This window comes from Microbacterium sp. Root553 (assembly GCF_001426995.1).
Taxonomy (GTDB): Bacteria; Actinomycetota; Actinomycetes; order Actinomycetales; family Microbacteriaceae; genus Microbacterium.
In genome coordinates, this window is record NZ_LMFY01000001.1 from 1 (window position 1) to 56,561 (window position 56,561).

The window sequence follows — 56,561 nt, forward strand, 5'->3', positions numbered from 1 at the left end:
CCCGCCGGAACACCGCCCCCGCCCCCAACAACACCCGGATCCGATCCGCATCACCCAACCCCGCCAGCACACCATCAGACAACACCGTGTCAAGGTCGACGATGACCCGATCCAAAAGCTCCGTCGTGCTCTCCATACCCGCAACTCAACCCGCAACCACCGACATTCGAGACCCTGAACCACCCACAAATACCCCAGACCAGAGGCGTATTCCAATCTCCCGGAATGACACGGCGAGAGCGCTGGACCGCCGCGCGAGCAGCGGAGGAGATCGTCAGAACGGCACGGCCCGAGAACGGAGAAGAAGAGCGAGAGAAGACACACGACACACGACACACGACACACGACGAGCACGGGAAAAAAGGCCCAAGACACGACACGTGACGAGCACGGGAGAAGAGACCCAAGACACGACACGTGAGGAGCACGGGAGAAGAGACCCAAGACACGACACGTGAGGAGCACGGGAGAAGAGACCCGAAAGCCCAGAACAGCTGACGGAACGCTCGCGGCAAGGCCCGAACCCGAGAACCCCCTAAAGACCCGCACCCCCTACAGACCCGCACCCCTACAGCCCCGCACCCCCTGCATACCCGCGACCCCTACAGACCCGCACCCCCTACAGACCCGCACCCCCTACATACCCGCGTGATCGAAGGCGATCGTCGGCACGTCCACGACATGAGACCCGCCGTCGGCCACGATCACCGCCCCCGTGACGTACGACGACTCCCCCGATCCGAGAAAGCGCACCACCGACGCGATCTCCGCTGGCCGCGCGGGTCGACGCAGCGGCACGTCGGCCGTTACCGCGGCGTATGCCTCTTCGCGTGACCCGAGACCGGAATGGGTCGCGAACTCGTCCATCTCGTCGTCGGCCATCGGCGTCTGCACCCACCCGGGGCAGATCGCGTTCACCCGCACCCCCTGGCGTCCGTAGTCACGCGCCAGGGTTCGGGTCAGACCGATGAGCGCGTGCTTCCCCACCGTGTAGCCGGCGACCGAGGGCCCCGCGAACAACCCTGCCAGCGACGAGACGATGACGATCTGCCCCTTCGCCTCGATCAGCGCCGGCAGCGCCTCTCTCGCCATGATGAACGCGGTCGTGAGGTTGGCGCGGATGGCGGCCTCCCAACTGTCGTCATCGGTGTCCGCCACGGGCGAGAATCCGTGTCCTCCCGCGTTGGCGACGAGGACGTCGAGACGCCCGAAGGTGGCGAGCACCTCGGCGACGGCGGCTCGAGCTGAGGCCGTGTCGGCGGCATCCGCGACGATCGGATGCGCTCCCACCGCCGCCTCCACCGCACGCAGGGGTTCGACGCGGCGCCCCACGACGACGACATGCGCGCCCTCGGCCGCGTACCGCTCCGCGATCGCCGCACCGATACCGGTGCCGCCTCCTGTGATGACCACTACCCGCCCAGCGACGCCGGATCCGACTGCAGGTCCCATTTCTGCTCCTGTTCTCCGCGCTCCCACGCGATTCCTCTTCTGCGTTCTCGCGCGACTCGCTTTCCGTTGCGACGCGCTCATCCGGTCGATGCAGGTCAGGCCGGAAAGCCCGACCTGGCTGAGTACCCGAAGTCGCTCACGATCGTCGTGCCGTTGATCGCACGGCTGAGCGGCGACACCAGGTAGACCGCGTGCGAGGCCACCTCGTCGGCCGTCTGCACCGGAAAGGACGGAGCAGCGAACGTCTCGTCTCCCAGGTCGCCCCGACTCATCGGCGTGTCCACGATCGATGGCGCGACCATGTTCACCCGGATGCCGTCGTCCGCCAGGTCGACCGACAACGCCCGACCGAACTGCACGAGCGCCGCCTTCGATGCGCAGTACGGCACCATGCCCTCGGAGGCGACGAAGGCCGAATCGCTCGCGATCAGGACGACGGATGCGGCGACGGCGCCGCGCAGCGCAGGAAGCGCCGACGACACCACGAGGAACGCTCCCGAGACGTTGACCGCGAACACCGCGTTCCATTCGGCCAGCGAGAGCTCGTCGATCGGCGAGCCCACGGGGCCGGAGACGCCCGCGCAGCACACGACCGCGTCGAGTGTGCCGAGCACATCCACCGCCTTGTCGACCGCCGCCACCACCTGGATCTCATCCGTGACATCTGCGACGAGCACGACGGCGTCGGCGCATCCGCCTGCCACCTCGGCGAGCGCTGCGCCGTCGCGATCGAGCAGCGCGACGCGCACGCCCTCTGCGGCGAGCGCCAGCGCGGTCGCGCGCCCGATGCCGCTCGCCGCTCCCGTGATCAGAGCCGTCGTGCCGTTCAGCCGCAGATCCATGGTCTCTCCGTGGCTCCGCCGCCGCGCCGGTGGCGCTGTGAGGACGACGGTGCCTTCACCCGTCATCCTGCTCTCGGTCCGACGCTCCGAGAATGCGACGACGTGCGCTGTGCGCGCTGGCACCATCGTCCTTCGCTCAGCGTCAACCGCCGCGAGGATCACGCGAGCAGAATCGCACTGTCGGCGACGTCTGTCGTCGTCGAGTCCGTCCACACGGGCGTCACCGAACAAAGGAGCCGACGTGGCAGACCCGACATCTGCGTCCACGACGCAGCAGCACCACACCTCTCTCCGACCCGGCGCTCTGGGCGTCGCCGGGATCGTCTTCCTCGTCCTGGCGGCCGTCGCTCCGCTGACCGGCATCGTGGTGGTCGCCTCCCTCGCGATCGCGCTCGGCAACGGCGGCGGCACGCCGATGTCGTTCTTCCTCGTGGCCGTGATCCTGCTGCTGTTCGCCGTGGGATATGCGCAGATGTCGAAGCAGCTCGTCAATGCCGGAGGGTTCTACGCCTTCGTCGTGAAGGGGCTCGGGCGCACGGGTGGGCTGATCGCCGGTCTCATCGCGACGCTCGGCTACAACTTCTTCGTCGTCGGCACGATCGGCACCAGCGGCTTCTTCATGCAGAACATCATCCGCGATCTCACGGGCCTCGACGTGAACTGGCTGGTCTGGGGCCTGCTGTCGATCGTCGTGTGCTTCGTGCTGGCCAGGGTCGGCGTGGACTTCAGCTCGAAAATCCTGGGTGTCTGTCTGGTGCTCGAGGTGCTGATGCTGGTCGTCTTCGACGTGTCGGTGCTCGTGCAGACGGGATACGACCTCGCGGCCTTCAGCCCTGAGGCCGTGTTCTCGGGCTCGTTGCCGATCGGTCTGCTGCTGGCAGCCACGGGCTTCCTCGGTTTCGAGGCGACGGCGCTGTTCAGCGAGGAGGCGAAGCAACCCCTGCGGACGATCCCGCGGGCGACGTACACGTCGATCATCGCGATCGGCGTGATCCTGGGGGTCACCACGTGGGCCGTGGTCAGCGCGACCGGCGTCGCGCAGGCACAGGCCACCGCGCTGGAGCACCTGCCCACCGGCGACCTGATCTTCATGCTGTCGCAGCAGTACCTCGGCGGCCCGCTCACCACGGTGATGATGGTCCTGCTGCTGGTCAGTCTGTTCGCCGCCATGCTCGCGTTCCACAACTCCGCCACGCGCTACCTCTACTCCCTCGGACGCTCGCGGATCCTGCCACGCGCCCTCGCCCGCACGCGCGCCAACGGCGCTCCGCAGCTGGCCGGCATCGTGCAGGCCTCGTTCGCCGCGCTCGTCGCGATCATCTTCGCCATCGCCGGAGCAGACCCGATCCTCACCCTGGTGCCGGCGATGCTGGGCTTCGGAACACTGAGCGTGCTGATCCTGCAGGGGCTCGCGGCGATCTCGATCGTCGTGTACTTCCGGCGCAAGGGCGACCCCCGCTGGTGGAGCACGTTCATCGCTCCCGGGATCGGGTTCCTCGGAATCGCCGCGATCTCGGTGCTCGCGATCGTGAACTTCAACATCGTCGCCGGATCCGACGAGCTCGCGATTCGCCTCATGCCGCTGCTCCTCGTCCTCGCGCTGATCGGCGGCATCGTCTACGGCGCCTATCTGAAGCGATCGAAGCCGGCCGTCTACGAGGGACTCGCCTCGGACCTCGAGCGCTTCAGCGACCGCTGACCCGCCCAGCCCTCCCACACCACCTCCAAGGAGCGACATGACCACTCTGAACCCCGCAGACACCTCCACCTGGCTGCCCCTCGAGGGCCTCGCCCCCGGCTTCGACGCCAACAAGGCACCCCACTCCACGGCCCTCAGCGGCCAGGAGATCACCGTGGTCGATGCTCGTGGAACTCGGATCTCGCACCGGTTCGCCGACACCACGGTGACCTGGGACTACCGCCCGGGTGCAGACGACACCACTCAGGCCGCCACCGACACCGACGACTACGAGGCCTTCGAGGTCGACGAGGACCTCTACTTCGTGCAGTTCCATCACAACTATCTGCCGAACGAGGCGATCTCCCTGGTGGTCGACCTCCGTCACGGCCGCGCGCTCGCGATCATCTCGGTGATCCTGCCTGCGCCGGAGCAGGGCCGCACCCGTGTACAGCACGTCTTCGCTCCCTCCGTGATCGAAGGGGCCACCGTGACCGGCGTCGAGCCCGCCCCCACCACGACGCTGATCGGCCGCAGGGTCGAGTGGGTGTACAGCGAGGAGCACGCGTACGAGCACGTCTACCTCTCGGAGCGCTGGTACTCGTGGCAGTGCCTCGCCGGCCCCGAGCGCGGGCTCGCCGACACCGACGAGAACAGCGTGTGGGAGGTGCGCCCCGGCATCTACGTCTTCGCGTGGCGCGAGAAGGTCATCCCGTGTGCATCCGTGACGATCGCCGACCATCGTGACGTCACCGCGATCCGCTCCCACGGCGTGCTCTTCGGCCTCGACGAGTCGGGCGAGGTGCCCACGCACTTCACCTTCGGCGCTCACGGCCGTCTGCTCTCCACGACCCATCACGCGGCCGGTCTCGAGCCCGCGGACTTCGGGGCCCTCTGACATGGTGGCGGCCGCTGCCGACCTGATCGTCACGGGATCCGTGATCCGCACGGCGGATCGTCGGCATCCGGTCGTCGAATCGTTTGCGGTGCGCGACGGACGGATCCTGGCCGTCGGCACCAGGGCCGAGATCGATGCACATCGCGGGGCGCGGACGCGGATGCTGGACGTCGGGGATGCCGCGGTGTACCCCGGCTTCGTCGACGTGCACAACCATCACGCGATGGCCGGTCGCACCGAGCTCTTCGAGCTCTCGCTGCCGCCGTCGCTGACCCTCGACGAGATCCTCGATCGCGTGCGGGAGAAGGCCGAGCCCCTTCCCCCGGACGCCTGGATCATCGGCGGCGTCGTCGCCACGACGCTGCTGTCCACCCTCGCGACCACCGCGAGCCGGCAGCGACTCGACGAGGCGGCGGGCGGACGCCCCGTCGTCATCGTCGAGGACTCACGTCACAACCGGTGGGCGAACACGCGCGCGCTCGAGCTGGCGGGGATCACGGCCGCCAGCATCCCCTCCGCGGGGGTCACCGTGCTCGATCCCGACGACGGGACACCGACCGGAGTGCTGCGGGAGGGGGCCGGCATCCCGGTGCAGGAAGCCTACGACCGCAGCGGAGGCCTGACCCCCGAGCAGCATGTCGCCGCCTCCCGACGCGGAGTCGAGATCCTGAACTCGTTCGGCATCACGACGTTCCAGGATGCCGGGGTGTCGACCGACATCCTCGGAGCCCTCGCCGCACTCGACCGCGCGCAGGAGCTGCACGCGTGGGTCGTGTCGTCCCTGCTGGTCAACGACGAGATCTTCGGCGTCGATCCGATCGGCGAGCCGCTGATCGCCCGCGGCGAGGAGTTCCGCACTCCCCACCACCGCCCCGACTTCGTGAAGATCTTCCTCGACGGGGTCCCGCCGGCGCGCACCGCGTCGTTCCTCGAGCCGTACGTGGCGGATGCGGTGCACGGCGCACACTTCCACGGCGAGACGACGATGACCTTCGACGAGCTGCACACGTGGCTGCGTTCGGTGGCCGAGCGAGGACTCGGCGCCAAGGTGCACTGCACCGGCGACGGCTCGGCTCGGCTCGTGCTCGACGTCGCCGAGAGGATCCGCGCCGACGGCTTCACGACTCCGATCCAGATCGCCCACGGCCAGTTCCTCGCGGTCGACGACATCCCTCGCCTGCACGCGCTCGAGGTGTCGGCCGACATCTCACCGTTCATCTGGTTCCCCGGCGTGATCCCGCAGGCGCTGGCCGAGGTGCTCGGCGAGCGCGCCGAGCACTCGCAGCCCAACCGGGCCCTGCTCGACGCCGGAGCTCTCGTCGCCGGCGGATCCGATTGGCCGGTCAGCGAGTCGCCGAACACCCTCGAGGGTCTGCAGGGGCTCGTCACACGCGCCGACCCGCTCGGACGCGCACCGGGAGTGCTCTGGCCCGAGCAGGCGATCACGGCGGAGGAGGCGCTGGAGGTCTTCACCCTCAACGCCGCGACCGCGATGGGTCTCGGCGCCGAGACGGGGTCCCTGACGCCGGGGAAGTCTGCGGATTTCGTCGTGCTCGACCGTGACGCGATCGCCGGCCCCGCCGACGAGATCGTGCACACCGCGGTGGTCTCGACCTGGTTCGAGGGGCGCGAGGTGTACACGGGGAGCTGACGACCTCCGGCACCCCGATGTCCCCTCGTGGGACGATGGGTGGCATGCCCGACCGACGCAGTGTCATCGTGACGCGGTGGAATACCGCGAATGCTCGAGACCGTGCGGATTTCGTGGCGCTGCTGACGGACTACCACCTGCAGACGGAGGCGGAGAAGGGCACCCCGGTCGGGTCCGCCGATGCACTCCCCGAGAAGTACCGTCTCGAGCTGAAGGACCCGCAGACGGCGTTCGGTGAGGACGACGTCCTGATCGCGCGCCACGAGGGGCACGCTGCCGGCTGCCTGGTGATCACGGCCCGGTCCCCTCAGCGGCTCGAGATCAAGCGGCTGTGGACGGATCCGAGCCACCGCGGACGGCACATCGCCACCTCCCTCCTCGACGAAGCGCATCTCCATGCGGTCCGCGTCGATGCGGAGGCGATTCAGCTCTCGGTCTGGGAGTGGCGCGCAGACGCGATCGCCCTGTACCGCAAGTCCGGCTTCGTCGAGACCTCCTCATGGGAAGACCGGGACCGCCTGATCTGCATGGTCCGCACCGTCTAGAGCACCACCACCTCCGCACATCTCAGACGACCGCGTGGCGACGAGCAGCCGCCCCGGCGTCAGCTGCCGAGGAGGAACGCCGCTCCCCGCTCGCCGATCATCGCCGCGGGGGCATTCGTGTTGCCGGTCGGCACCGTCGGCATCACCGAGGCGTCGATCACGCTCAGCGCCTCGATCCCGCGCACCCGCAGCGTCGGATCGACCACCGCCTCGGCATCCGCACCCATCCGGCAGGTGCCGACCTGGTGGTGATAGGTGATCGCGGTGCGACGCACCCAGTCCTCGACTTCGGAGTCGGACACATCGGGGCCCGGATAGGCCTCGGTCGCGCCCCAGTGCTCCGCGAGAGCGGGCTGCGCGCCGATGCGGCGGCACTGACGCACCGATGCGGCGAGCGCCGCGACGTCGCGGTCGTCTTCGAGCGCGGCGAGATCGATCAGGGGCGGGTCGGTCACGTCGGGTCCGGAGAGAGTGAGCGCGCCCCGGCTGTGCGGGGTGACGAGACCCGCCATGAGGGTGAACCCGTCATCGCCCCGCGGGTCGAGGTCTCCCCACATCGGCACCGAGAAATGGATCGGCTGTGTGTCGGGCTGTTCGAGGTCGTCGCGGCTGCGCCAGAAGAGATGCGACTGCGTGACCGAGATCCCGGTTCGCGGCGGACCCACCGGACGCCGGGTCGTGAAGATCACCGGCGACAGCAGATGGTCGTGCAGGTTCTTTCCCACCGAGGGCGAATCGACCACGACCGGGATGCCGAGAGCCGTCAGCTCGTCGGCGGGGCCGATGCCCGAGCGCAGCAGGATGACCGGCGAGCCGATCGCGCCGGCCGACAGCACGATCTCGTCTGCGAAGAGGTCCTCGGAATCCGATCCGGAATCCGACCCGGCGTCGGATGCCGCGTCGAGGCGCACCCCGACCGCGCGACCGCCGTCGACGATCACCGAGTGCACCTCGCGGCCGGTGACGATGGTGAGCCGATCGGCGATCGGCTGCGCATACGTCATCCACGTGTTCACGCGTCGCCCGTCTCGGATCGTGATCTGCTGCTGCGAGACGCCGTCGAGCGTGCCCCCGTTGTAGTTCGGGTTGCGCGGCAGCCCCTCCTCGACGGCGGCGTCGATGATCGATGCCTGGATCGGAGACAGCGCGTAGTCGTCGGTCACCGGCAGCAGGTCGTTCTCGATCGCGTCGTACACGGGTTCGACGACGTTCCAGCCCCACCCCGTCGCGCCCGCGCGCTCCCAGGAGTCGTAGTCGGATGCGGCTCCGCGCACCCAGATCATCGCGTTCAGCGCATGCGATCCGCCGGTGACCTTGCCTCGGGGCAGATGCAGCCGTCGGCCGTCGGCGTGCTCCTGCGGAACGGTGAAGAAATCCCAGTCGTCGGCGGAGTGCCACAGCTCCCCCGCCCGCGACGGATCGTGGATGGCGGGGTTCGAGTCGTAGCCGCCGGCCTCGATCAGCGTCACCTCGACACCGGCATCGGCGAGCCGCCGCGCGACGATGGCGCCCGAGGTGCCCGCGCCGACGACGATCGCGGTCTTCATGCCTGAGCCTTCCGCCCAGGACCCGACACGACCTGAGACACGGCGACCGACTTGAGTCCCTCGACTCCGAACTCCAGTCCGTAGCCCGAGCTCTTCACCCCGCCGAAGGGCACCATCGGATGCAGGCCCCCGTGCGAGTTGATCCAGACGGTGCCGGACTGCATGCGGGTCGCCGCCTCACGCGCGGCGTCCGGGTCGCTCGACCACACGGACGCGCCGAGACCGACCTCGACCGCGTTGGCGAGGGCGAAGGCCTCATCGACGTCGCTGTACCGGATCACCGGCAGCGCGGGGCCGAACTGCTCCTCCTGCACGAGGGCGGCGTCGTTGTCGATGTCGGCGATGATCGTCGGGCGGTAGAACAGCTCACCGAGCTCGGGAGCCGCTTCGCCGCCGGTCACGACGCGCGCACTGCGGCTCTTCGCCTCCTCGACCAGTCGCGACACGATGTCGAACTGCGCCCGGTTCTGCAGGGGCCCCAGCACGTTGTTCTCATCGAGCCCGTTGCCGATCGGCACGGAGGCGGCGATGCCGGCGAGAGCGTCCACCACCTCGTCGTAGACCGAGTCGTGCACGTAGAGGCGCTTCAGCGCCGCACACGTCTGGCCCGTGTTGATGAAGGCGCCCCAGAAGAGGTCCTCGGCGATGGCCGCCACGTCCGTCCCCGGCAGCACGATCCCCGCATCGTTGCCGCCGAGTTCGAGGGTCAGGCGGGCGAGGTTCCCGGCCGAGCTCTCGATGATCCGACGACCGGTGGCGGTCGATCCGGTGAACATGATCTTGTCGATGTCGGGGTGTGACGCCAGCCGGGCGCCGACCTCGCGATCGCCCGAGACGCCGATGAGCACGTCGGCCGGAAGCACGTCGTTCATCACCGCCAGCAGCGCGAGCACGCTCAGCGGCGTGTACTCGCTGGGCTTCGCGACCACGGTGTTGCCCATGCGCAGCGACGGCCCGATCTGCCAGATCGTGATCATCAGCGGCCAGTTCCACGGCCCGATCGCCCCCACGACGCCGACCGCCTTGTAGACGAGCTCGGCGTGAAGTGTCTCGTCGTCGACGAGCACCTGCGGGTCGAGCACGGTCGCCGCGTTCGTGCGCAGCCAGGCCGAGCAGGCGCCCAGCTCGAAACGGGCGTTCGGGCCGTTCAGCGGCTTTCCCTGCTCGCGGGAGAGCAGATACGCGAGGGCCTCCGCGTGGGCGTCGATCGCGTCCGCCGCGGCGACGAGCACCGCGCTGCGCTCGTCGTGGCCGAGGGCCTCCCACCCCGGCTGAGCCGCCTTCGCCCTGGCGATCGCCTCGTCCAGGTCGCTCACCGAGTGCACGGGTGCGCGACCGATGACGTCCCGCGTCGCGGCATCCGGGATCTCTCGCCCACCGCCCTCCGGAACCTGGATGCGGTCGAGCAGCGCGGCGGCTGCGGATGCGGCGGATTCGGACATCGGACTCTCCTTCGAGCGGGTCGCGCACCGAGGATCCGGCGCGCTCGTCCCATTGTCGAATGGCTCGTGGCGGCGCACTTGTCGAGGAGCGCGCCGCAGATGTCCGACCGCGAAGGGATGCGGCCGCAGGCGGTCAGATCAGGGTGAAGTCCTCGAAGATGAGTGTCGTGCGCGTCGAGCGGATCGACGGGATCGCCTGGATGTCCTCCAGCACGATGCGGCGGAGGTCGCGGGCGTCGCGCGCGCGCACGAGCAGGATCACGTCGAAGTCCCCGCCGACCAGCGCCATGTGCTCGATCTCGGGGATCGTGCGCAATCGAGCGCTCACCTCCTGCCAGGTGGCCTGCTCAATCGCCAGCGTGACGTAAGCACTCGCATGGTGCCCGAGGAGCACAGGGTCGGTGCGCACGGAGTAGCCGGTGATGATTCCCGCGTCGGTGAGGCGCCTGATGCGGGCGTGGGCGCCGGCTCGGGAGATGTGCACGGCCTCGGCGATGGCCGTCATCGAGGCACGGGCGTCGCGCCTCAGCTCGCCGAGGATCGCCTCGTCGGTCTCGTCCAGCGTGATCATGGCACCCCTTCGTCCAGTCCCGGATTTCTGCCAGTTTGTCACGGAAAGCCGGATCCACAACGCAATCGTCCATGATCGCGTCGAACTCGTGGACGAGTGTCGCACAGCGAGGCAAGCTGGCGACACCGAGTTCGGCAAGGAGGGCGAACGGATGGAACATGCAGAGATGCTTCCGCGAGACACGGCGGTGCAGCTGATCGATGCCGACGGCTCGACCGTCGCGGATGAGACGTATGCGATGCCCGGCACCGAGATGCTCCTCGCCGCCTACCGGGGACTCGTCGACGGACGCCGCATCAACGATCAGGCCGGCGCTCTCGTGCGACAGGGGCGCCTCGCGGTGTATCCGTCCTCGCACGGCCAGGAGGCCTGTCAGATCGGCGCCGCGCTCGCCATCAGCACCGAGGACTGGCTGTTCCCGACCTACCGGGACTCCGTCGCGGTGATCGCGCGGGGTGTGGCGCCCGCCGAGGCGATGGTGCTGCTCAAGGGCGACTGGCACTCGGGCTACGACGTGCGCGCTCACCGTGTCGCGCCTCAGGCCACTCCCCTGGCGACGCAGCTGCTGCACGCCGTGGGCTTCGCGTACGCCGCGAAGCAGCGTGGAGAGCACACCGTCGTCATCGCCCTGTGCGGTGACGGCGCGACCAGTGAAGGCGACTTCCACGAGGCGATGAACTTCGCCGCGGTCTTCCACGTGCCCGTCGTCTTCTTCGTGCAGAACAACGAGTTCGCGATCTCCGTGCCGCTCAGCCGCCAGACCGCGGCCCCGTCCCTCGCGCACAAGGCGATCGGCTACGGGATGCCGGGGCGGCGCGTCGACGGCAACGACGTCGCCGCGGTGCTCGCCGTACTCGGCGAGGCCGTCGACCGGGCCCGCTCCGGGGGCGGCCCGACGCTGGTCGAGGCCCACACCTATCGGATGCAGGCGCACACCAATGCCGACGACGACACGCGATACCGCGAGCGCGACGAGGTACGGGCCTGGGCGGCTCGTGACCCGCTGACGCGTCTGCGGACGCACCTCACCGGGGTCGGCGCGCTCACCGCCGAGCTCGAGGCCGAGTACGCGGCCGGTGCCGAGCGCATCGCGGCGGCGATGCGAGAGGCCCTCAACGCGGATTCCGACCTCGACCCGGAGGACCTCTTCCGCTTCGTGACCGAGACGCGTTCCCCGCAGCTCGAGGAGCAGTGGCAGATGCTCCGCGGCGAGATCGAACGGACGCGGACGGCGGATGCCGCACCGACCGCGCAGGCCACCCCCATCGGAGGTTCGCGATGACCATCGCCCACGAGGACATCCGCATCGACGAGCGCTCGTCGGACGTGTCGACCATGAGCATGGCCGCGGCTCTCAACCTCGCCCTGGCCGACGCCATCCAGGCCGACCCCGAGGTCGTGATCTTCGGCGAGGACGTCGGCGCCCTCGGCGGGGTCTTCCGCATCACCGACGGCCTCACCGCGCGCTTCGGCGAGGACCGGTGCTTCGACACCCCCCTCGCCGAATCCGGCATCGTCGGCACCGCGGTCGGCATGGCCATGAACGGCATGCGACCGGTCGTGGAACTGCAGTTCGACGCCTTCGCGCTACCCGCGTTCGAGCAGATCGTCAGCCACGTGGCGAAGCTCGGCAACCGCACGCGCGGAGGCGTACGGATGCCGCTGGTGATCCGCATCCCCTTCGGCGGTGGCATCGGCGGAGTCGAGCATCACTGCGATTCCTCCGAGGCGTATTACGCGCACACCCCGGGCCTCACCGTCGTCAGCCCGTCCACGCCGCAGGACGCCTACTCGATGCTGCGCGCGGCGATCGCCTCGCCCGATCCGGTGATCTTCCTCGAGCCGAAGAAGCTGTATTGGACCAAGGGCGACGTCGACACCTCCGTCACGGCCGAGATCGGCACCGCGCGCATCGCCCGCGACGGCACCGACGTCACCCTCCTCGCCTACGGCGCCGCCGTGCCGCTGGCGCTCGAGACGGCCGAGGTCGCGGCCTCCGAGGGCCGCAGCGTGCAGGTCGTCGACATCCGCTCGCTGTCGCCGTTCGACGATGACACCGTGACCGCCGCCGTGCGGGCGACGGGACGCGCGGTCGTGATCGCCGAGGCACCCGGCTACGCGAGCGTGGCATCGGAGATCCAGGCGCGCGTCTTCGAACGCTGCTTCGAGTACCTCGAAGCGCCCGTGCGCCGGGTCACCGGATTCGACACGCCCTTCGCCCCACCGAAACTCGAGCACTGGTACCTGCCCGACGTCGACCGCATCCTCGACGCGATCGACTCTCTGCACTGGGAGGACGAGGCATGACCGCGCTGACCACCCGCGTCTTCCGTCTGCCCGACCTCGGTGAGGGACTGACCGAGGCGGGACTCGTGCAGTGGCTCGTCGCGGTCGGCGACACCGTCGCCACGGATCAGGCGATCGCCGAGGTCGAGACGGCCAAAAGCGTCGTCGAGCTCCCCTCGCCCTTCGCGGGTGTCGTGACGGCGCTGCACGGAGAGCCCGGCGAGACGATCGACGTGGGCGCGCCGGTGCTCGAGGTCGCCGACGGCGCCGCGGACTCAAGCGGCGGTGCGTCTGCTGCGGTCGAGCACGACGCCTACCGCGAAGAGGAGCGCGCAGGCTCGGGCAACGTGCTGATCGGCTACGGCACCTCGGAGCGGGGCGTGTCGGGCCGGAGGCGACCCCGCGTGCAGGCTGCGGTGCGGCAGACCCCGACATCCGCAGGAACGCCTGCTCCGGCGCCGGCCACATCCACGGCGCCGGCCACATCCACGGCGACGGAGACATCCGTGGCGACCGAGACATCCACGGCGTCCGAGACATCCACGGCGTCCGAGACATCCACGGCGTCCGAGAGCGTGCGGAGCGGGTCGGATGCCCGGGCGCGGCGCCCCGTGGCGGTCCGCTCCCCTCTCGTCCGACGCCTCGCCCGTGACCTCGGTCTCGACGTGCACGCGATCGCTCCGACCGGACACGACGGCGCCGTCACCCGCGCCGACGTCCTCGCGGCGGCGGTGAACGTGGCGGTCGACGGCGCGGCCGCGTCGCCTCACGACTCCCCCGTGGACGACGGTCCCGGGTTCGATCGCCGCGCGGATGTCATCGACGGCCTGTCCGTCGCCTCACGCGAGCGCATGTCCGCGTTGCGCAAGGCCGTCAGCGCGAAACTCGCGCGCAGCCGCTCCGAGATCCCCGAGGCCACCGTCTGGGTCGACGTCGATGCGACCGACCTGTGGACGCTCCGCTCGCAGATGGCACCCGAGGGAGGCACGGCCCCCTCGGTCACCGCGCTGATCGCACGCTTCGTACTGCTCGCGCTCGAGGATCACCCGGTGCTCGCGTCGCGTCTGAGCGACGACGGCTCGGAGATGATCTCCTTCGACGGAGTCAATCTCGGCGTGGCCGCCGACACCGCGCGCGGGCTCATGGTCCCGGTCATCCCTCGCGCGCACGAGCTCAGCATCGAGCAGCTCGACGGCGCCCTGCGGGAACTGTCCGCGACGGCACGAGCGGGATCCATGCCTCCCGAGCGGCTGCGCGGCTCGACGTTCACGCTGAACAACTACGGCGGACTCGGCGTCGACGGATCCGCTGCGATCATCAACCATCCCGACGTCGCCATCCTCGGGATCGGCCGCATCATCGAGAGAGCCTGGGTGGTCGAGGGGCAGATCGTCCCTCGACGCGTCGCCCAGCTGTCTCTGGTGTTCGACCACCGGGTGTGCGACGGCGGATATGCCGCCGGTTTCCTGCGCCGCGTCACCGAGCTCATCGAGCATCCGCTGCGCGCGTTCGGCAGGGTGTGATCCGCTCTACTCCACGGTGAGGTCACCGCGCTGCGTCGCATCGGCCGTCGTGATGCCGATGATCCGGGCGTCCGGGGCGTCGGCGTCGTCCCGCGTGGTGTGGAAGACGAGGAGGCGCCCCTCCCTGTCTGCGACGAAGTAGGCCCACTGGCCCGACGAGACGACGTGCACCCGGGTTCCGGACGGGAACGCGGAGACGGCCGAGGAGAGCGGATCACCGATCCGCACCTCGAGCGCGTGCGGCGACGCCGCGCCATCGACCCCCGCATCCTCTTCGTCCGACACCGCGCCGGCGGTGATCTCGGAGATCGTCCCTCTCTCCGCGACCGTCACCGACAGCGACGAGACGCCGTCGGGGCTCGTGAAGATCGACGGTCCGCCGTCGTATGCGGGCGGCGTCACCGTCGCTCCGGGCACCGCCGCGGCAGCCGCGTCAGACGTGTCGCCGAGGCGGATCGGGCCGACGCCCGATCCGGTGATCGACCACTCGCCCCAGGGTCCGGCGGCATCGCCCACCGGCTCGGTCGACGTCGCCGGAGGTGTCGCCGTCAGCGTCTCGACGAGCTCGGACTCGGCATCGATCGCGGCCGCCTGCAGCAGCTCCGCCGCGGCAGCCGGGTCGATCGGTGCGGACTCGGGCAGGGATGTCTGCAGGTGCACGAGCGTGTTGCCGAGTGCTGCGAACCCGTGGAACACCCTCCAGCCGCCGGAGGAAGGATCCGCGTTGAGCGCCCCCGCCAGCGCACGGACGCCTTCCTGCTCCTCCGCGACGACCGACTCGAAGGTGTTGCGGCCGTCATAGTCGAACTCTCCGCACTCGGCTGCTGCACGCTCGAGCTGATCCATCCGCGCGGCCGCGTGCGCCGCGTCGGCGAACTGCATGGCGACCACTCTGTTGGAGCTGAACTCGGTGTCGCTCGGCATCGACCAGGACATCGTCCGGGTCGCCAGAGCACCGAGCGTCTGCTCCATGTACAACACGCCGCAGATCGCGGGGACGAACTCCGGCCCACCGCCGTCCGAGATCTGCTCCAGCACGTCGGACGGAGCGCTGACGTCGGCCGCGGACGGGATCAGGGCGACGATGTCGTCAGAGGAGGGCAGAAGCCACGTGAGCTCGTCGCCGACGAAGGACACCGGCCCCGAGTACGGCTCCGGAGACGTGGCCTCGGGCGTCGGCGACGACGGCGGCGAGGACTCCTCCGCCGGTGCGCAGGCGGTCAACGCGAGAAGCGCTCCGACTCCGACGACCCCGAGAACGACCTGCACTCGTCGACGATTCACCACACGCATGACATACCCTCCCGCTCGCTCGTCACGTCGAGATCCGACGTCCCCCTGCGGCGAGCATACGGACGCACCGACCCGCCGACGAGAGTCGCATCCATGTCGATATCAGAATGAGAGGAATCGCATGCCGAGCGCCGTATATTTCGAGGTCGCGCGCTCTCATGCGCTACGGTCGCTTTACTGACCGATCATTCGGTAAGTTGATCGTGGCGACGCCGCGTCGCCTTCCCCCTATTGCAGAACGATGGAGTTCGCATGACGTCCGCAGTCTCCGCACGCAGTTCGACCGCCCGGATGCCCGGCGAGGAACGGCGGGTCCTCGCCAGCACCCTCGTCGGCACCTCGATCGAGTGGTACGACTTCTTCATCTACGCGCAGGCCGCCGGCCTCGTCCTCGCCCCGTTGTTCCTCGCGCCGATCGCCGAGGAGAACAAGGGGTTCGCGCAGGTGCTGTCCTTCGCCACCATCGGCATCTCCTTCCTCTTCCGACCGCTCGGAGCCATCGTCGCGGGCCACCTCGGCGACAAGCTGGGGCGCAAGAAGATGCTGGTGTTCACCCTGGTGATGATGGGACTGTCCACGTCTCTCATCGGCCTGCTCCCGACCTATGCCGCGATCGGCGTCGCCGCCCCCATCCTCCTCATCGTGCTGCGCATCCTGCAGGGATTCTCGGCCGGAGGCGAATGGGGTGGAGCCGCCCTGATGGCCGTCGAGCACGCGCCGAAGAACCGCAGAGGGCTCTTCGGCGCCTTCCCGCAGATCGGCGTGCCGATCGGCATGATCCTCGCGACGGCGACGCTCTGGGTGCTGACCAGCTCGATGTCGCCCGAGGCGTTCCTCGAATGGGGCTGGCGCATCCCGTTCCTGATGTCGATCGTGCTGATCGCCGTCGGCTACGTGATCCGGCGTGCCGTCGACGAGAGCCCCGTCTTCGAGGATCTCCGTCGCCGCCGTCAGGAAGCCTCTGCGCCGCTCGGCCGCCTGTTCCGCAAGAACACCAAGCAGGTCGTGCTCACCGCACTCATCTTCATCGGCAACAACGCCGCGGGATACCTGCTGATCGCCTTCTTCGCGACCTACGCGGTCACCGCTCTCGGAATGGAGCGCCCTCCCGTACTGCTGGCCACGACGCTCGCGTCCTTCGGATGGCTCATCTTCACGCTCTGGGGCGGTCATCTCTCCGACCGGCTCGGGCGCGTTCGCACCTTCCAGATCGGGTACATCGCGCTCGCCCTCTGGGCGGTGCCGATGTGGTTCCTGATCGACACGGCGAACATCCTCTGGTACTTCGTCGCGCTGTTCGTCATGACGTTCGCGCTCGGTCTCTCCTACGGTCCGCAGGCAGCGCTCTACGCCGAGATGTTCCCCGCCAACGTGCGGTACTCGGGCGTCTCGATCGGATACGCGCTCGGTGCCATCCTCGGCGGCGCGTTCGCGCCGATGATCGCGGAGTCGCTGATGAACCAGTTCCAGGCGGCCTGGACGATCGGCGTCTACATCGCGGTCGCGGCGGTGATCTCGCTCGTCGCGGTGTCGCTGGTGAAGGAGCCCAAGGGCGTCGACCTGCACGCCTGAGCGACGCACCTCTCCCCCGACCCGACGGGCCGGTCGTTCACGCGACCGGCCCGTCGTCCGTTCCCGCGGCTGTTCCCGCGGCCGTTCCCGCGGCGAGGGCCTCGGAGGCCGCCGCACGGGTGTCCGCCGCGGTCGCCGCCGTCAGCACGGCCTTCGCTGCGGCCACGCACTGGGCCTCGGTGACAGCGGCGAGCGCGGCGGCGACGCGACCGAGCGCCCGCGGCGTCATCGACAGCGAGGTGACGCCGAGGCCCACGAGCACCGGCGCGAGAGCGGGGTCCGCGGCGGCCTCGCCGCACACCCCGACCGGGAGATCCCACCGGCGACCGGCCTCGCCGACCGCGCCGATCAGCCGGAGCACGGCGGGCTGCCACGGATCGTTGAGTTCGCCGAGCTCGGCGAGCAGCCGGTCGGCGGCCAACGCGTACTGGGCGAGGTCGTTGGTGCCGATGCTGACGAAGTCGACGACCTCGAGCATCTCGGAAGCGAGCAGCGCCGCCGACGGAGTCTCGACCATGATGCCGACCGTCATGAGCCCTGCAGCGCGGGCACTCTCGGCGAAGGCGCGGGCCTCCTCGACCGTCGCCACCATCGGCGCCATCACCTCGACGACCGCGGACTCCGCCTCGGCCGCCCTCGCCAACGCATGCAGTTGCTCGTCGAGCAACGCGGGCGAGCGACGAGAGATCCGCAGGCCGCGGATCCCCAGCGCGGGATTGTCCTCGGCATCCGCGTTCGCGAAGGGCAGCGGCTTGTCACTGCCCGCATCGAGCGTGCGCACGACGACCCGGCGACCGCGGAAGGCCGCGAACACACCGCGATAGGCGGCGACCTGCTCGTCGATCGACGGCGCGTCGACCCGGTCGAGGAAGCAGAACTCGGTGCGGAAGAGCCCGACGCCCTCGGCTCCGGATGCCACGGCGGTGACCGCATCCGCCGCGCCGCCGACATTGGCGAGCAGGGCGATGCGTCGCCCGTCGGCCAGCATGCCTTCGCCGCGGAACGGCACCGCGACGGCCGCCGCCTCCGCCGCCGCGACCGTCGCCGCGTCGGGGGCGATCTCGACGGTCCCGCGATCGCCGTCGACCAGCGCGGTGACACCGGGCACGATGCCCGTCGCCCCGGCGACCCCGACCACGGCGGGGATCCCGAGCGAGCGGGCGATGATCGCGGTGTGCGAGGTGGGCCCGCCTCTCTCGGTCACGAGAGCGACGCAGTTGCCGCCGTCGAGCGCCGCCGCATCGGCGGGCGCGAGATCGACCGCGACCAGGGCGAACGGCTCGTCGCGGTCGGGGACTCCGGGCACATCGATCTCGAGGATCTCGGCGATGAGGCGATCCCGGATGTCGCGGATGTCGGCGGCGCGCTCGGCCATCCGACCCCCGAGGGCGGTCAGCCCCTTCTCGTGCGCGACCGCGGTCTCCCACACGGCACGCGCCGCAGAGAGCCCCTTCGTGCGGACCCGCAGCGACGCGTCACCGACCAGTTCCGGGTCGGAGGCGAGAAGACGCGACGCGTCGAGGATCGCGCGCGCCTGTCCGGTCGCCCGTGCAGTGCGTCCGCGCAGCTGATCCGCGACCGCCACGGACGCCCACTCGATCGCCGACACCTCGCGCTCCCGATCGGCGGCAGCGACGACGACGTCGGGATCGGGCTCGCCGACCGGTGGTCCGAGGAGAACCACCGGCGCGGCGACTCGACCGCCGCTGACCCCTCGACCGCGCAGCACGGTGCCGGCGAGCACCGGGGCCACCTCGGATGCGCGCTCGGCGGCGTTCGGGGCCGGTACACCCGCCGCGGCCGTCGGGCCCGCCTGACCCGCCGGGCCCGCCTGACCCGCCGAGGCCGCCGGGGCCGGCGGACTGGCGGTCCCCTCCCCGAACCCGTCATCGAACAGGGCCGCCACGCGCGCGAGCACAGCCTCGGACCCGGCCCCGCTCGCCGAGAGCTCGACCTCGTCGCCCTGCGCGGCGCCGAGGATGAGCATGCGAGACAGACTCGCCGCCGACGCGTCGGGCCCGTCGGGCAGCCGGCGAAGCCGCACATCCGCCCCGACCGACGCCTCGGCGATCAGGGCGGCGGGACGAGCGTGGATGCCGAGAGGATTGCGCACCACCACCACGCGCGTCACCGCGTCGGGATGCCGCCCGGTCGAGACGGCCTCTCCTGGCGTCGACTCGGCCTCCGGGACTCCGAGCTGCCCTGTCTTCGCACCCAACGCCGCCGAGGCCTCCGCGGCGACCAGATCGAGCGAGCCGCCGGCCGTCGCAGACACAACGGCGGCGAGCAGCCCCTCCACGAACGGGGCCGGCGCCAGGCGCACCGGCACGTCGCTCAGTCGGAGCTCGAGTGCGAGCTCCGCGCTGAGCACCGCGGAGCCCAGGTCCATCAACACGAGCACGCCGTCGCAGTCGGCTGCGAGTTCGTCGATCGCCGCGGCCACCGCGACCGCATCCGTCCCGAGGATGGGCGTGCCGTCGGCATCCGCTCCTGCGCCGGCGGCGACCCGCACGCGCACTCCCCCGCCCTGCACCATCTGCAGGGCGAGCTCGAGCGCCGCCTCCCCGAGTCGAGCACTGTGGGAGACGGCGACGATGCCGATCATCAGGACGATTCCGGGGCGGGTGAGGCGGTCTCCACGGTGGCCCGCGCGAGCGCCTCGAACAGCAGCGTGGTCGACGCGGCGCCGGGGTCGAGGTGACCGGCGCTGCGCTCGCCCAGGTAGCTCGCGCGTCCCTTGCGGGCGACGAGGGGCTCGGTGGCGTCGCGACCGGATGCCGCGGCCTGCGCCGCCGCCGCCGTGGCCGCACCGAGATCCGCGCCGCCGGTGACCTCGGCATCGAAGGCATCGACCGCCGGAGCCATGGCGTCGATCATCGTCTTGTCGCCCACCTCGGCCTTGCCGCGGGCGACGATCCCGTCGAGCCCGGCCCGCAGCGACGCCGCCAGAGCCGGAGCGTCGAGCGCGGTCACGGGCCCCGCGGCCACTCCCATCCGCAGGAACAGAGTCCCGTACAGCGGGCCGCTCGCGCCGCCGACCGAGCTCACCAGGGTCATGCCGACCGTCTTGAGCAGCTCGTCGACCGTGTCGGGCACGCCCGCGTCCAGCTTCGCGACCACCGCATCCATACCTCTCGACATGTTCGCGCCGTGGTCGGCGTCACCGATCGCGGAGTCGAGCTCGGTGAGCCACTCCCTCTTCTCGACGATCACGTCGCGGAACCCGTGTATCCAGGCCGACAGCTCCGCCGGACCGAGCGCCGCCATCAGGCGCCCCACCGCAGACCGGGGGTGTTCACGGGCGCGTCCCACAGTCGCAGCAGCTCGTCATCGGCTGTGAGCACGGTGAGCGAGCACCCGGCCATGTCGAGCGAGGTGATGTAGTTCCCGACCAGATTTCTGGCGATCTGCACGCCGGCCTTCTCGAGCAGCGGCACGACCTCGCCGTACATCAGGTACAGCTCGATCAGAGGCGATCCGCCCATGCCGTTGAGCATCACGATCGCGGGTCCGGCCGCGTCGAGATCCGCCAGGATCGGCTCGACGAGCTGGCGGGCGATCTCGGACGCCGGAGCCAGGGGCTCCCGGTGTCGGCCCGGCTCGCCGTGGATGCCGATGCCGATCTCCATCTGGTCGTCCGGAAGATCGAACGTGGGCTTGCCCGCCGCGGGCACGGTGCAGCTCGTGAGTGCCATGCCCATCGAGCGCCCCTGCCCGACGATCCGCTGCGCGAGCTCGACCACCGAGGCGAGATCCTGACCCTCTTCGGCCGCTGCGCCGACGAGCTTCTCGAGCAGCACGGTGAGCCCCACCCCACGGCGCCCTGCCGTGTACAGGGAGTCCTGCACGGCGACGTCATCGTCGACGATCACGGTGCCGACCTCGATGCCCTCCATCGCTGCGAGCTCCGCGGCCATCTCGAAGTTCAGCACGTCTCCGGTGTAGTTCTTCACGATGTGCAGCACGCCGGCGCCCCGATCGACCGCTTTGGTCGCGGCCTGCACGCGATCGGGGGTGGGCGAGGTGAAGACCTCGCCGGCCACGGCCGCATCGAGCATCCCGACGCCGACGTAGCCGCCGTGCAGGGGCTCATGTCCGGATCCGCCTCCCGACACCACCGCCACCTTGCCCTGCTCCTTGGGCGTCGCCCGCGTGATCACCTGGGTCTCGTGGTCGACCGACAGCTCCGGATGCGCGAGGGCGACGCCCCGCAGCGATTCGGCCAGCACATCGGCGGGGTTGTTGATGAGCTTCTTCATCGTTCGATCTCCCTTGATCTCTGCGGCGGCGAACTTTCGCGATATCGGAAAGGCATTCGTCACTGTCGAATATGCTCCTGCCCGACACCGCCCGCAACAGTTCTCGCGAGTGGGGATCGACGCGCCCGGTCGTTCACGCCCGGTCGCGCGCCCTTCTCAGCGCGACTGCAGTCCGTCGAGGCTCACCCGGAGGATGTCCTCACCCAGCTCGTCGGGATCCACGGAGCCACCGGGCCGGTACCACTCGACCACGGAGTTGATCATGCCGAAGATCAGCCTCGTCGCGACCGCGGCATCCACGTCATCGCGGATGAGCCCCTCGGCCTGAGCCTCGGAGACGATCGCGGTGACCCGCTGGTCGAACGCGCGGCGGCGCACCAGCGCGGCCGTCTCGACGTCGCCGTTGCCGCGCACCCGCAGCAGCAGCGTCACCGAGGGGAGCTTCTCGGTGAGCACGCGCACGGCCCCGCGGATGATCGATCGCAGACGGTCGGCGGCGAGCGGATGCCGGGCGGTCGCGTCGTCCACGACGGCCTCGAGAGCGTCGAGCGCGTCGTTCAGGGCGAGCTCGAGGATCGCCGACTTGGAGTCGAAGTGGTGATAGAGCGCGGACTTCGTCAATCCCAGAGTGGCACTGAGGTCGGCGACGCTGGTCGCGTCGTAGCCCTGCTCGTTGAACACCTTGACCGCGACGGCGAGCACCTGCTCACGGTCGTAGCCGGGCCGGCCGCGTCGGGGGGCCGGTGCATCGGATCGGGGCTGCGACATGCGCCAAGTCTGTCATTCCTGCGGAGTTGCCATTCGCCTCCCGATCTGAGATCGTATTCCTGACCGATCGGTCTGAAATTATCGCCAGCGTCGGTGATCGAGAGGATGATGATGTCCGAGGCCTATCTCGTCGATGGCGTCCGCACCCCCGTCGGGCGCTACGGAGGGGCACTCGCGTCCGTGCGCCCCGACGACCTCGCAGCCCTGGTGGTGGGTGAGACCGCCCGCCGGTCCGGCCTTCCCGTCGAGGAGATCGACGAGGTGATCCTCGGCGCTGCGAACCAGGCGGGCGAGGACAACCGCAACGTGGCGCGCATGGCCGTGCTGCTCGCGGGTCTCCCCGACTCGATCCCCGGCCTGACCGTCAACCGTCTCTGCGCCTCGGGGATGTCGGCCATCGCCCTCGCCGCGAACGCCGTGCGCGCAGGAGACGCCGACCTCGTCATCGCGGGCGGCGTCGAATCCATGACCCGTGCGCCCTGGGTGCAGGCGAAGCCCGACCGGGCATGGGCACGGCCCGGTGCCGCGTTCGACACGTCGATCGGCTGGCGCTTCACGAACCCCCGGCTGAGCGCGCGCGACAAGGCGACGTTCTCGATGCCGGAGACGGCGGAGGAGGTCGCGCGCGTCGATGCGATCAGTCGGGCGGATGCCGACGCTTTCGCTCTGCAGAGCCACGAGCGGGCGATCGCCGCGATCGACGCCGGGCGCTTCGCCGCCGAGATCGTGGGAGTCGAGACGAACCGGGGGCTCGTCGAGACCGACGAGGGTCCTCGACGGGACACCACCCTCGACGCACTCGCGGGGCTGCGTGCGGTCGTCGCCGGCGGCGAGGTCGTCACCGCCGGGAACTCCAGTTCGCTGAACGACGGATCGTCCGCGATCGTCGTGGCGAGCGCCGAGGCCGTCGAACGGCACGGACTGCGCCCGCGTGCGCGCATCGTGGCATCCGCGACAGCCGCGCTCGCTCCCGAGATCATGGGTCTGGGCCCGGTGCCCGCCACCCAGAAGGCGCTCGCCAAGGCGGGTCTGCAGATCGGCGACCTCGGCGCCGTCGAGCTGAACGAGGCCTTCGCCTCGCAGTCCCTCGCCTGCATGCGCCGCCTGGGACTCGACCCGGCGATGGTCAACGCCGACGGTGGCGCCATCGCGCTCGGCCATCCGCTGGGATCCAGCGGCTCGCGACTGATCGTGACGCTTCTCGGACGGCTCGAGCGCGAGAACGCACGCTACGGACTGGCCACGATGTGCGTGGGCGTCGGGCAGGGCGCCGCCATGATCGTCGAGCGCCTGACGTGACCCTGCACATCGAGGAGCAGGACGACCGGATCGTCGCGACGCTGGACCGCCCCGAGAAGCGCAACGCCATCGACCAGGCGACGGTCGACGCGCTGCACGGGCTGTGCGCGATGCTCGAGGATGCTCCGCGCACGCTGATCCTCGCGGGATCGGGCGGTGTCTTCGCCGCCGGCGCCGACATCGCACAGCTGCGCGACCGCACCGCCGACGACGCCAGGCGCGGCATCAACGCGACCGTGTTCATCCGCATCCATGAGCTGCCGATGCCCGTGGTCGCCGCGATCGACGGCTACGCCCTCGGCGGCGGGGCCGAGCTCGCCTACGCCGCGGACATCCGCATCGCCACGCCGTCCCTCCGCATCGGCAACCCCGAGACCGGACTCGGGATCATCGCGGCGGCAGGCGCCACCTGGCGCCTGCCCGAGATCGTCGGCGAGGCGCGAGCCGGCGAACTGCTGCTCACCGGTCGAGCGCTCGACGCCGAGGAAGCGCTGCGCTGGGGCCTGGTCTCGTCGGTGCATCCGGCCGACGAGCTGCTCGCCGCAGCTCACGGGATCGTCGATCGCATCGCGGCGAACGATCCGCTGGCGACCCAATACACGAAGCGGGCCCTGCGCACCCCTCGAGCGCAGCACCCGGCGATCGAACTCGAGCTGCAGGCCGAGCTGTTCGACTCGCCGGAGAAGCACCGCCGGATGACCGCATTCCTCGAGAGGAAGACCCGATGAGCGAGACCACCCGCCCGCTGAGCGAGCGCACCGACCCCACCCGCCCGCTGAGCGAGCGGAGCGAGACGAAGCGCGCCCACGTCGCACCGGCACACGTGGGCGTGCTGGGCGGCGGGCGCATGGGCGCCGGCATCGCGCATGCGTTCCTGCTCGCGGGTTCGCACGTGAGCGTGGTCGAGCGGGACGCGGCCAGCGCTGACGCCGCCCTGACGCGCATCAGCGACAGCATCCGCAGATCCGTCGAACGCGACTCCTCTCTGGATGCGGCAGAGCTCGCCGACCGGCTCACGACCGGTACCGACATCGCGGCGTTCGCTGCGGTCGACCTCGTGATCGAGGCGGTACCGGAGGACCGTGCCCTCAAGGACGATGCCCTCGGTCGCGCCGAAGTGGCGATGCCGGCTCACGCGACGCTGGCGAGCAACACCTCATCGATCTCGATCGACGATTTGGCTGCGGATCGGCTGCGCCCCGAGCGCTTCCTCGGTCTGCACTTCTTCAACCCCGTGCCGGCGTCGGCGCTCGTCGAGATCGTGCGCGGCGGCCGGACCGAGACGGCGATCGTCGACAGCGCGACCGGATGGGTGAGCGCTCTCGGCAAGACACCGATCGTCGTGAGCGACTCGCCGGGCTTCGCCTCGTCCCGACTGGGCGTGATGCTCGGCCTCGAGGCGATCAGGATGCTCGAGGAGGGCGTCGCCTCGGCAGCCGACATCGACGCGGCGATGACGCTCGGATACCGGCATCCGATGGGCCCCCTGCGCACGACCGACGTGGTCGGCCTCGATGTGCGCCTGGGGATAGCCGAGGAGCTGGAGCGCACGCTCGGCGCGCGCTTCGCTCCGCCGGACCTCCTGCGGCGCCTGGTCGCCGAAGGAAAGCTCGGTCGCAAGAGCGGCGAAGGGTTCTACGCATGGAACGAGGAGAGATGACCGAGTATCTGCCGAGCTATGTCCAGGGCGAGTGGTGGACGCCGTCGTCCCCCGTGCGCTCCACCGAGGTGCGAGATGCGTCCACCGGCGACGTCGTCGCGCACGTCTCCACCGACGGCCTCGACCTCGCCGGGGCGCTGGAGCACGCGCGTTCGGTGGGGCAGAGAAGCCTCGGCGCTCTCACCTTCCACCAGCGTGCGGTGCTGCTGAAGCAGTTCGCGCTCGCGCTCACCGAACGCAAGGACGAGCTGTATGCGCTGTCGTCCCGCACGGGCGCCACGAAGAACGACTCGTGGGTCGACATCGACGGCGGAATCGGCGTGCTGTTCTCGTATTCCGGAAAGGGACGGCGCGAGCTGCCCAACAGCCGCGTTCACGTCGACGGTCCGGTCGAGCCGCTCTCGAAGGACGGATCCTTCCTCGGTCGTCACGTCTACACGACGCTGCCCGGCGTCGCGGTGCAGATCAACGCGTTCAACTTCCCCGTGTGGGGATCGCTCGAGAAGTTCGCTCCGGCGTTCCTCGCCGGCATGCCCACGCTGGTGAAGCCCGCCACCCCGACGGGATACCTGGCGGAGGCGATGGTGCGCATCCTCGTCGAGTCCGGACTGCTGCCCGAAGGGTCTCTCCAGCTCGTCAGCGGAAGCGTTCCCGAGCTGTTCGAGAACCTGCGACTCGGCGATATCGTCGGCTTCACCGGCAGCGCGTCGACGGCGGAGAGCCTCAAGGCCCACCCCGCCGTGCAGGTCGGAGGCGTGCGCTTCACCGCCGAGACCGACTCGATCAACGCGTCGGTGCTGGGCACCGACGCCGTCGAGGGGACGCCCGAGTTCGACGCCTACGTGCGCCAGCTCGTCACGGAGATGACGACCAAGGCCGGCCAGAAGTGCACGGCGATCCGCCGCGCGATCGTGCCCGCGGGCTCGGCGGACGCCGTGATCGCGGCCGTGCGGGCGCGCATCGCCGAGAAGACCGTGCTCGGCGACCCGCGCGCCGAGGGCGTCACGATGGGCCCTCTCGCCTCGACCGCGCAGCGCGACGAGGTGCTTCGCCAGGTGCAGAGACTGCAGACGGGCGGCGGGCGGATCGTCGTCGGCACCACCGATGTCCCGGACGTGCGCCTCGCCGACGGCAGCACGGGCCCCTCCCTTCAGGGGGCGTTCGTCTCGCCGGTGCTGCTGCGTTTCGACGACTCGGGATCCGAGGCCGCGCACTCGATCGAGGCGTTCGGTCCGGTCTCCTCGCTGATCACCTACGACACCACCGCCGACGCCGCGGCGCTCGTGGCGAGGGGCGGAGGCTCCCTCGTCACGAGCATCGCGACCCACGACCCGGTGCAGGCTGTGGAGTTGGCCGCGCGCATCGCGCCTTTCAACGGCCGGATGCTGCTGCTCGACCGCGATGACGCGCGATCGTCGACCGGTCACGGCTCCCCGCTCCCCACCCTCGTGCACGGAGGACCCGGCCGGGCCGGCGGCAGCGAGGAGCTCGGCGGCATCCGCGCGGTGCTCCACCACATGCAGCGCACCGCCGTGCAGGGCTCACCCGACATGCTCACCGCGCTGACCGGTGTGTGGCACGCCGGGGCTGCCGCGCACAGCGACGGCCGGCATCCGTTCCGCAAGTCGCTCGCAGAGCTCCGCATCGGCGATCAGATCGTGTCCGCGTCGCGCGAGGTGACGCTCGCCGACATCGAGACCTTCGCGCACTTCACCGGCGACACGTTCTACGCGCACATGGATGAGGCGGCCGCCGCCGCCAACCCGTTCTTCCCCGGTCGGGTCGCCCACGGCTACCTGCTCGTCTCCTGGGCGGCCGGGCTGTTCGTCGACCCGGAGCCCGGCCCCGTGCTCGCCAACTACGGGCTCGAGAACCTGCGGTTCATCACCCCCGTCTCCCCCGGCGACACGATCCGCGTCGAGCTCACCGCCAAGCAGATCACTCCCCGCGAGACCGACGGGTACGGCGAGGTGCGCTGGGATGCCGTGATCCGCAATCAGAGCGACGAGCTCGTCGCGACATACGACGTGCTCACCCTCGTCGAGAAGGACGACACCACCGAGGTCGTGGCCGCATGAGGCCCATGATGCAGCGCGATGCCGCCTCGGCCATGCTCGGCATGGTCATCGAGCTCGACGTGCCGGGAGAGGCCGTCGTGTCGATGACGGTGCGCGACGACATGCTCAACGGCTTCGCGATCACGCACGGCGGTCTGGTGTTCACTCTCGCCGACACCGCCTTCGCGATCGCCTGCAACGAGGATGAACGGGTCACCGTCGCCGGTGGCGCCGACATCGCCTTCCTGAAGTCGACGAGCGCGGGGCAGCGGCTGACCGCACACGCCGTGCGCCGGGTCGTGAGCGGCCGCAACGGGCTCTACGACGTCACCGTCACCGATGACTCAGGAGACGTGGTCGCCGAGGTGCGGGGCCGCTCACTCACGACGAACCGCTCGCATCCCGCCTGAGCACCCCCGCGTCCACCCCCCCTGTTCACGACGAAGGAGTCGACGATGACCGCTACCCGTGCCGACATCGGAACCGAACCCGAACTGCATTCGCCCGATCAGCTCGCCCGTCTGCAGCTGGAGCGTCTGCAGTGGACCGTGCACCACGCGTGGGAGAACGTGCCGACGTATCGCCGGAAGTTCGCCGAGCACGGCGTGCACCCCGACGACATCCGCACGCTCGACGACGTGCAGAAGCTGCCCTTCACCACCAAGGCCGATCTGCGCGAGAGCTACCCCTTCGGGATGTTCGCCGTTCCCCTGCCCGATGTCCGGCGCATCCACGCGTCGTCCGGCACGACGGGGCGTCCGACCGTGGTCGGCTACACCGAGGGCGACCTCGACCGCTGGGGCGACCTGGTCGCGAGGTCGCTGCACGCGGCGGGGATCCGGGCGGGGATGAAGGTGCACAACGCCTACGGATACGGGCTCTTCACCGGAGGACTCGGGGCGCACGCCGGCATCGAACGGCTCGGCGCCACGGCGATCCCCGTGTCGGGAGGGCAGACCGCACGACAGGTGCAGTTGATCCGGGATTTCGAACCGGATGCCATCCTGTGCACCCCCAGCTACCTGCTCACGATCGCGGATGCGATGGAGGCGGCCGGGATCGACCCGACCGCGACGTCGCTGCGGGTGGCGGTGCTGGGCGCCGAGCCCTGGACGAACGAGATGCGTCGCGAGATCGAACGTCGACTGCACATCGATGCGGTCGACATCTACGGTCTCAGCGAGGTGATGGGACCCGGTGTCGCGAGCGAGAGCGTGTTCACGAAAGACGGCCCGCACATCTGGGAGGACCACTTCCTGCCCGAGATCATCGACGGCGACACCGGCGGGCGGCGGGCGGACGGCGAACTCGGCGAGCTGGTCTTCACCTCGCTCACCAAGGAGGCGTTCCCCGTCATCCGATACCGGACGCGGGATCTCACACGGCTTCTCCCGGGCACGACCTACCCGGCGCTCCGGCGCATGGAGAAGATCACCGGGCGCAACGACGACATGATCATCCTGCGCGGCGTGAACCTCTTCCCCACGCAGATCGAGGAACTCGTGATGGGCATCGAGACCCTGACGCCGCACTTCGTGCTCGAGCTGCATCGTGCCGGTCAGCTCGACACGATGACCGTGCGCATCGAGCGACACCCGTCGTTGAGCGCCGAGGAGTGCGAGGCCGCCGCAGCGGTGCTCACCCACCGGATCAAGATGCACATCGGCACCAGCGTCGACGTCGAGGTCGAGGAGCCGGGCGCGCTCCCTCGGAGCGAGGGCAAGTACAAGCGCGTGTACGACCTGCGATGAGGTGCTCCGGTCGGAGCTGCGTCATCGGCATCAGCCGCGGAGCGCGAGGACGAACGGGAGCACCTCCGTGGCACCGGCCTGACGCAGCGTGCGGGCGGCGATGGTCAGAGTCCACCGGCTGTCGGCCAGGTCGTCGACGAGGAGGACGGGGCCGTCGGGGATGTCGAGCCCCTGTGCGCTGAACCGGTCCCACAGACCGGCGAGACGGAAGACGCTGTTGCCGCCGGGCTGACCGGTCGGTCCGCCGTTCACCGGATCGAGCGCGCCGAGATAGGGAAGGCGGCCGATCTCGGCGATCCCGCGGGCGAGCGAGTCCACGAGCAGCGGATGCGACCGTGAGGGCATCGCGACCACCGCCACGGGGCGTTGCGCCCACCCCCACTCGGTGAGGACCCGCACGCATCCGCCGAGAACCTGCGGGATGACGGGAGCATCGGCGGCTCCCGCCGCGAAGAGCTCCCGCAGCCTGCCACCCCAGCCGAGGTCGGTCAGACGTGCGAGGGCACGCCCCTCCCCCGCCTGCTCGTCGGCGGGGATGCGTCCTTTGACGGGGACGTCGAGCCGATCGGCCCCGGTCGGCCACGCGCGACGCGGTTCGACCGGCACGCCGACCCGGTCGAGCGAGTGCGCCGCCTGGGTCGTCGCGGACTCGCCGATCTCGCTCGGGAACCACACCCCCGCGCAGTTGTCGCACCGACCACAGGGCGCGGCGGTGTCGTCATCGAGGGATCTCTGGAGGAACTCCATCCGGCATCCGTCGGTCTGCTCGTAGTCGATCATGTGCTGCTGCTCGGCACGGCGTTCGGCCGCGATGCGCTCATAACGCTCGGCGTCGTAGACCCACGGCTCCCCGGTCGCGATCCACCCTCCCTGCACCCGTCGCACCGCTCCGTCGACGTCGAGCACCTTGAGCAGCAGCTCGAGCGGCGTGCGCCGGATGTCGACCATCGCTTCGAGCGCCGGCGTCGAGATCGGCTGATCGCCCAGCGCGCCGATCACGCGCTCGGCCCGCTCGCGGTCGGGCATCGACGCCGTCGCGAAGTAGTGCCAGATGTCGCGGTCTTCGACGCCGGGCAGCAGCAGGACGTCGGCGCTCTCGCTCGCGCGCCCCGCACGACCGACCTGCTGGTAGTAGGCGACCGGCGACGAGGGTGCACCGAGATGCAGGACGAAGCCGAGGTCGGGCTTGTCGAACCCCATGCCGAGAGCGCTCGTCGCGACGAGAGCCTTGACCTCGTTGCGCTTCAGCATCCCCTCGGACTCCGCGCGCTCGTCGGTGTCGGTCTGGCCCGTGTAGGCGCGCACCTCGTGCCCGTGCTCGCGCAGCAGCCGCGCGGTGTCGACGGCCGCGGCGACCGTCAGCGTGTAGATGATGCCCGAGCCGGGCAGGTCGTCGATGTGGCTCAGCAGCCAGGCGAGGCGGCTCGCCGAATCACGCAGGCGCAGCACTCCGAGCCGCAGCGAGGTGCGGGCCAGCGGGCCTCTGATCGTCAGCACTTCGGGGCCATCACCGGATTCCTCCGCGGCGCCCGTGCCGAGCTGCTCGGCGACATCGGCGACGACCCGGCTGTTGGCCGTGGCGGTCGTCGCGAGAACGGGCACCGCGACGGGCATCTGCTCGATCAGATCGCGCAGCCGCCGATAGTCGGGGCGGAAGTCATGCCCCCAATCGCTGATGCAGTGCGCCTCGTCGACCACCAGCATGCCGATCCGTCGCACGAGAGCGGGCAGCTGCTGCTCACGGAACGCGGGGTTGTTGAGTCGCTCCGGAGACACCAGCAGCACGTCGACCTCGTCGCGGTCGAGCTGCTGCATCACCTCGGACCACTCGTGCGCGTTGGTCGAGTTGATCGCCACGGCGCGCACGCCGGCCCGCTCGGCGGCGGCGATCTGATCGCGCATCAGAGCGAGCAGCGGCGAGACGAGCACGGTCGGCCCCGCCCCCTGTCGTCGCAGCAGCAGGGTCGCGACGAAGTACACCGCGGACTTGCCCCACCCCGTGCGCTGTACGACGAGCGCGCGACGCCGCCCCTCGACGAGCGCTTCGATCGCCTCGTACTGGCCGTCGTGGAAGTCGGCGTCGGGGCGGCCGACGAGCTCGCGCAGCGCGCCGAGAGCGGCGCCACGGGTGTCGACGGGTGCGGAGGAAGTCATGCCTCCACTCTGCCCGACCCCACCGACACCCCGGCCCCTCCCTCCACAGCCCGATCCGCGCCCGGGCCCGACCACGTCGTCTAGCGTGGAGAGATGATCACCCGAGAACTGGCCGTATCCCTGCGCGACGCCGGCCTCGTGTGGCACCCCGCGGAGGGCGATCGCTTCCAGCTCGATCTGCCGGACGAGGTGGAGCTCGAAGCCGAGGCCGATGTGTTCACGGTCAGCGGGATGACCATCGAGGCCCGCCAGACTCCCAGCGGAACCGACCTCGCGTTCAACGGCACGACGGAGTGGGCCCTCGATGCGGTCACGCTGGCGGACGCTGTCTGGCTTCCGCGGGAGGATCAGCTGCGCGAGCTCCTGCGCGGCACGTTCCGCTCGCTGACGCGCCTCTCCGACGCCTTCGTCGTCGAGGTCGAGATCGCGGGCTCGACCCTGCGATTCGAGCATCCGGATCCGTCCGAGGCCTACGGCCGCGCACTTCTCGACCTCGTCGCGCGCTCGCGCTGAGCGCCCCGCCTTGCGCGCCGACGACCCTCGTGTCAGAATTACCTAACGACCGGTCAGTAAAGCAGGTCGGATACCGAGGAGTCGATGATGACAAGCCCCGCAGATCTCTCCCTCATCACGGGAGAGTCCGCCGATGACCAGATCTCCGACGAGGAGCGCCTGTTCGACGAGCTCATCGCGAACGAGCAGCGCATCGAACCCCGCGACTGGATGCCCGAGGCCTACCGCAAGACGCTGATCCGTCAGATCTCGCAGCATGCGCACTCCGAGATCATCGGCATGCAGCCGGAGGGCAACTGGATCACCCGCGCGCCGAGCCTCAAGCGCAAGGCGATCCTCATGGCCAAGGTGCAGGACGAAGCCGGCCACGGGCTCTACCTCTACTCCGCCGCCCAGACCCTCGGCATCACTCGCGACGTGATGATGGACCAGCTCATCAGCGGCAGGGCCAAGTACTCGTCGATCTTCAACTACCCCACCCCGACCTGGGCCGACATGGGCGCGATCGGATGGCTCGTCGACGGCGCGGCGATCGTGAACCAGGTGCCGCTGTGCCGTGCCTCGTACGGCCCGTACGGCCGCGCGATGGTGCGCGTCTGCAAGGAGGAGTCGTTCCACCAGCGGCAGGGATTCGAGATCCTGCTCTCGCTCATGCAGGGCACCGACGAGCAGAAGCAGATGGCACAGGATGCCGTGAACCGCTGGTACTGGCCGAGTCTGGCGATGTTCGGCCCGCCGGACGACCAGTCCCCGAACTCCGCGCAGTCCATGAAGTGGAAGATCAAGCGCTTCACCAACGACGAGCTGCGCCAGCGCTTCGTCGGGATGCTCGTGCCGCAGGCGGAGATCCTCGGCGTCACCCTTCCCGATCCCGATCTGCGCCTCGACGAGGAGACCGGACAGTACGTGATCGGCGAGATCGACTGGGACGAGTTCTTCGAGGTGCTCCGCGGCAATGGGCCCTGCAACGCCGAGCGTCTGGAGCGTCGTCGCACGGCGCACGAAGACGGCGCGTGGGTGCGCGAGGCCGCCGCCGAGTACGCCCGCAAGCAGTCCCTTCGTCGGGCTCAAGGGCCGGTCGGAGTCGTGGCGTGATGGCGACCCCCGGAGCCGACGAGCGCGAGCCCTGGCCCCTCTGGGAGGTCTTCGTGCGCGCGAACCGCGGTCTGAGCCACGTGCACGTCGGGTCGCTGCATGCCCCGGATGCCGACCTGGCGATCCGCAACGCCCGCGACCTCTACACGCGTCGCGGCGAAGGCGTGTCGATCTGGGCCGTTCCCGCCGAGGCGATCACGACCAGCGACCCCGATGCCAAGGGCGCCTACTTCGAGAGCCCCGCAGGCAAGAACTATCGGCACGCCGTGTACTACACGGCCTCCGAAGGGGTGCCGCACCTGTGACGCTTCGACAGGCTCAGGGCCCCCTCGACGATGGCGACCTGCACGGCGACGTCTCGGTCGATGAGCTGCGACTGAGCGACGAGATCACCGGAACCGGCTCCGCCGCCGCATCCGCCGACATCGCCGAGTACGCGCTGTGGCTCGGCGACGACGCCCTGATCCTCTCCCAGCAGCTCGGCGAGTGGATCGCCCGCGCCCCCGAGCTGGAGGAAGACGTCGCCCTCGGCAACATCGCCCTCGACCTGCTGGGCCACGCACGCTCCTTCCTGCACTTCGCCGGCACCTACGACGGACGCTCCGAAGACGATCTCGCCTTCTTCCGTGACGAGCCTGAGTTCCGCAGCGCCTGGATCGTCGAGCAGCCCAACGGAGACTTCGCGCAGACGATCGCGCGCCAGTTCGTGGTGTCGACCTACATGTTCGAGCTCTACGCGGCTCTGCGCGCGAGCACCGAGCGGACGTTCGCGGCGATCGCCGAGAAGTCGCTCAAAGAGGTCGACTACCACCGCGACCACTCCGTGCAGTGGGTGCTGCGCCTGGCCGGCGGCACCGACGAGTCGAGGCGGCGGATCGTCCGGGCGCTCGGCGATGTCTGGCCGTACGTCGACGAGCTCTTCCGCGACGAACCCCTGATCGAGCGCCTCGGCGACGCCGCGGCGCGGCCCTCGACGCTCCGTCCCGGTTTCGACGCGGTCGTCGACACGGTCTTCGCCGACGCGGAGCTGACGACACCCGCCGTCGCGGCATCATCGGCCGGTGGACGGCGCGGCCACCACGCGACATCGCTCGGACATCTCCTCGCCGAGATGCAGGTGCTCGCGCGACGGCATCCGGGGGCATCGTGGTGACCCTTCGTCAAGCTCAGGGGCCGGAGCGGGCTCAGGAGCCGGAGCGGGCTCAGCGGGCCGAGTCCCACGCCGCCGCCTGGCGGATCGCCGCGGCCGTGGCCGATCCCGAGGTGCCGGTGCTCACGATCGAGGACCTCGGCGTGCTGCGGGCGGTCACCGTGCAGGGCGACACCGTCGTGGTCGACATCACCCCGACCTACAGCGGATGCCCGGCGATGGACACGATCCGCGACGACGTCATCCTCGCCCTGACCGCGGCCGGCTATGAGAACGTCGAGGTGCGCCTCGTCCTCTCCCCCGCCTGGACGACGGACTGGATGTCGGATGCCGGCACGCAGAAGCTGTCTCAGTACGGCATCGCTCCCCCGAGCGGACGGGCGGCGATCTCCTCCGGCCCGATCCGGCTGGCGATCAGCGTGCGATGCCCGCGCTGCGGCTCACTGGACACCCGCGAGGTGTCGCGTTTCGGATCCACCTCGTGCAAGGCGCTGTTCGAATGCCGCGCCTGTCTCGAGCCCTTCGACCACTTCAAGGTGCACTGATGTCGCTGTTCGCTCCGTCCGGTGCGGTGGCCCCCGCATCCGCCCCGCGTCCCGCCACGGCGGCGACCAGGAAACGGGCCCGTTTCCACACGCTGTCCGTCGAGGAGGTGCGGCCGCTCACCGACGACGCGGTCGAGGTGACCTTCGCCGTTCCCGCCGAGCTCGCCGACGAGTACGACCACCTGCCCGGCCAGTACGTGGCCCTGCGCACCACCCTCGAGGGCACCGAGGTGCGCAGGTCGTACTCGCTGTGCCGCGCCCCCGAGCACCGCACGGCGGAGCAGATCGCCGCGGGCGTGCCGACCCGCCTGAGCGTCGCCGTGAAGCGCGACGAGGGCGGGCTGTTCTCCACCTGGGCGCAGACGGGGTTGCATCCCGGGTTCGAGATCGACGTGATGAGCCCGCAGGGCACCTTCACCTCGGGCCTCGACGACCTCGATCACCGCCATGTCGTCGGCATCGCCGCGGGCTCGGGCATCACGCCGCTGATGGCACTCGCACACACCGTGCTGACCCGCTCGGAGACCTCGCGCTTCACGCTGCTGTACACGAATCGCTCGACGCTCGACGTGATGTTCCTCGAAGACCTCGCCGATCTGAAGGACCGGTACCCGACACGGCTGACGCTGCACCATGTGCTCTCGCGCGAGCAGCGCACCGCGCCGGTGCTGTCCGGACGCATCGACGAGGAGAAGCTGCGCACGATCCTGCGGATGCTGATCGACCCGACCGATGTCGACGAGTGGTTCCTCTGCGGCCCGCTCTCGCTCGTCGACCTGTGCCGCGAGGTGCTCGCCGACGTGGGCGTGCCGCGCGAGCACATCCGTTTCGAGCTCTTCACGACGGGCGACGAGCCGGTGCGTGCGGCACGACCGGTCGAGGTGCGGGCGGGAGAGCGCACGATCCGCATCGAGGTGACCCTCGACGGCGTCTCGTCGACCGTGCAGAGCCCGGTCGACGCCCACGAGTCCGTGCTGAACGCGGCGCTGCGTGTGCGCCCCGACGCACCCTTCGCCTGCGCGGGAGGTGTCTGCGGCACCTGCCGCGCGCGGGTCGTCGAGGGCAGCGTGACGATGACCGAGAACTACGCGCTCGAGCCGGACGAGATCGAGCGCGGTTACGTGCTGACCTGCCAGTCGCACCCGACGAGCGACCGCATCGTCGTCGACTACGACGTCTGAGGAGCATCCGATGATCGATCTCACCATCGCCGACAACACGGCGACCGTCGTGCTGAACGCTCCCGCGAAGCTGAACGCGCTCGACGAGCAGGCGATCCGCGACCTCGGGCACGCGTACGACGAGGCGGAGGCCGCGGGAGTGCGCGCTCTCGTCCTGCGCGGCGAAGGCCGGGCATTCTGCGCCGGCCGGGACATCTCTGCCGTCGACCCGCGCGACGACGACGTGATCGGCTACCTCGGCGGGCTGGTGACACCCCTGCTCCAGCGGATGTCGCGCTTTCCCGCGCCGACCTTCGCGGTCGCGCACGGCGCCTGCCTCGGCGTCGGACTCGGGCTCCTGATCGCCACGGACGTCGTCTACGTCGCGCAGTCGGCGAAGATCGGCTCGCCCTTCGCCGCCCTGGGCGCCACGTTGGACTCGGGAGGGCACGCCCTCTTCGTCGAACGGCTGGGGGCGCACCGGACGCTCGACCTCATCTACACGGGGCGGCTGATGAGCGGGACGGAGGCGGTGAGCGCCGGACTCTTCTCGCGGGTGGTGCCCGACGACGAGGTCGTCGACGCCACCGTCCTCGCCGCGACGACGGCCGCACGAGGAGCCACGGCCGCGTTCCTCGCCAGCAAGCAGCTCGTCGCGCGGATCCGCGACGAGCGGCTGGGCCTGTGGGTGTCGATGGACGCCGAGAACACGGCGCAGGCCGCGCTCTGCGACACGGAGGACTACCGCGAGGGGTTCGCCGCGTTCCAGGAGAAGCGCACCCCGGTGTTCCGGGGCCGCTGAGACGCGGGCGGGACCCCGGTCGCCTAGCGCCTGCGTGCCCGCGACGGCAAGGGCGTCGGCGATGTCGGATGCCGGTGCGAGACTGCATCCATGATGCTCTCGGAGCTCGTCTCCACCGCCGAAGCCGTCGCCGCGACCTCGTCCCGACTCGCGAAGATCGACGCGCTGTCGCAGCTGCTCGCCCAGGCCGACGCCGATGAGCTGCCGGCACTCACCGGACTCCTGCTCGCCGCACCCCGCCAGGGGCGTCTGGGAGTCGGATGGCGGGGCCTGTCCGCTCTCGACGTCACGCATGCCGCGGATGCGACGCTGACGATCACCGACGTCGACGACGCTCTCGACACTCTGGCCCACACGTCCGGTTCAGGGTCGACCGCGGCCAGGAGCGCCGCGCTGACAGCTCTCGCCGCACGAGCGACGGCCCCCGAGTGGGACTTCCTGAGCCGGTCGATGCGGGGCGAACTGCGCACCGGCGCGCTCGGCGGAGTGCTGCTCGACGCGATCGCCAAGGCCTCGGAGCGACCTGCCGCATCCGTGCGTCGTGCCGCGATGCTGTCCGGCGACCTCGGCGCCACCGCGCGGCTCGCACTCACCGGCACGGCGACCGAGCTCGACGCCGTCGGTCTCGAGGTCGGACGCCCCGTGCTGCCCATGCTCGCATCGACCGCCGCGACGCCGACGGCGGCGCTCGCGGTCACGGGCACGGCATCCGTCGAATACAAGCTCGACGGTGCGCGCATCCAGGTGCACCGGCACGGCGACGAGGTCGGCGTCTACACCCGCAGCCTCGCCGACATCACCCACCGCGTGCCCGAGATCGTCGAGATCGTGCGCGCTCTGCCCGCTCACGACCTGATCCTCGACGGAGAGACCCTGTCGCTCGACGAAGACGGCGGTCCCCGGCCGTTCCAGGAGACGATGTCGCGGTTCGGGGCCGACGTCGCGCGCGACCTCGTGCTGCGGCCCTGGTTCTTCGACATCCTGCACGTCGACGGACGCGACCTCATCGACGAGCCGCTGTCGACGCGGCTGCACGAACTCGCACGGGTCGTCGGCGAGTGGCGCATGCCCGGCATCGTCACCGACGATCCCGACGCCGCGGAGCATCTCTCCCGCGAGGCCCTGGCCGCCGGGCATGAAGGCATCGTGATCAAAGGCGTCGATGCGCCGTACGCCGCGGGCCGTCGCGGCGCATCCTGGGTCAAGGTCAAACCGGTGCTGACCTACGACCTCGTCGTGCTGGGGGCCGAATGGGGCTCGGGGCGCCGGAACGGATGGCTGTCGAACCTGCATCTGGGTGCCCTCGATCCGACGGGCGAGTTCGGAGAACCCGGCGGATTCGTGATGGTGGGCAAGACGTTCAAGGGGCTGACCGACGAGCTGCTGCGGTGGCAGACCGAGCAGTTCCCGCCGCTCGAGACGAGGCGGACGCAGAGCACGGTGTTCCTGCGACCCGAGTTCGTGGTCGAGATCGCGATCGACGGTGTGCAGCGCTCCCCGCGCTACCCCGGCGGCGTCGCGCTGCGCTTCGCGAGGGTCAAGGGCTACCGGCCCGACAAGACCGCGGCAGAGGCCGATACGATCCAGACGCTGCGCGCGCTGGTTCGCGGCTGAGACGGCCGCGGTCGCCCGCAGGATCGCACCGTCAGGCGGAGCACCGTCAGGCTGAGCACCGTCAGGCGGAGGGCGCGAGTCCGAGGTCCTCTTCGCGCACCGTGCCCTGGAACGACCACGGGAAGTCGATCCACCGGTCGGTGTCCTTCCAGGCGTAGTCGGGCTGGATGATCGTCGACGGTTTCGTGTAGATCGTCACCGAGCGGACATCCGCCCCCTTGTCGGTCAGCAGCTGCACGGCCAGGGCGAGTGTGCGCCCCGAGTCGGCGACATCGTCGACGAGCAGCACACGGCGACCGTCGAGATACGCCATGTCGAGTTCGGGCGGCAGCACCTCGGGGGCATCGAGCACGGTGCCGATGCCGGTGTAGAACTCGACGTTGATCGCTCCGCAGTTCTTCGCGCCGAGACCGTACGCGATCGCACCGGCGGGGAGCAGCCCGCCGCGCGCGATGGCGACGACCACCTCGGGCACGAAGCCGCTGTCGAGGATGCGTCGCGCGAGGTCTCGCGTCGCCGATCCGAAGCCGTCCCAGGTGAGCGTCTCGCGCTCGATCGAAGCATCCGTCATCGTCTCATTCTTCCCCACCCGTGCGGTGTCCGCGTTCACCCGAGCCTGGTGACCTCGACCGACACGAACAGCTCGGACCCGCTGGACCCCGCGTACACGCCACGCAGCGGAGCGACGTCCGCGTAATCGCGGCCGTGACCGACGTAGACGTGCGAGTCGCCGACCTCGACGAGATTCGTGGGGTCGTACCCGCGCCACTCGCCCGAGTACCACTCCACCCAGGCGTGGGACTCCCCCGTGACCGGCTCTCCGATCGCGGCCGTCGGGTCGGGGTGCAGGTAGCCCGACACGTAACGCGCCGGGATGCCGGCAGCACGCAGAACGCCCAGGGCGACATGCGCGATGTCCTGGCAGACGCCCGAGCGCGCGGGCCACGCATCGCGGGCGGTCGAGCTCACCCCTGTCACGCCGCTGCGGTACTCCATCGCCTCGCCGACCGTGCGGCAGATCTCGAGCGCGGTCTCGTCGACACCGCCGCCCTCGGCTTCGATGCGCAGCGCCAGCTCGTGCATCTCGTCATCGGGAGCGGTCGCCGGCGTCTGCATCACGCACTCCGCCAGGCCCAGGGACTGCGGGATCCGCAGCGCGAGCTCTTCCCAGTCGATGCCGGGCGCGGCAGGGAGAGCGGGCCGCACATCCACCACGCTGGTCGCCGTGACCGAGAGCATCTGGTGCGGAGTCAGCACCTCGAACGTCGAGACCCTGGTGTCCCAGTAGTCCACGTACGAATGCTGGGTGGCGGTGGGCGAGATGTCGAGAGTGGCCTGCAGCACGAACTGGCCGTCACGCGAATGCGGCAGCATCCTCGCCTCGTTGTACGACGCCGTCGCCGGCTGTCCGTAGCGGAATCCGGTGCGGTGCACGATCCTCAGTCGGCTCACAGTGCCTCTCCGATCCACACCGGCATCGCGATCGAGGGGAAGTACCGCTCCCTGATCGCGTCGCTCGCCACAGACATGCCCACCTGGACCTCCTCCATGCTCTCCGACAGCCGGTGCACCGTATCTCCGATCGGCCGGTACTCCAGCTCTGATCGCAGGCGTCCGAGCACGCGATGCGCGCGATCAGGGGCGCCGAAGGCGCCGGCGGGGTCGATACCGCGCATGCATTCCTCGGCCTGCAGGATGCTGGAGAGCACCGACCGCGGGAACAGACGATCGACGAGGAGGAACTCGACCGCCGATGCCCCGGTCGGCACCGCCCTGTGGCTGCGCAGGTGCGCCTCGTACGCCCCGCAGCTGCGCAGCAACGTCGTCCAGCTCGGACCGCCGGCCTCGGTCAGCGACCGCGTCGCGAGCAGGCGCGCCGTCATGTCCGCGCGCTCGATCGAGCGACCGAGCACGAAGAAGTGCCACGCCTCGTCACGGCTCATCGACGAGTCCACGACCCCGAAGGCGAGCGCCGAACGGTCACGCACCCAGCGGAAGAACGGATGTGTCTTGTCCGAGGCGATCCGCCGCGGCATCCGCGCGTTCGACTCGTTGAGCGTCTCCCACAGGTCGGTCGAGATGATCTCTCTCGCGCGCCTCGCGTTCTCGCGCGCGGAGGCGATCGAATGGGCGATCGATGCGGAGTGCTCGCGGTCGAGGGCGAGCAGCCGCACCACGTCGTCGCGGCTCAGCACCGCCTCGGGGTCCGCGGTCGTGCCCATCACCGAGAGAAGCGCTCGGCACGCGGTGTCCTCCTCCACCCACGGGTCCTCGAGGAGCAGCTGCAGATGCACATCGAGAATGCGTGCCGTGCCGTCGGCGCGCTCCACGTAGCGGCCGATCCAGAACAGCGCCTCGGCGATGCGGCTCAGCATCCCCCGCCTCCCTGCTGCTGTTGCTGCTGCTGTTGCTGGTGGTGGCGCAGCTCGAGGTCCTCGTCCTGCGGCGATGAGAGGAAGGGAGGGCTCGCCTCCTCGCGCGACGACGCGAGGATCGGGATCGCGCCGGTCGCGAGCGACACCTCCGCGGCCGCGGGGTCGGGCTCCCCCGGCACGGTCGCCGTCTGCCCGGTGAAGAGAGACGGATCGAGCACCCACGTGTCCTTGGATCCTCCGCCCTGACTGGAGTTCACCACCAGCTGCCCTTCGGGAAGCGCGACGCGGGTGAGACCGCCCGGGAGCACCCAGATGTCCTGTCCGTCGTTGACCGCGAACGGGCGCAGGTCGACGTGCCGCGGTCGGAAGCCGTCCTCGACCAGGGTGGGGATGGTCGACAGCTGCACCACCGGCTGCGCGATCCAGCCACGCGGATCCGCCAACAGCGTCTTCTTCAGCTCCTCCAGCGTCTCCCGCGACGCGTCGGGACCGACGACCAGCCCCTTGCCGCCCGACCCGTCGACCGGTTTCACCACGAGCTCGTCGAGCCTGTCGAGCACCTCCTCGAGCGCATCCGGCTCTTCGAGACGCCAGGTGTCGACGTTCGGCAGCACGGGTTCCTCCCCCAGGTAGTACCGGATCAGGTCGGGCACGTAGGTGTACACGAGCTTGTCGTCGGCGACGCCGTTGCCCACCGCGTTGGCGAGGGTCACGTTGCCGAGCCGTGCGGCGAGCATCAGTCCCGGCGCTCCGAGCACCGAATCCGGGCGGAACTGCTGCGGATCCAGGAACTCGTCGTCGACCCTGCGGTAGATGACGTCGACACGGGTGGGACCCGCGGTCGTGTGCATCCACACGCGGCCGCCCGAGCAGAACAGGTCGCGGCCCTCGACGAGCTCGATGCCCATCATGCGAGCCAGCAGCGTGTGCTCGTAGTACGCCGAGTTGTGCACGCCGGGCGTCAGCACCACGACCGTCGGGTCGTCGACGCCGATCGGCGCGGCCGCCCGCAGCGCCTGGAGCAGGCGGCCGGGATAGTCGACGACCGGTCGCACCCGCAGGCTCGTGAACAGTTCGGGCAGGGTCTGCGCCATCACCCGGCGATTGGCGAGCACGTAGCTCACTCCGCTGGGGACGCGCACGTTGTCCTCGAGCACGCGCCACGAGCCGGCCTCATCGCGGATCACGTCGATCCCGGCGACATGGATGCGCACGCCGTTGGCACCGACGATCCCCGCCGCCTGACGGTGGAAGTGCGACGAGGAGCTGATCAGCGATGCCGGGATGACTCCGTCCTGCACCGCGAGCTGCGGGCCGTACACATCGGCGAGGAACGCCTCCAGCGCCCGCACCCGCTGCGTCACCCCGGACTCGACGTAGCGCCAGTCATCCGCGGCGATCACCCGCGGCACGACGTCGAGAGGGAACGGACGCTCCTCCCCCGCGAAGTCGAAGGTGACGCCCTGCGCGAGATACGAGCTGGCGAGGGCATCCGTGCGCGCCCGCAGCTCCGCATCGTCCATACCGGCGAGGGCGGGATACATGTCCTGATACGGCGCCCGCACGTCCGCGCCGTCCGGCCGGGCCTCCGCCGCGAACATCTCGTCCCAGGGCGAGGCCCCCGGCCGCCGGGGCGATCGGCGCGTCGTGTATCCGTCGAACAGCGATTCCATGACCGCATGTTTCCCTGTCGCCGTTTCGGCGGTGTTACGCGCAGGAGACGGCGCCGCGACGACCGGCGGCGGGCCGCGCGGTAGGATCTATCCGTCCGGCGCTCTGTGCCGCCGGTGCCTGAAAAAGAGGCACGAAGCACTCCGCGATGATGCGGAGGCGAGACACATACGGAATGCGCACGACCTCCGTCCCTGTCTCGAAAGGCCCACCCATGCCCAGTGTCTCCGCGCACGTCGCCCTCACCCTCGCCCAGCACATCGACGCCGTCTTCGGCGTCATGGGCAACGGCAACGCCTACTTCCTCGACGCGATCGAGAGGCAGACGGACGCCGTCTTCACCGCGGTACGACACGAGCAGGGTGCTGTCGTCGCCGCCGACGCCCACTTCCGCGCGTCCGGTCGCATCGCCGCAGGCACGTCGACGTACGGCGCCGGGTTCACGAACACCCTGACCGCACTCGCGGAGGCCGTGCAGGCCCGCGTGCCGCTCGTGCTCGTCGTCGGAGACGAGCCGACCTCGGGACCGCGCCCCTGGGACGTCGATCAGATCGCGCTCGCCTCGGCCGTCGGCGCCCGCACCTATACCGTCGGTCATGCGGATGCCGCGGCCACCACGGTCATCGCGATCGAGCATGCTCTCACCTATCGCCTGCCGGTCGTGCTGGCGATCCCCTACGACGTGGCCACGCTCGATGCCGGCAGCGTGCCCGAGGTTCCCGCGCCGCGTCTGCTGACGCCGCTCGCCCCGAAGGGCGAGTTCGCCGAGGGGATGCTCGACGAGATCGCCGCCGCGCTGTCGCAGGCGGAGCGTCCGTTCCTGCTCGCCGGACGCGGCGCCTGGCTGGCCGGCGCGGGCGACGCCCTCGGCGAGCTCGCCGCCCTCACCGGTGCACTCACCGCGTCATCCGCTCTCGGCCGCGGCGTGTTCCCCGACGGGCGGTTCGATCTCGGCGTGACGGGCGGATTCGGGGCGGACGGGGCGATGGAGCTGATCCGCACCGCCGACGTCGCCGTCGTCTTCGGCGCCGCCCTGAACCAGTTCACGATGCGATTCGGCGAACTCTTCGCTCCGGGCACCCGTGTCTTCCAGATCGACATCGCGCCGGCCGCGACGCATGCGCACATCGGCGGCTTCGTGCGCGCGGACGCCCGCGTCGCCGCCGAGGCGCTCGTCGCCAGGGTCGGCTCCGCGTCCTCCACCGCTGCGCCCGGGCTGCCGTGGCGCGAGTCCGTCGACGTCGCCGCCGCACGGACCTATGAGAAGGGCGACGACCTCGCCGCCGACGGACGACTCGACCCTCGATCGGCCGCACGACGCATCGCCGAGCTCCTGCCCCGCGATCGCGTCGTCGTCTCGGACGGCGGACACTTCATCGGCTGGGCGAACATGTACTGGCCCGTGGAGGCCCCCGACCGGATGATGATGGTCGGCACCGCCTTCCAGTCGATCGGTCAGGGATGGCCGAGCATGGTCGGCGCCGCGCTCGCCCGCAGGGAGTCGACGATCGTGCTGACCTCGGGCGACGGAGGCGGGCTGATGGCCATCGCCGACCTCGAATCCGCGGTCCGCGCGGCCGCCGGACGCGGCATCGCCGTGATCTGGAATGACGCGGCATACGGCGCCGAGGTCAACCTCTACGGCCTGAAGGGGCTCGCGGAGGGGCCGATGCGGATCCCCGAGGTCGACTTCGCGGCGTTCGGCGCCGCCGTCGGGGCGGAGGGCGTCGTCGTGAAGACCCTCGCGGATCTCGACCGGCTCGCCGCCTGGGCGCAGGAGGATGCCGCCACGCGACGATTCCTGCTTCTGGATCTGCGGATCTCCGGCGACGTGATCGCGCCGTACCAGCAGGAGATCATCCGCGTGAACTCGTGATCGCCGGCGGTCCGGGCCTCCTGCTGCGCTAGCCTTCTGGGATGCCCGCCATCCGCAACATCGCCGTCGGCCTGCCCGTGAAGCAGGGTCATGTCCTTGCGTTGTCCGGCACGGATCGGTCCCGCGGACTCGACTTCCTGCGAGCGATCGGCGGCGGGATCGAGTTCGGCGAGCGGGCCGAGGAGGCGCTGCATCGTGAGTTCCACGAGGAACTCGACGTCACCCTGCAGGCCGTGGAACTGCTCGGCGTGCGCGACAACATCTTCACGTACGAGGGTGTCCCGGGCCACGAGATCGCCCATATCTACGCGGTGCGCTCGATCGAGCTCGACGCGGTCCCCCTCGACGCCGAACTGCACGTGCTCGATGAGGGCAGTCCGGTGCGATGGGTGCCGATCGCGGAGGTGCGCGACGGCAGGCGACCGCTGTTCCCCGACGGCGCGACGGAGTTCCTGCTCGACCTCGACGCGAGCTGACTCCGCTGCGGGGCCGCAGGCGGGGCGGGGGCGGGACACCGAGGTCGTCGATCTGCCAGAATCGACGGATGACCGGGCGGAACAGCACGAGGAAGACGGCGGCGGCAGCCGCGATCTTCCTGATGACCGTGACCATGACGTTGACCTCGTGCACGGCGGGCGCCGATCCCGCGGAGGTCGCCGCGACCGCCACGGCGACTTCGCCCTCCGCCTCGGAGCCGGTCGCCACGCAGGCCGCCGAGCCACCGGCGTCCGAATCGCAGAGCGCGTCCGACGGATTCCGCGAGTGGCTGGATGCGTCCCGCCTTCCCGACGTCGACACCGCCTGTGCGCGCCTCACCCCCGACCTCGTGACCCGCATGATCGCCGAGCTCGAGTCCCACGGGATGACAGGGATCTCGAGCTGCGAACAGATGATCACCGCCACCGCCGACCTCTACCGATCCCTCGGACAGAGCGCCGAGGTCGACATCGCCGTGCAGGCCGAGACCGCCACCGACGCCACGCTCTTCGTGACCTACCTCGCCTCCGGCGACTGCGGCACCGTGGTGATGGAACGCCGTGGCACCGAGTGGATCCTCACCGACCAGTCGATGGAGTGCGGAGCCTGACGCGAGCCGACCCTGTGCACGTCCCGCGACGTCAGCCGCTGTAGTCCGGCAGCTCCTGCAGCGTCCAGGTGTTGCCGTCGGGGTCGTCGAACGTCACGAACCGGCCCCAGTCCAGGTCGTCCACACCGCTCGCCTCGACGCCGACACCGCGCAGGTGCGCGAGCGCCTCGTCGGCATCCGGCACCACGACCTGGATCGTGTTCTGCTGGCCCGGCTCGAGTGCGATCCCGAGACCCGTGCCGAATGCGATCGAGCACGCGGAGCCCGGCGGCGTCATCTGCACGAAGCGCAGACCCTCGACAGGCGTCTGGTCGTGGTCGGCGGTGAAGCCGATCTTCACGTAGAAGTCCTTCGCCCTGTCGACATCCGTCACCGGCACGAAGATGAGTTCGATCTTCCAGTCCATCGCGCACTCCTCCTGGTGGGCACCGTCGACCCATCCGCGTTCACGGTACGCCGCACCACTGACATCCCGCCAGGCCGAGTCACGCCTGCAGACGGACGTGCGGCGACGCCCCTCAGATCCACCCCTTGTCGAGGGCGATCCGCACCGCCTGCGCCCGATTCGCCGCGCCGGTCTTCCCGATCGCCGAGGAGAGATGATTGCGCACGGTTCCCGCCGAGAGGAACACCTCGGCGGCGATCGCCGCGGCCGAGCGCCCGTCCGCCGCGAGCCGCAGAACCTGCCGTTCCCGGTCGCTCAACGGATTCGCACCGTCGAACAGGCTGTCGGCGGCGAGCACGGGATCCAGCACCCGAAGTCCCGATCGCACCCGGCGGACGGCCTCGGCGAGCTGCTCGGCAGGGGTGTCCTTGACGATGAACCCGCTCGCGCCCGCGTCCAGTGCTGCGCGCAGGTACCCGGGGCGCGCGAATGTCGTCACGACGAGCACCCGCGTCGCCGGACTCGTCTCACGGATCCGATGCGTCGCTTCGATGCCGTCCATGCCCGGCATCTGGATGTCCATCAGACACACGTCCGGCCGCAGCTCCCCCGCACGCTGCACCGCTTCGGCCCCATCGGACGCCATTCCGACGACGGTGAGGTCGGATTCGAGGTCGAGGAGAGCCCCGAGCGCACCCCGCACGAGCGCCTGGTCGTCGGCGATCAGGAGGCGGATCCCCCCGCCGGCATCCGAGGCGCTCACCACGTCAGCTCCACGCGCGTCCCGGTGCCGCCCGCGGCATCGGCGGCACCGAGCGCGAGGGCCGCACCGGCCGCTGCCGCCCGGTCGCGCATACCGCGCACGCCGTTTCCCTCATCAGCGCCGCCACGCGCCCTCGCGCCGATGCCCACGCCGTCGTCTTCGAGCACCATCCGACCCGGCGACAGCTGCACTCGCACCGTGCGCGCCCGCGAGTGCCGGAGGGTGTTGGTCGTGGCCTCCCGCAGGATCCAGCTCGCGGTGATCGCCTGCACCGGCGACAGCGCGCCGGGCTCCCCCTCGATCTGCATCTCGATGTCCGCCGCACGGAACGAGTCCCGCGAGGAGGCCAGCTGCTCCACGAGTGTGGTCGTCCGTGCCCCCGACACGGTCGAACGAACGCCGGCGATCGCTTCCGCCGTGAGCCGCTCGATATCGGCCAGCTCGGCCTTCGCGCGCTCGGGGTCGGAGTCCATGAGCCGACGCACCAGCTGCGCCTTGAGGCCGACCACCGTCAGCGAATGTCCGATCAGATCGTGCACATCGCGAGCCAGGGCTTCGCGCCCCTCGCTGGTCGCCAGCTCGAGACCGAGCCGCTCCGCCTCGGCGGAGCGCAGGACGAGCCACGTGGACACGGTGTTCACCACACCGAGCAGCGCGACGATCGCCAGCACCGACAGATAACTCATTCCCCCCGGCAGCACGAACACGCAGACGGCCGTGAGTGCGACCGCCGCGACGGTCGTGATCCAATGCCAGATCCGCGTCAGTCCGTAGGAGGCGAAGGACATGATGAACGGCAGGAAGCTGAGCGCGGATCCGCCCTCCGCCGGCACCGAGATCAGGACGCAGAGAATCAGGGCGATGAACGTGAGCCACTGACGCCTCGACGGCTTCCGCCCCAGCCCTCCTCCGCCGCGCATACCGTGCATGAAGCCTGTGACGTACAGCACGACGAAAGCCACGAGCGCGACCCACCCGGTCACGACCCACGCGAGCTGTGCCTCGGACCGCACCAGCGCGATGACCGGATACACGAGGAAGACGAGCCAGATCACGGCCATCAGCCAGCCGAACCGCGCCCACGGATCCTTCCCAGCGGCGGGGGCCCGCCTGGCACCGGGCGCCGCCCATGCTGCCGGCGGCGCACCCGCGGCGGCGAACCGGGCTGTGTCGCGAGCCGCGCCTCGAGCCGCATCGCGAGAGACCTCGGGCGCCTCCGAGGTCTCTCGCTTCGATGGTTGCGTCATCCGTCCAACCTACTGTCGTCGTCCGCGGCTACTGCCGCGCCCGAGAGCGCTTCATTCCCATCATCACCAGCACCGCGAAGAGCGCGAGCCAGACGGCGACGTTGAGGAACAGCATCCACAGCTGATCGGTCTGCCCGGTCGTGAGCACTCCGTCGGTGAGGGGCCACCGGGCGAGCGCCACGAAGCCGTAGAGCGGCGTGAATCGTGCGATGTCGAGCATGACCCCGTCGAGCGGCATGAACACGTTGCCGAAGAACGCGAAGAACGTCATCGTGATCGAGGCGAGCGCCGCCGCCGAATCCGAGCTGAAGAACAGCCCGACGCCGAGCCCGTACAGTCCGTACATCAGGCCGAGCCCGAGGACGATCGCCGCCGTCGCACCCCACCGCCACAGGTCGTCGACGCGGGCTCCGGTCATCATTCCTGCTGTGCAGACCGCCACCAGCGCCAGAGCTGCGAAGGCGACGGAGGTGAGCAGTTTCGTCATGGCGTAGCCGAGCGTGGTCATCGGTGTCATCGCGAGCTGACGTCCCCAGCCCTGCTTCGCCTCGGTCGCTGCCAGCGAGGTCAGCGAACTCATCGCGACGGCCGTGCCGTACGCCGCCATCGAGGTCATCACGTAGAAGGAGACGTTCCCGTTGCCGGCCGACTGCGTGCCATAGCCCATGCCGGCACCGAACAGGAGGTACATCGCGACCGGCATGGCCAGCGTGAACGCGAGCGTGTAGGGGTTGCGCAACTGGCGGACGCCTTCGATGCGCAGCATGGTGGGTGAGACGAGCATGTCAGTCCTCCGTCAGAGCGGTGAAGGCGGTTTCGAGCGTGGGGGCGGCGATCTCGAGATCGTGAGCGCCTGCATCGAGCAGCATCCGGGCGGCGGCATCCGAATCGGTGGTCCGCAGGCTGAGCCGATCGCCGTCGATCCGCAGATCGATGACGCCGTCGGTCGCGCGGAGCATCGCGACGAGATCCTCGGATGCCGCGTCCACCGTCGCCGAGACGGTGCGCTCGCCCAGGCTGGCGCGCAGGAGCGCCGTCGGCGCGTCCGCGACGACCGTGCCGCGATGCATCACGACGGTCCGGCGGGCGAACTGCTCCGCCTCCTCCAGGTAGTGGGTGGCGAAGATGATGGTCCGCCCCGCGTCAGCATCAGCGCGCATCGCGTCCCAGAAGTGCCGGCGGGCGGTGACGTCCATGCCTGCGGTCGGCTCGTCGAGCACGAGGATGTCGGGGTCCGACACCATCGCGAGGGCGAACTTCACCCGCTGCTGCTCACCGCCGGAGCACTTCGACACCCGACGGCGTGCGAGGCGGACGAGGTCGGCTCGCGCCATGACGTCATCCACTCGACCGAGAGCATCGGTACCGTACAGCGACGCGATGAGGCGCACCGTCTCCCCGACGGTCAGGTCTCCGAGCAGCCCGCCGGTCTGCAGCACCGCGCCGATCGCGCCCGTCGACGTCGCCCGCTCGGGTGTGACACCGAGGACTCGCACGGTGCCGCTGCTGGGCTCGGTGAGTCCGAGCAGCATGTCGAGCGTCGTCGTCTTGCCTGCGCCGTTCGGCCCCAGCAGGGCGACGACCTCGCCGCGCCGGACGGAGAGGTCCACCCGGTCGACGGCCTGCACGCGACGGTCGCCGGTGCCGAAGTGCCGCTCGACGGCCCGCAGTTCGAGCACGACAGCGCCTTCGATCAGGGAAGCCTCATCGGGCAGGGCAGTGGAGGCCGGTCGCGGGGGGACCCGCGTCGCCGATCTTTCCACGGAAGAGTTGTTCATGTCTCCAGCCTCGTCGGGCGACGAGGATCCGGCCGGAGGGCGGTGTCATCTCCTCGGCATGACACGTGTCATGCCGGATGTCCTCACCGGACCGTCACCAGCGCCCCGTCGAAGAAGGCGGCCAGCTCGTCGACCCCGTCGAGCGGCAGGATCGCCGCGACGTACTGGTCCGGCCGCACCACCACGACCACGCCGTCCCGCGACAGCTCACGCGCCGCGAAGATGTCGGTCTCCGTCCACTTCGAGGGTCCTGCCGCGTAGACCTTCTCCCAGTCGGTGAGCCCGAGCGGGCCGGTCTGAGGCTGGAAGAGCGCGGGGGCGGACGTGACCTCGACCTGCTCGTACGGCTGCTGGTAGATCGCCTTGACATCGAACACCGCGTCCTCGTCGGCGCCCTCGGGAGTGAAGCGCGCGAGCACCGGGGCCGCCTCCGCGGCCCACGCCGCGAGCGTCGACGCCTCCCGTCCGCCGAACGCGTACACGCGCCACCGCCCGTCGGCCCTGGCGTGATGCCCGAGGTGCACGACGTTCCCGTCGCCCACGCGCACGACCTCTGCGGACTTGAAGCGCTTGCCGAGCGGGAAGCCCGCCGCGAGCGCCTGGTGCGCGTCTGTGCCGGTGATCATCGACGAGGTGTACTGCGTCATGAAACCGGAGGGGAACTCCGCCGTGGCGAGGTAGTAGGTCGCCAGATCGCCGGGGTCGGTGATCTCCGAGGGCTTGCGGGCCATCAGCGTCGACCACTCGCGGTCGAAGTCGATCAGCTGCTGCGCGACCGGTCGACGCTCGGCCCCGTACGTGCTGAGCAGCGTCTCGGGGGCGCGTCCGGAGAGGACCGACCCGAGCTTCCAGCCGAGGTTGAAGCCGTCCTGCATCGAGACGTTCATCCCCTGCCCGGCCTTGGCGCTGTGGGTGTGGCAGGCGTCGCCGGTGAGGAAGACGCGAGGCGTCCGATCCGAGCCGTCGGCGACGTCGTCGAAACCGTCGGTCACGCGGTGGCCGACCTCGTAGACGCTGTGCCAGGCGACCTCCTTCACATCCAGCGTGTACGGGCTGAGGATCGCGTTCGCCCGGCGGATGATCTCCTCGACCGGCGTCTGCCGCACGCGGTGGTCGTCGTCGTCGGCGACCTCCCCGAGATCGATGTACATCCGGCTGAGGTAGCCGCCCTCGCGCGGGATGTGCAGGATGTTCCCCGCCTCGGAGTTGATGGCGCATTTGGTGCGCCAGTCGGGGAAGTCGGTGTTCACGAGCACATCCATGACCCCCCACGCGTGCGCCGCGCTGGCGCCCACATGCATGCGGCCGATCGCCTGACGCACGCCGCTGCGCGCGCCGTCGCAGCCCACCACGTACTTCGCGCGCAGAGTGCGCTCCTCGCCCGCGCGCTCGCCCGTGACGTATCGCACGGCGACCTCGACCGGATACGCGCCCTCGTCGTGGATCGTCAGCCCCGCGAACTCGACGCCGTAGTCGGGAGCGATGCGTCCCGGCCCGTGCGCTGCGGCCTCGGCGAAGTAGTCGAGCACGCGCGCCTGATTCACGATCAGATGCGGGAACTCGCAGATGTCGTAGGCGTAGTCGGCCGTGCGCGACGTGCGGACGATCTCGCCGGGGTTCTCGGGGTCGGGACCCCAGAAGTTCATCCAGCCGATGTTGTACGCCTCGGCGATGATGCGCTCGGCGAAGCCGAACGCCTGGAAGGTCTCGACGCTGCGCGGCTGGATGCCGTCGGCCTGCCCCAGCACGAGGCGTCCGTCGCGCTTCTCGATGATGCGGGTGGTCACGTCGGGGTACTGCGACATCTGCGCGGCGAGCAGCATCCCGGCGGGTCCCGAGCCGACGATGAGCACATCGATCTCGTCGGGGAGATCGGCCGGGCGGGCGTCGCCGGTGCCCGCGGCATCCTTCACCCTCGGGTCTCCGGAGACATAGCCGTGGTGGTGGAACTGCATCGTCGTCGATTCCTTCCGGACGTCACTGTCGGGTGTTGCACTCTCGTGCGACGTGTTCTATATTCGAACACATAGTTCTACTATTGAACACAGCTTAGGGACGCCCGTCCCGAAGCGCAAGGAACGCACGGCCATACGAGGGAGCACACGAATGCCCGACGGCACCCCCGCCTCGCAGACCCTCAGCCGCGGCATCCGCATCCTCGAGGTGCTCGCCGACGCCAGAGCGCCGCTCACGATCGACGAGATCGCCGTCGCGCTGGGAGTGCACCGCTCGATCGCCTACCGACTGCTGCGCACGCTGGAGGACCACCGACTCGTCGGGCGCGACGGCTCGGGCGCCGTCACCCTCGGCCCCCGGATGGCCGCGCTCGCAGCCGGGGTCGCGCACGACCTCCAGGCCGAGGCCCTGCCCGAGCTCACCGCGATCGCGAACGAGCTGGGCATGACCTGCTTCCTCGCGGTGCTCGACGGCGACGACTGCATCACCCTGGCCAGCGTCGAACCGCGACATGCGATCGCGAGCGTCGCCCAGAGACCGGGAGCACGGCATGCGGTCATCGTGGGCGCACCGGGCAAGGCCATCCTCGCGCAGCTGCCCGCCGCAGATTGGCCGGATGCTGCGGGCGGAGCGCTGCGCGCCGAGGTCGACGATGCCAGAGCACGCGGCTACGCGACCAGCCACGACGAGGTCATCCCCACCGTGCAGGCCGTCGCCGTGCCTCTCATGCTGCGCGGACAGCGCCCCGCCGCGATCGCGGTGGTGCATGTCGCGACCGATCACGACGACGCCGAGATCGCGGCGAGGCTCGCGCGCTCGGCATCCGCGATCCGCGACGCCCTCGAGGGCTGAGCGCCGCGCGCGTGAGCGCACACCCGCGACGGCGGGCGTGCACTCACGGCACGGTGTGAGACCGCTGTCAGGCCCTGGCGAGACCCCGCACGGGGTTGACCGACTGCTCCTCCTCGTGGTCGGGTCCGAGCGGGATTCCGGACCGGTCGCGCAGCAGCAGCGTGGCCACGAGCCCGAGTCCCGTCATTCCTGCGAGGCACCAGGTGACGGCCTGGGTCGAGCCGGTGGCCCGCATGATCGCCGTCGAGGGGGTCGAGTGCTTGCCGAGGGATGCGGAGATAATATATGATTTCGAATACGACGCACAAGGCGTCGACCCAGCGCGAGGAGGCGCCCCGTGACGGCATCCATCACCCGCCCCGGCAAGATCATCGCGATCCACCTGAGCTACGCCTCTCGGGCCGATCAGCGGGGCCGCCGGCCCGCAGCCCCCTCCTACTTCTTCAAGCCCGCCAGCTCCGTCGGCGTCTCCGGCGGAACGGTCGAGCGTCCCGCCGGCACCGAGCTGCTCGCCTTCGAGGGCGAGATCGCGCTCGTGATCGGAACGACGGCGCGTCGGGTCTCCCTCGACGAGGCGTGGGCGCACGTGGGCTGGGTCACCGCATCGAACGATCTCGGACTCTACGACCTGCGCGCGAACGACAAGGGCTCGAACGTCCGCTCCAAGGGCGGCGACGGCTACACGCCCCTGGGGCCGGAGCTCATCGACGCGCGCACGGTCGACCCTGGCGCCCTCCGTGTACGCGCCTGGGTGAACGGAGAGCTGCGCCAGGACGACACCACGGCCGGCCTGATCTTCCCGCTCGCTCAGCTCGTCGCCGATCTCTCCCAGCACTTCACACTGGAGCCCGGCGACGTGATCCTCACCGGCACGCCCGCCGGCTCGTCGGTGATCGTGCCAGGAGACGTCGTCGAGATCGAGGTGGATGCTCCGGATGCCGTGGGCTCGCCCTCCTCCGGCCGTCTCGTGACCACCGTGACGCAGGGTGAGACGCCCTTCGACGGCGGGATCGGCTCCCTGCCCGCCGTCGACGACCTGCAGCGCACCGAGGCCTGGGGCTCCGCCGAGGCCGCGGGGCTTCCCGCCACGGGCAGCCCGCACGACGAAGGGCTCTCCCCCGAACTGCGCGCGAAGCTGCTCGACGCACCGACGGCCGGGCTCTCCGCCCAGCTGCGCAAGCGCGGTCACCACTCCTGCTTCATCGACGGGGTCGGTGCGAACATCCCCGGCAGCAAGATCGTCGGCACGGCGAAGACGCTGCGCTTCGTGCCCTTCCGTGAAGACCTGTTCGCCAGCCACGGTGGCGGGTACAACGCGCAGAAGCGCGCCTTCGACGCCGTCGACGAGGGCGAGGTCATCGTCATCGAGGCTCGCGGCGATGCGACCACCGGAACGCTCGGCGACATCCTCGCGCTGCGGGCGCGGTCCCGCGGGGCTGCGGGAGTGGTGACCGACGGCGGTGTGCGCGACTTCGACGCCGTGGCCGAGATCGGACTGCCCGTGTTCTCGCAGGGCGCGCACCCCTCTGTCCTCGGCCGCCGGCACGTGCCGTGGGACGTCGACGTGACGGTCTCCTGCGGCGGCGCGACCGTGCAGCCGGGCGACATCATCGTGGGAGACGGCGACGGCGTGATCGTGATCCCGCCCGGCCTCGCCGACGAGATCGCCGACGCCGCCCTCGCCCAGGAGGTCGAGGACGCGTGGATCGCCGAGCAGGTCGCCGCAGGTCATCCGGTCGACGGGCTGTTCCCCCTCAACGCCGCCTGGCGTGAGAAGTACGAGGCGGCGACCGGCTCGGCTTCCGACTCCTCCGCCGACTCCGGCTCGCGCCGATGACGATCGTCAGCGGGGCGAGCAAATCCGAGCAGGCGTACTCCTGGATCCGCTCGCGCATCTCCGGGCACGTGTTCGGTCCCGGCTATCGGCTCGTGCTCGGCTCGCTCGCCGAGGAGCTGGGCATGAGCGTCGTCCCGGTGCGCGAGGCCATCCGCCGCCTCGAGGCGGAGGGGCTGGTGACGTTCGAGCGCAACGTCGGCGCGCGTGTGACGCTCGTCGACGAGAGCGAGTACGCGCACACCATGGAGACGCTCGGGCTCGTCGAAGGCGCGGCCACGGCGCTGTCGGCTCCTCTGCTGGACCGGGCGGCGCTCGACGCGGCCGCCGAGGTCAACGAGCGGATGACCCAGATGCTCGATCATCTCGACGCGCACGCGTTCACCGAGCTGAACCGCCGGTTCCACTCGGTGCTGTTCGAGCCGTGCCCGAATCCGCAGCTGCTCGACCTGGTGCATCGAGGATGGGCCCGGCTCTCCGGCATCCGCGACTCCACGTTCGCCTACGTGCCCGGCCGTGCACGGCACTCGGTCGAGGAGCACACCCAGATCCTCGAGCTGATCCGTGCGGGCGCCGACCCGCTCGAGATCGAGCTCGCCGCCCGCAACCATCGTCTGCGCACGAGGGACGCCTTCCTCGACGCCCTGCACACCCGCTCATCCCGCACGACTGGAGAAGACTCATGACCGATTCGCGCATCCCCGCCGATCTTCCCGACCACATCCAGCACTACATCGACGGCGAATTCGTCGACTCCGTCGACGGCGACACGTTCGATGTGCTCGACCCGGTGACGAACACGACGTACACGACGGCCGCAGCGGGCAAGAAGGCCGACATCGAGCGCGCCGTCGCCGCCGCGAAGCGCGCCTTCGACGAGGGGCCCTGGCCTCGCCTGCTCCCCCGCGAGCGCTCGCGCGTGCTGCACCGGATCGCCGACATCGTGGAGTCCCGCGACACCCGTCTCGCCGAGCTCGAGTCCTACGACTCCGGCCTGCCGATCACGCAGGCTCTGGGCCAGGCCCGCCGCGCCGCCGAGAACTTCCGCTTCTTCGCCGACCTCATCGTCGCGCAGTCGGACGACGCCTTCAAGGTCCCCGGTCGCCAGATGAACTACGTCAACCGCAAGCCGATCGGCGTCGCAGGCCTCATCACGCCGTGGAACACGCCCTTCATGCTGGAGTCGTGGAAGCTCGGTCCCGCCCTCGCCACCGGCAACACCGTGGTGCTGAAGCCCGCCGAGTTCACGCCGCTGTCGGCCTCGCTGTGGGCGGGCATCTTCGAGGAGGCGGGACTGCCGCGGGGCGTCTTCAACCTGGTGAACGGACTGGGCGAAGACGCCGGAGACGCCCTCGTGAAGCACCCGGACGTGCCGCTGATCTCGTTCACGGGCGAGAGCTCGACCGGGCAGCTGATCTTCGGCAACGCCGCACCGTTCCTCAAGGGGCTCTCGATGGAGCTCGGCGGCAAGTCGCCGGCCGTGGTCTTCGCCGACGCCGACCTCGAGGCCGCCGTCGACGCGACCATCTTCGGCGTGTTCTCCCTCAACGGCGAGCGCTGTACGGCCGGTTCGCGCATCCTCGTCGAGCGCTCGATCTACGAGGAGTTCGTCGAGCGGTACGCCGCCCAGGCGAAGCGCGTGAAGGTCGGCTACCCGCACGACCCGGCGACCGAGGTCGGCGCCCTCGTGCACCCCGAGCACTACGACAAGGTGATGAGCTACGTCGAGATCGGCAAGAGCGAGGGGCGCCTGGTCGCCGGCGGCGGACGCCCGGAGGGCTTCGATACGGGCAACTTCGTCGCGCCGACCGTGTTCGCCGACGTCGCACCCGATGCCCGCATCTTCCAGGAGGAGATCTTCGGCCCGGTCGTCGCGATCACCCCGTTCGACTCCGACGAGGAGGCGCTGTCACTCGCGAACGACACGAAGTACGGACTCGCCGCCTACATCTGGACGAACGACCTGACGCGCGCCCACACCTTCGCGCAGTCGGTCGAGGCGGGGATGGTGTGGCTGAACAGCAACAACGTGCGCGACCTGCGCACCCCGTTCGGCGGCGTCAAGGCGTCGGGCCTCGGACACGAGGGCGGCTACCGCTCGATCGATTTCTACACCGACCAGCAGAGCGTGCACATCACGCTCGGCGGTGCGCACAACCCGACCTTCGGCAAGAACTGACCCAGAGAGACTCGGCAAGGACGCTGACATGACCGACCGCGAGAACATGACCCTGACCTCCGCCGGCTACTACGTGAGCCAGGAGGCGCCGATCCGTACGGACGATCCGATCGCGACGCCCGAGAGCATTCCGCCCGATGTGCTCCGCTGCGCCTACATGGAGCTCATCGTGACCGACCTCGCGGCATCGCGGGTGTTCTACGTCGACGTGCTCGGGCTCTACGTCACCGAGGAGGACGACGAGGCGATCTACCTGCGGTCCACCGAGGAGTTCATCCACCACAACCTCGTGCTGCGCAAGGGCCCGGTCGCCGCCGTCGCCGCGTTCTCCTACCGGGTGCGCTCGGCCTCGGACCTCGATCTCGCCGTCGCGTTCTACACCGAGCTCGGCTGCGACGTGCGTCGCGAGCCGAACGGATTCGTCAAGGGAG

At 70.1% G+C, this 56,561-nt stretch carries 51 protein-coding genes and 1 pseudogene (1 of these 52 running past the window's edge); 30 read left to right on the forward strand and 22 right to left on the reverse strand.

What is annotated here, in order from left to right:
- Positions 1-636: 636 nt before the first annotated feature.
- Together ASD43_RS00005 and ASD43_RS00010 are read right to left on the reverse strand one after the other, a co-directional pair.
- On the reverse strand, positions 637-1,452 hold the full coding sequence (locus tag ASD43_RS00005; RefSeq protein WP_056411892.1) for an SDR family NAD(P)-dependent oxidoreductase: 816 nt from the start codon (positions 1,450-1,452) through the stop codon (positions 637-639).
- 95 nt (positions 1,453-1,547) lie between these two features.
- Entirely contained in the window at positions 1,548-2,294 is a 747-nt protein-coding gene (locus tag ASD43_RS00010) for an SDR family NAD(P)-dependent oxidoreductase (protein WP_056411896.1), read from the reverse strand.
- A gap of 241 nt (positions 2,295-2,535) precedes the next feature.
- On the opposite strand from ASD43_RS00010, the gene ASD43_RS00015 reads away from it, so the two are divergent.
- From ASD43_RS00015 to ASD43_RS00030, 4 genes are read left to right on the forward strand one after another with little or no spacing between them, the layout of a single operon-like run.
- Positions 2,536-3,993 (forward strand): APC family permease, encoded by a 1,458-nt coding sequence (locus tag ASD43_RS00015; protein ID WP_056411899.1) that lies wholly within the window; start codon positions 2,536-2,538, stop codon positions 3,991-3,993.
- Between the two features lie 37 nt (positions 3,994-4,030).
- A complete protein-coding gene (locus ASD43_RS00020; RefSeq protein ID WP_056411902.1) occupies positions 4,031-4,870 on the forward strand; it encodes a molybdenum cofactor biosynthesis F family protein in 840 nt (279 codons plus the stop codon).
- Position 4,871: 1 nt separating this feature from the next.
- Positions 4,872-6,521, forward strand: a complete 1,650-nt coding sequence (locus ASD43_RS00025; RefSeq protein ID WP_056411904.1) for an amidohydrolase — start codon at positions 4,872-4,874, stop codon at positions 6,519-6,521.
- A 44-nt stretch (positions 6,522-6,565) separates the two neighbouring features.
- Entirely contained in the window at positions 6,566-7,066 is a 501-nt protein-coding gene (locus ASD43_RS00030) for a GNAT family N-acetyltransferase (protein ID WP_056411907.1), read from the forward strand.
- 59 nt (positions 7,067-7,125) lie between these two features.
- Here the strand turns inward: ASD43_RS00030 and ASD43_RS00035 are convergent, their stop codons facing one another.
- From ASD43_RS00035 to ASD43_RS00045, 3 genes are all read right to left on the reverse strand, one after another.
- Positions 7,126-8,613 (reverse strand): GMC family oxidoreductase, encoded by a 1,488-nt coding sequence (locus ASD43_RS00035; protein WP_056411910.1) that lies wholly within the window; start codon positions 8,611-8,613, stop codon positions 7,126-7,128.
- Positions 8,610-10,055 (reverse strand): aldehyde dehydrogenase family protein, encoded by a 1,446-nt coding sequence (locus ASD43_RS00040; protein ID WP_082539142.1) that lies wholly within the window; start codon positions 10,053-10,055, stop codon positions 8,610-8,612. Before ASD43_RS00040 ends, ASD43_RS00035 begins: the two co-directional genes overlap by 4 nt.
- 133 nt (positions 10,056-10,188) lie before the next feature.
- Positions 10,189-10,626 (reverse strand): Lrp/AsnC family transcriptional regulator, encoded by a 438-nt coding sequence (locus ASD43_RS00045; protein ID WP_188042396.1) that lies wholly within the window; start codon positions 10,624-10,626, stop codon positions 10,189-10,191.
- 151 nt (positions 10,627-10,777) lie between these two features.
- Here ASD43_RS00045 and pdhA point away from each other — a divergent pair, with 151 nt between their 5' ends.
- The 3 genes from pdhA to ASD43_RS00060 are packed head-to-tail and all read left to right on the forward strand — an operon-like array spanning position 10,778 to position 14,435.
- Positions 10,778-11,908, forward strand: coding sequence for a pyruvate dehydrogenase (acetyl-transferring) E1 component subunit alpha (gene pdhA / locus ASD43_RS00050; RefSeq protein ID WP_056411913.1), 1,131 nt, complete (start codon positions 10,778-10,780; stop codon positions 11,906-11,908).
- Complete coding sequence (locus ASD43_RS00055; RefSeq protein WP_056411916.1) at positions 11,905-12,933, forward strand: alpha-ketoacid dehydrogenase subunit beta; 1,029 nt, start codon at positions 11,905-11,907, stop codon at positions 12,931-12,933. The genes pdhA and ASD43_RS00055 overlap by 4 nt, the downstream gene beginning before the upstream one ends.
- Entirely contained in the window at positions 12,930-14,435 is a 1,506-nt protein-coding gene (locus tag ASD43_RS00060) for a 2-oxo acid dehydrogenase subunit E2 (RefSeq protein ID WP_056411918.1), read from the forward strand. The genes ASD43_RS00055 and ASD43_RS00060 overlap by 4 nt, the downstream gene beginning before the upstream one ends.
- Before the next feature lie 6 nt (positions 14,436-14,441).
- Here the strand turns inward: ASD43_RS00060 and ASD43_RS00065 are convergent, their stop codons facing one another.
- Entirely contained in the window at positions 14,442-15,728 is a 1,287-nt protein-coding gene (locus tag ASD43_RS00065) for a sensor domain-containing protein (RefSeq protein WP_056411921.1), read from the reverse strand.
- Between the two features lie 252 nt (positions 15,729-15,980).
- Between ASD43_RS00065 and ASD43_RS00070 the strand changes: the two genes are divergently transcribed.
- The gene (locus ASD43_RS00070) at positions 15,981-17,300 is read left to right on the forward strand and encodes an MFS transporter (protein WP_056411924.1); all 1,320 of its coding nucleotides are present in this window, start codon (positions 15,981-15,983) and stop codon (positions 17,298-17,300) included.
- A gap of 37 nt (positions 17,301-17,337) precedes the next feature.
- Here ASD43_RS00070 and ptsP read toward each other — a convergent pair whose 3' ends face one another.
- The 4 genes from ptsP to ASD43_RS00090 all read right to left on the reverse strand — a co-directional run bounded on the left by ptsP (position 17,338) and on the right by ASD43_RS00090 (position 22,327).
- A complete protein-coding gene (gene ptsP, locus ASD43_RS00075; RefSeq protein ID WP_082539143.1) occupies positions 17,338-19,905 on the reverse strand; it encodes a phosphoenolpyruvate--protein phosphotransferase in 2,568 nt (855 codons plus the stop codon).
- Positions 19,905-20,567 (reverse strand): dihydroxyacetone kinase subunit DhaL, encoded by a 663-nt coding sequence (gene dhaL / locus ASD43_RS00080; RefSeq protein ID WP_056411927.1) that lies wholly within the window; start codon positions 20,565-20,567, stop codon positions 19,905-19,907. The genes ptsP and dhaL overlap by 1 nt, the downstream gene beginning before the upstream one ends.
- Entirely contained in the window at positions 20,567-21,559 is a 993-nt protein-coding gene (gene dhaK / locus ASD43_RS00085) for a dihydroxyacetone kinase subunit DhaK (RefSeq protein WP_056418760.1), read from the reverse strand. Before dhaK ends, dhaL begins: the two co-directional genes overlap by 1 nt.
- A 156-nt stretch (positions 21,560-21,715) precedes the next feature.
- The gene (locus ASD43_RS00090) at positions 21,716-22,327 is read right to left on the reverse strand and encodes a TetR/AcrR family transcriptional regulator (protein ID WP_056411931.1); all 612 of its coding nucleotides are present in this window, start codon (positions 22,325-22,327) and stop codon (positions 21,716-21,718) included.
- A 111-nt stretch (positions 22,328-22,438) separates the two neighbouring features.
- Here ASD43_RS00090 and ASD43_RS00095 point away from each other — a divergent pair, with 111 nt between their 5' ends.
- The 6 genes from ASD43_RS00095 to paaK are packed head-to-tail and all read left to right on the forward strand — an operon-like array spanning position 22,439 to position 29,094.
- Positions 22,439-23,626: a thiolase family protein gene (locus ASD43_RS00095; protein ID WP_157550648.1), complete on the forward strand. Its 1,188-nt coding sequence runs from the start codon at positions 22,439-22,441 to the stop codon at positions 23,624-23,626.
- Entirely contained in the window at positions 23,623-24,354 is a 732-nt protein-coding gene (locus tag ASD43_RS00100; protein WP_056411938.1) for an enoyl-CoA hydratase/isomerase family protein, read from the forward strand. The genes ASD43_RS00095 and ASD43_RS00100 overlap by 4 nt, the downstream gene beginning before the upstream one ends.
- Positions 24,351-25,286 (forward strand): 3-hydroxyacyl-CoA dehydrogenase family protein, encoded by a 936-nt coding sequence (locus tag ASD43_RS00105; protein WP_082539144.1) that lies wholly within the window; start codon positions 24,351-24,353, stop codon positions 25,284-25,286. Before ASD43_RS00100 ends, ASD43_RS00105 begins: the two co-directional genes overlap by 4 nt.
- Positions 25,268-27,364, forward strand: a complete 2,097-nt coding sequence (paaZ, locus tag ASD43_RS00110) for a phenylacetic acid degradation bifunctional protein PaaZ (RefSeq protein ID WP_056411941.1) — start codon at positions 25,268-25,270, stop codon at positions 27,362-27,364. The genes ASD43_RS00105 and paaZ overlap by 19 nt, the downstream gene beginning before the upstream one ends.
- A 5-nt stretch (positions 27,365-27,369) precedes the next feature.
- Positions 27,370-27,753: a hydroxyphenylacetyl-CoA thioesterase PaaI gene (gene paaI, locus ASD43_RS00115; RefSeq protein ID WP_056411944.1), complete on the forward strand. Its 384-nt coding sequence runs from the start codon at positions 27,370-27,372 to the stop codon at positions 27,751-27,753.
- Positions 27,754-27,798: 45 nt separating this feature from the next.
- Complete coding sequence (paaK, locus tag ASD43_RS00120; protein ID WP_056411948.1) at positions 27,799-29,094, forward strand: phenylacetate--CoA ligase PaaK; 1,296 nt, start codon at positions 27,799-27,801, stop codon at positions 29,092-29,094.
- A 30-nt stretch (positions 29,095-29,124) separates the two neighbouring features.
- On the opposite strand, the gene ASD43_RS00125 is transcribed toward paaK, so the two are convergent.
- Complete coding sequence (locus ASD43_RS00125; RefSeq protein ID WP_056411950.1) at positions 29,125-31,248, reverse strand: RecQ family ATP-dependent DNA helicase; 2,124 nt, start codon at positions 31,246-31,248, stop codon at positions 29,125-29,127.
- 93 nt (positions 31,249-31,341) lie between these two features.
- Here ASD43_RS00125 and ASD43_RS00130 point away from each other — a divergent pair, with 93 nt between their 5' ends.
- The 8 genes from ASD43_RS00130 to ASD43_RS00165 all read left to right on the forward strand — a co-directional run bounded on the left by ASD43_RS00130 (position 31,342) and on the right by ASD43_RS00165 (position 38,127).
- Complete coding sequence (locus ASD43_RS00130) at positions 31,342-31,761, forward strand: hypothetical protein (RefSeq protein ID WP_056411954.1); 420 nt, start codon at positions 31,342-31,344, stop codon at positions 31,759-31,761.
- A gap of 87 nt (positions 31,762-31,848) precedes the next feature.
- On the forward strand, positions 31,849-32,856 hold the full coding sequence (paaA, locus tag ASD43_RS00135) for a 1,2-phenylacetyl-CoA epoxidase subunit PaaA (RefSeq protein WP_056411956.1): 1,008 nt from the start codon (positions 31,849-31,851) through the stop codon (positions 32,854-32,856).
- On the forward strand, positions 32,856-33,161 hold the full coding sequence (gene paaB / locus ASD43_RS00140) for a 1,2-phenylacetyl-CoA epoxidase subunit PaaB (RefSeq protein ID WP_045253118.1): 306 nt from the start codon (positions 32,856-32,858) through the stop codon (positions 33,159-33,161). Before paaA ends, paaB begins: the two co-directional genes overlap by 1 nt.
- Positions 33,158-34,009, forward strand: coding sequence for a 1,2-phenylacetyl-CoA epoxidase subunit PaaC (gene paaC, locus ASD43_RS00145; protein WP_056411959.1), 852 nt, complete (start codon positions 33,158-33,160; stop codon positions 34,007-34,009). Before paaB ends, paaC begins: the two co-directional genes overlap by 4 nt.
- On the forward strand, positions 34,003-34,551 hold the full coding sequence (paaD, locus tag ASD43_RS00150) for a 1,2-phenylacetyl-CoA epoxidase subunit PaaD (protein ID WP_082539146.1): 549 nt from the start codon (positions 34,003-34,005) through the stop codon (positions 34,549-34,551). Before paaC ends, paaD begins: the two co-directional genes overlap by 7 nt.
- Complete coding sequence (gene paaE / locus ASD43_RS00155; protein WP_056411961.1) at positions 34,551-35,732, forward strand: 1,2-phenylacetyl-CoA epoxidase subunit PaaE; 1,182 nt, start codon at positions 34,551-34,553, stop codon at positions 35,730-35,732. Before paaD ends, paaE begins: the two co-directional genes overlap by 1 nt.
- 10 nt (positions 35,733-35,742) lie before the next feature.
- On the forward strand, positions 35,743-36,513 hold the full coding sequence (locus ASD43_RS00160; RefSeq protein WP_056411963.1) for an enoyl-CoA hydratase/isomerase family protein: 771 nt from the start codon (positions 35,743-35,745) through the stop codon (positions 36,511-36,513).
- 90 nt (positions 36,514-36,603) lie between these two features.
- Positions 36,604-38,127, forward strand: coding sequence for an ATP-dependent DNA ligase (locus ASD43_RS00165; RefSeq protein WP_056411966.1), 1,524 nt, complete (start codon positions 36,604-36,606; stop codon positions 38,125-38,127).
- A 61-nt stretch (positions 38,128-38,188) separates the two neighbouring features.
- Here ASD43_RS00165 and ASD43_RS00170 read toward each other — a convergent pair whose 3' ends face one another.
- Genes ASD43_RS00170 through ASD43_RS00185 form a run of 4 tightly spaced genes read right to left on the reverse strand, consistent with a single transcriptional unit; the run spans position 38,189 to position 42,175 of the window.
- Positions 38,189-38,698 carry a phosphoribosyltransferase gene (locus tag ASD43_RS00170; protein ID WP_056418769.1) on the reverse strand — a complete coding sequence of 170 codons (510 nt, stop codon included), beginning with the start codon at positions 38,696-38,698 and terminating at the stop codon, positions 38,189-38,191.
- Between the two features lie 35 nt (positions 38,699-38,733).
- A complete protein-coding gene (locus tag ASD43_RS00175) occupies positions 38,734-39,579 on the reverse strand; it encodes a transglutaminase family protein (RefSeq protein ID WP_056411969.1) in 846 nt (281 codons plus the stop codon).
- Positions 39,576-40,502: an alpha-E domain-containing protein gene (locus tag ASD43_RS00180; RefSeq protein WP_056411971.1), complete on the reverse strand. Its 927-nt coding sequence runs from the start codon at positions 40,500-40,502 to the stop codon at positions 39,576-39,578. The genes ASD43_RS00175 and ASD43_RS00180 overlap by 4 nt, the downstream gene beginning before the upstream one ends.
- Positions 40,496-42,175: a circularly permuted type 2 ATP-grasp protein gene (locus tag ASD43_RS00185; protein WP_056411974.1), complete on the reverse strand. Its 1,680-nt coding sequence runs from the start codon at positions 42,173-42,175 to the stop codon at positions 40,496-40,498. The genes ASD43_RS00180 and ASD43_RS00185 overlap by 7 nt, the downstream gene beginning before the upstream one ends.
- Before the next feature lie 212 nt (positions 42,176-42,387).
- On the opposite strand from ASD43_RS00185, the gene ASD43_RS00190 reads away from it, so the two are divergent.
- The 3 genes from ASD43_RS00190 (at position 42,388) to ASD43_RS00200 (ending at position 45,136) form a co-directional block, all read left to right on the forward strand.
- Entirely contained in the window at positions 42,388-44,049 is a 1,662-nt protein-coding gene (locus tag ASD43_RS00190; protein WP_056411977.1) for a thiamine pyrophosphate-binding protein, read from the forward strand.
- 41 nt (positions 44,050-44,090) lie between these two features.
- Positions 44,091-44,525, forward strand: coding sequence for an NUDIX hydrolase (locus tag ASD43_RS00195; RefSeq protein ID WP_056411980.1), 435 nt, complete (start codon positions 44,091-44,093; stop codon positions 44,523-44,525).
- 68 nt (positions 44,526-44,593) lie between these two features.
- Positions 44,594-45,136, forward strand: a complete 543-nt coding sequence (locus ASD43_RS00200) for a hypothetical protein (RefSeq protein WP_056411982.1) — start codon at positions 44,594-44,596, stop codon at positions 45,134-45,136.
- A gap of 31 nt (positions 45,137-45,167) precedes the next feature.
- On the opposite strand, the gene ASD43_RS00205 is transcribed toward ASD43_RS00200, so the two are convergent.
- The 6 genes from ASD43_RS00205 to ASD43_RS00230 form a co-directional block, all read right to left on the reverse strand.
- On the reverse strand, positions 45,168-45,542 hold the full coding sequence (locus ASD43_RS00205; RefSeq protein ID WP_056411984.1) for a VOC family protein: 375 nt from the start codon (positions 45,540-45,542) through the stop codon (positions 45,168-45,170).
- A gap of 112 nt (positions 45,543-45,654) precedes the next feature.
- The gene (locus ASD43_RS00210) at positions 45,655-46,287 is read right to left on the reverse strand and encodes a response regulator transcription factor (RefSeq protein ID WP_082539147.1); all 633 of its coding nucleotides are present in this window, start codon (positions 46,285-46,287) and stop codon (positions 45,655-45,657) included.
- Positions 46,281-47,531 (reverse strand): sensor histidine kinase, encoded by a 1,251-nt coding sequence (locus tag ASD43_RS00215; RefSeq protein ID WP_056411987.1) that lies wholly within the window; start codon positions 47,529-47,531, stop codon positions 46,281-46,283. The genes ASD43_RS00210 and ASD43_RS00215 overlap by 7 nt, the downstream gene beginning before the upstream one ends.
- 28 nt (positions 47,532-47,559) lie before the next feature.
- Positions 47,560-48,315, reverse strand: a complete 756-nt coding sequence (locus ASD43_RS00220) for a hypothetical protein (RefSeq protein WP_056411991.1) — start codon at positions 48,313-48,315, stop codon at positions 47,560-47,562.
- Between the two features lies 1 nt (position 48,316).
- Complete coding sequence (locus tag ASD43_RS00225) at positions 48,317-49,309, reverse strand: ABC transporter ATP-binding protein (RefSeq protein ID WP_082539148.1); 993 nt, start codon at positions 49,307-49,309, stop codon at positions 48,317-48,319.
- 83 nt (positions 49,310-49,392) lie between these two features.
- Positions 49,393-51,264, reverse strand: coding sequence for an FAD-dependent monooxygenase (locus tag ASD43_RS00230; protein WP_056411997.1), 1,872 nt, complete (start codon positions 51,262-51,264; stop codon positions 49,393-49,395).
- Between the two features lie 151 nt (positions 51,265-51,415).
- On the opposite strand from ASD43_RS00230, the gene ASD43_RS00235 reads away from it, so the two are divergent.
- Positions 51,416-52,117: an IclR family transcriptional regulator gene (locus ASD43_RS00235; protein WP_056412001.1), complete on the forward strand. Its 702-nt coding sequence runs from the start codon at positions 51,416-51,418 to the stop codon at positions 52,115-52,117.
- A gap of 67 nt (positions 52,118-52,184) precedes the next feature.
- Here ASD43_RS00235 and ASD43_RS16825 read toward each other — a convergent pair.
- A pseudogene (locus tag ASD43_RS16825) lies at positions 52,185-52,412 on the reverse strand (MFS transporter); the annotation flags it as partial.
- A 42-nt stretch (positions 52,413-52,454) separates the two neighbouring features.
- Here ASD43_RS16825 and ASD43_RS00240 point away from each other — a divergent pair.
- The 4 genes in view from ASD43_RS00240 to hpaD are tightly spaced (at most 28 nt apart) and all read left to right on the forward strand, a layout consistent with a single transcriptional unit that may run on beyond the window.
- Complete coding sequence (locus ASD43_RS00240) at positions 52,455-53,954, forward strand: fumarylacetoacetate hydrolase family protein (RefSeq protein ID WP_056412004.1); 1,500 nt, start codon at positions 52,455-52,457, stop codon at positions 53,952-53,954.
- Positions 53,951-54,637 carry a GntR family transcriptional regulator gene (locus tag ASD43_RS00245; RefSeq protein WP_056412009.1) on the forward strand — a complete coding sequence of 229 codons (687 nt, stop codon included), beginning with the start codon at positions 53,951-53,953 and terminating at the stop codon, positions 54,635-54,637. The genes ASD43_RS00240 and ASD43_RS00245 overlap by 4 nt, the downstream gene beginning before the upstream one ends.
- On the forward strand, positions 54,634-56,130 hold the full coding sequence (gene hpaE / locus ASD43_RS00250) for a 5-carboxymethyl-2-hydroxymuconate semialdehyde dehydrogenase (RefSeq protein ID WP_056412011.1): 1,497 nt from the start codon (positions 54,634-54,636) through the stop codon (positions 56,128-56,130). Before ASD43_RS00245 ends, hpaE begins: the two co-directional genes overlap by 4 nt.
- Positions 56,131-56,158: 28 nt before the next feature.
- Positions 56,159-56,561, forward strand: the 5' portion of a protein-coding gene (gene hpaD, locus ASD43_RS00255) for a 3,4-dihydroxyphenylacetate 2,3-dioxygenase (RefSeq protein ID WP_056412015.1). Its footprint extends 734 nt past the window's final position; the window shows 403 of its 1,137 coding nt (coding positions 1-403); its start codon is at positions 56,159-56,161; its stop codon lies beyond the right edge, outside the window.

Coding starts and splice junctions, on each gene's coding strand:
- ASD43_RS00005 (WP_056411892.1), bottom strand. CDS start 1,452: ATGGGACCTGCAGTCGGATCCGGCGTCGCTGGGCGGGTAGTGGTCATC.
- ASD43_RS00010 (WP_056411896.1), bottom strand. CDS start 2,294: ATGGATCTGCGGCTGAACGGCACGACGGCTCTGATCACGGGAGCGGCG.
- ASD43_RS00020 (WP_056411902.1), top strand. CDS start 4,031: ATGACCACTCTGAACCCCGCAGACACCTCCACCTGGCTGCCCCTCGAG.
- ASD43_RS00025 (WP_056411904.1), top strand. CDS start 4,872: ATGGTGGCGGCCGCTGCCGACCTGATCGTCACGGGATCCGTGATCCGC.
- ASD43_RS00030 (WP_056411907.1), top strand. CDS start 6,566: ATGCCCGACCGACGCAGTGTCATCGTGACGCGGTGGAATACCGCGAAT.
- ASD43_RS00035 (WP_056411910.1), bottom strand. CDS start 8,613: ATGAAGACCGCGATCGTCGTCGGCGCGGGCACCTCGGGCGCCATCGTC.
- ASD43_RS00040 (WP_082539142.1), bottom strand. CDS start 10,055: ATGTCCGAATCCGCCGCATCCGCAGCCGCCGCGCTGCTCGACCGCATC.
- ASD43_RS00045 (WP_188042396.1), bottom strand. CDS start 10,626: ATGATCACGCTGGACGAGACCGACGAGGCGATCCTCGGCGAGCTGAGG.
- pdhA (WP_056411913.1), top strand. CDS start 10,778: ATGGAACATGCAGAGATGCTTCCGCGAGACACGGCGGTGCAGCTGATC.
- ASD43_RS00055 (WP_056411916.1), top strand. CDS start 11,905: ATGACCATCGCCCACGAGGACATCCGCATCGACGAGCGCTCGTCGGAC.
- ASD43_RS00060 (WP_056411918.1), top strand. CDS start 12,930: ATGACCGCGCTGACCACCCGCGTCTTCCGTCTGCCCGACCTCGGTGAG.
- ASD43_RS00065 (WP_056411921.1), bottom strand. CDS start 15,728: ATGCGTGTGGTGAATCGTCGACGAGTGCAGGTCGTTCTCGGGGTCGTC.
- ASD43_RS00070 (WP_056411924.1), top strand. CDS start 15,981: ATGACGTCCGCAGTCTCCGCACGCAGTTCGACCGCCCGGATGCCCGGC.
- ptsP (WP_082539143.1), bottom strand. CDS start 19,905: ATGATCGGCATCGTCGCCGTCTCCCACAGTGCTCGACTCGGGGAGGCG.
- dhaL (WP_056411927.1), bottom strand. CDS start 20,567: ATGGCGGCGCTCGGTCCGGCGGAGCTGTCGGCCTGGATACACGGGTTC.
- dhaK (WP_056418760.1), bottom strand. CDS start 21,559: ATGAAGAAGCTCATCAACAACCCCGCCGATGTGCTGGCCGAATCGCTG.
- ASD43_RS00090 (WP_056411931.1), bottom strand. CDS start 22,327: ATGTCGCAGCCCCGATCCGATGCACCGGCCCCCCGACGCGGCCGGCCC.
- ASD43_RS00095 (WP_157550648.1), top strand. CDS start 22,439: ATGTCCGAGGCCTATCTCGTCGATGGCGTCCGCACCCCCGTCGGGCGC.
- ASD43_RS00105 (WP_082539144.1), top strand. CDS start 24,351: ATGAGCGAGACCACCCGCCCGCTGAGCGAGCGCACCGACCCCACCCGC.
- paaZ (WP_056411941.1), top strand. CDS start 25,268: ATGGAACGAGGAGAGATGACCGAGTATCTGCCGAGCTATGTCCAGGGC.
- paaI (WP_056411944.1), top strand. CDS start 27,370: ATGATGCAGCGCGATGCCGCCTCGGCCATGCTCGGCATGGTCATCGAG.
- paaK (WP_056411948.1), top strand. CDS start 27,799: ATGACCGCTACCCGTGCCGACATCGGAACCGAACCCGAACTGCATTCG.
- ASD43_RS00125 (WP_056411950.1), bottom strand. CDS start 31,248: ATGACTTCCTCCGCACCCGTCGACACCCGTGGCGCCGCTCTCGGCGCG.
- ASD43_RS00130 (WP_056411954.1), top strand. CDS start 31,342: ATGATCACCCGAGAACTGGCCGTATCCCTGCGCGACGCCGGCCTCGTG.
- paaA (WP_056411956.1), top strand. CDS start 31,849: ATGACAAGCCCCGCAGATCTCTCCCTCATCACGGGAGAGTCCGCCGAT.
- paaB (WP_045253118.1), top strand. CDS start 32,856: ATGGCGACCCCCGGAGCCGACGAGCGCGAGCCCTGGCCCCTCTGGGAG.
- paaE (WP_056411961.1), top strand. CDS start 34,551: ATGTCGCTGTTCGCTCCGTCCGGTGCGGTGGCCCCCGCATCCGCCCCG.
- ASD43_RS00160 (WP_056411963.1), top strand. CDS start 35,743: ATGATCGATCTCACCATCGCCGACAACACGGCGACCGTCGTGCTGAAC.
- ASD43_RS00165 (WP_056411966.1), top strand. CDS start 36,604: ATGATGCTCTCGGAGCTCGTCTCCACCGCCGAAGCCGTCGCCGCGACC.
- ASD43_RS00170 (WP_056418769.1), bottom strand. CDS start 38,698: ATGACGGATGCTTCGATCGAGCGCGAGACGCTCACCTGGGACGGCTTC.
- ASD43_RS00180 (WP_056411971.1), bottom strand. CDS start 40,502: ATGCTGAGCCGCATCGCCGAGGCGCTGTTCTGGATCGGCCGCTACGTG.
- ASD43_RS00185 (WP_056411974.1), bottom strand. CDS start 42,175: ATGGAATCGCTGTTCGACGGATACACGACGCGCCGATCGCCCCGGCGG.
- ASD43_RS00190 (WP_056411977.1), top strand. CDS start 42,388: ATGCCCAGTGTCTCCGCGCACGTCGCCCTCACCCTCGCCCAGCACATC.
- ASD43_RS00195 (WP_056411980.1), top strand. CDS start 44,091: ATGCCCGCCATCCGCAACATCGCCGTCGGCCTGCCCGTGAAGCAGGGT.
- ASD43_RS00200 (WP_056411982.1), top strand. CDS start 44,594: ATGACCGGGCGGAACAGCACGAGGAAGACGGCGGCGGCAGCCGCGATC.
- ASD43_RS00205 (WP_056411984.1), bottom strand. CDS start 45,542: ATGGACTGGAAGATCGAACTCATCTTCGTGCCGGTGACGGATGTCGAC.
- ASD43_RS00215 (WP_056411987.1), bottom strand. CDS start 47,531: ATGACGCAACCATCGAAGCGAGAGACCTCGGAGGCGCCCGAGGTCTCT.
- ASD43_RS00220 (WP_056411991.1), bottom strand. CDS start 48,315: ATGCTCGTCTCACCCACCATGCTGCGCATCGAAGGCGTCCGCCAGTTG.
- ASD43_RS00225 (WP_082539148.1), bottom strand. CDS start 49,309: ATGAACAACTCTTCCGTGGAAAGATCGGCGACGCGGGTCCCCCCGCGA.
- ASD43_RS00230 (WP_056411997.1), bottom strand. CDS start 51,264: ATGCAGTTCCACCACCACGGCTATGTCTCCGGAGACCCGAGGGTGAAG.
- ASD43_RS00235 (WP_056412001.1), top strand. CDS start 51,416: ATGCCCGACGGCACCCCCGCCTCGCAGACCCTCAGCCGCGGCATCCGC.
- ASD43_RS00245 (WP_056412009.1), top strand. CDS start 53,951: ATGACGATCGTCAGCGGGGCGAGCAAATCCGAGCAGGCGTACTCCTGG.
- hpaE (WP_056412011.1), top strand. CDS start 54,634: ATGACCGATTCGCGCATCCCCGCCGATCTTCCCGACCACATCCAGCAC.